Below are 55,107 nucleotides of genomic sequence, written 5' to 3'. Positions count from 1 at the left end.
CGCCTGGCGCGCCAGAGCGAGCAGATCGAGGTGGTGCTCACCGTCATCCAGGGCATCGCCGAGCAGACCAACCTGCTCGCCCTGAATGCCGCGATCGAGGCCGCGCGGGCCGGCGAGAGCGGCCGCGGGTTCGCCGTGGTGGCCGACGAGGTGCGCGCCCTGGCGAGCAAGACGCAGCAGTCCACCGGCGACATCCAGGGCCACATCGACAGCCTGCAGCAGGGCGCGCGCGAGGCGGTGGCGGTCATCGGCCAGGCCGGCGGCCAGGCCAGCGAGGGGCTTGCCGCGCTGCAGGCCAGCCGTGAACTGCAGACGGCCCTGCAGGGCTCGGTGGCGCAGGTGCACGGCGCCGTCGAGCAGGCCACCCAGGGCGCCCTGCAGCAGGCCGAGGGCGCCGCCGCGGTGCGCCAGCGGGTCGAGGCGATCCTGCGCGAGGCCGACAAGGCCGCCGAGGCGATGAGCGCCACCGCCAGCAGCGGGCGCGTGCTCGGCGGCCTGGCCGGCCAGCTGGAAGCCAGCCTCGGACAGTTCCGCACCTGACCCACGCGCCGGCTCGGGCCGGCGCGGCAACCCTGCTATCATGCGCGGCTTCCGTCTTCCCGAGTTGCAGCGAGCGCATTTCATGAGCACCGACAAGACCAACCAGTCCTGGGGCGGCCGTTTCAGCGAGCCCGTCGACGCCTTCGTGGCCCGTTTCACCGCCTCCGTCGAGTTCGACAAGCGCCTGTACCGCCACGACATCATGGGCTCGGTCGCCCACGCCACCATGCTCGCCGAAGCCGGCGTACTGACCGAGGCCGAGCGCGACGCCATCGTCAGCAACCTGCAGGGCATCCAGGCGGAAATCGAAGCGGGCACCTTCGACTGGCGGGTCGATCTGGAAGACGTGCACATGAACATCGAGGCCCGGCTGACCGACCGCATCGGCGTCATCGGCAAGAAGCTGCACACCGGCCGCAGCCGCAACGACCAGGTGGCCACCGACATCCGCCTCTGGCTGCGCGACGAGATCGACCTCATCCTCGCCGAGATCACCCGACTGCAGCAGGGCCTGCTGGATCTCGCCGAAGCCGAGGCCGACACCATCATGCCCGGCTTCACCCACCTGCAGACCGCCCAGCCGGTGACCTTCGGCCACCACCTGCTGGCCTGGTTCGAGATGCTCGCGCGCGATCACGAGCGCCTGCTCGACTGCCGCAAGCGCACCAACCGCATGCCGCTCGGTTCGGCCGCCCTGGCCGGCACCACCTACCCGATCCGGCGCGAGACCACCTGCCGCCTGCTCGGCTTCGAGGCGATCTCGGGCAACTCGCTGGACGGCGTGTCCGATCGCGACTTCGCCATCGAGTTCTGCGCCGCCGCCTCGGTGGCGATGATGCACCTGTCGCGCTTCTCCGAAGAGCTGGTGCTCTGGACCAGCGCGCAGTTCCAGTTCATCGACCTGCCCGATCGCTTCTGCACCGGCTCCTCGATCATGCCGCAGAAGAAGAACCCGGACGTGCCGGAACTGGTGCGCGGCAAGACCGGTCGCGTGTTCGGCGCCCTCACCGGCCTGCTGGCGCTGATGAAGGGCCAGCCGCTGGCCTACAACAAGGACAACCAGGAGGACAAGGAGCCGCTGTTCGATGCCGCCGATACCCTGCGCGACTCGCTGCGCGCCTTCGCCGACATGGTCCCGGCGATTCGTCCGAAACGAGAAGTCATGCGCGAAGCGGCGCTGCGCGGCTTCTCTACCGCCACGGATCTCGCCGACTACCTGGTGCGCAAGGGCCTGCCGTTCCGCGATTGCCACGAGATCGTCGGCCATGCGGTGAAGTACGGCGTCGACAGCGGCAAGGACCTGGCCGAGATGAGCCTCGAGGAACTGCGCCGCTTCAGCGACCAGATCGACGACGACGTGTTCGCCGTGCTTACGCTGGAAGGCTCGGTCAACGCCCGCGACCATATCGGCGGCACCGCGCCGAATCAGGTCCGCGCCGCCGTCGCCCGCGGCCGCGAGCTGCTCGCCTCTCGTTGACCCTCTCCCTGTGGGAGCGGTCTCGACCGCGAACGGGCGCCTGCCCAGTTGTCGCGGTCAAGACCGCTCCCGTGGACTCAAGCCCTCGAACCTGCGGTCCTTGCCATGCCCCTGCACATCCGCCCCGCCACCCGCGGCGACGCCGCGCTGATCCTGCGCTTCATCACCGAACTGGCGGTCTACGAGCGCGCCGAACACGAAGTGAAGACCGACGTCGCCGGTATCGAAGCCAGCCTGTTCGCCGCGGACGCCAGCGCCCAGGCGCTGATCTGCGAGCGCGACGGCCAGCCGATCGGCTACGCGGTGTACTTCTTCAACTACTCCACCTGGCTGGGCCGCAACGGCCTGTACCTGGAAGACCTCTACGTCACCCCCGAGGCGCGCGGCACCGGTGCCGGCAAGGCGCTGCTCAAGCACCTGGCGCGCCTGGCCGTGGCCCGCGGCTGCGGGCGCTTCGAATGGGCGGTGCTGGACTGGAACGAGCCGGCCATCCAGTTCTACCGCTCGCTCGGCGCCCTGCCGCAGGACGAGTGGACCACCTACCGCCTCACCGGCGCCGCGCTGCAGGCGCTGGCCGAGCAGTCCTGACGCTCAGGCCTGGCCGGCGCGTTTGAAGGCACGCCCGCCGAGCGCCGACCAGTCCTTGTCGCCCTCGCCCTGGGCGACCGCCTCGAGCAGGTTGTCGCGCAGCACGCTGGCGAACGGCAGCGGCACCTGCCGCGCCTCCCCGGCGGCCAGCGCCAGGCGTACGTCCTTGAGTCCGAGGGTGAGCTTGAAGGCCGCCGGCTCGAAGCGACGCTCGGCGATCATTGCGCCGTAGTTGCGGTAGGCCGGCGCGGCGAACAGGGTATTGGTCATCACGTTCAGCAGTTCGCCGGCCTCGACGCCGTAGCCTTGCGCCAGCGCCGCGGCTTCGCCCATGGTCTCGATGGCGCTGGCGAGCATGAAGTTGCCGGCGATCTTCACCACGTGGGCGCGGCGCGGGTCGTCGCCCAGCGGCCAGACGGCCTGGCCCATGGCATCGAGCAAGGGCCGCACCCGCTCGATCGCCGCCTGCGGGCCGGCGGCGAGGATATTCAACTTGCCGGCGGCGGCGACGTCGGTGCGCCCGAACACCGGCGCGGCGACGTACTGCACGCGCGCCTGCGCGTGGCGGACCAGCAGCTCCTCGACGAAGGCGATCGACAGGGTCGCCATGCTCAGGTGGATCAGGCCCGGCCGGGCCGCCGCCAGCGCACCGCCGTCGAGCAGCACCGCACGGGTCGAGGCGTCGTCGGCGAGCATGCTCACCAGCACGTCCGCCTCCAGCGCCGCGGCCGGCGACGGCGCCACTTCCGCGCCCTGCCTGGCCAGCGCATGCGCCGGTTCCGGCGAGCGGTTCCAGACGATCAGTTCGTGCCCGGCGGCGAGCAGATTCGCCGCCATGCCCCGGCCCATGCCGCCCAGTCCGAGAAAACCCACCCGCATGTCGTTGTCCTCCAATGATCGCGGCCTGCTGCGCCGCCGTTATGGCCGGTCGCTACAACCAGCCGCGAAACTTGAACCAGGCGTAGGGCAGGATCGCCGAGACCACCATCATCCCCAGCGCCAGCGGATAGCCGAACGACCAGTGCAGTTCCGGCATGTGCTGGAAGTTCATCCCGTACACCGTGCCCACCAGCGTTGGCGGCAGAAAGAGCACCGCGGCGATGGAGAAGACCTTGATGATGCCGTTCTGCTCGATGCTGATCATGCCCAGCGTGGCGTCGAGCAGGAAGGCGATGTCGCCGAGCAGCTTGGCCTGGTGCTCGCCCAGCGAGCGCAGGTCGCGCTCCAGCGCCTTGAGCCAGCTGCGTGCAGGGCCGCGCTTCGGGTCGCCGACGTGCAGGCGGTAGTAGGCCATCAGCCGCGTGCCGCTGAACAGGCTTTCGCCAAGCTGGGTGAGCAGCGAGCGGTGCTGCCCCAGCTCGCGCAGGATGTGCTGCAGCTCGCCGCGGCGCTCGCGTTCCTCCTCGAATATCCGCTGCGACAGGCCGTTGAGCTGCAGCTGGACGGCCTCCAGCACGTCGGCGACGCGATCGACGATGGCATCGAGCAGCGCCATGAGGATCAGCGCCCCACTGGTGTAGACACCCGGCTGGCGGGCGAGCTTGAGCTGGAACTGGCGGAACGGGCTGAGTTCGGCGTAGCGCACGGTGATCAGGCAGCCGTTGGTCAGCACGAAGGTGACCTGCGCGGTGCGGGGCTGGCGCTCGTCCACGCCGGCGACCACCGTGGTGGTCATGAACAGCACGCCGTCCTCGTCGTAGAAGCGCGAGGTGTCCTCGATTTCCGCCAGCTCTTCGCGGGTGGGTATGTTCAGTCCCATCTGTCGTTCGATGAATGCCTCTTCCTCGGCGCTGGGCGACAGCAGGTCGGCCCATAGCAGGTCGGCGGGCAGGACATCCAGGCGCTCGGCCTGGCGCTGGCGCAGCAGGCCGTGTTCGAGGGCGTAATAGGTGATCATCGGCAACGGCGTCCTTCTGCCAGGGAATGGTGCTCAGCGCCCCGCGCGCTTGCGCGCCAGGTAGGCGGCCATGGCCGCCTCGCGGTCGGCGGCGATCCGCTGTACGTTGGGATTTTCGCCGAGCCGCTGCAGCAGGGCGCGGGCGCCGGGCAGACGCGCGCTCAGGTCTTCGTCGAACAGCGCCCTGGCAACGCCTTTGGCGAGGTCGAAGCTGTACAGGAAATAGACGTCCGCCAGGGTGAAGCGTTCGCCGGCGACGAAGGGCGCGAAGGCGGCGTGGCGCGCCAGCGCATCGACGCCGGCGAGCAGCTCGTCGCGGCAGCGCTCGCGCAGCGGCGGCGCCACCGGCGTGCCGAAGAAGGCCTCCGGGTAGCCGAGCCGGGCCGACAGCTCGACGTACAGCTCGATCGCCTTCATCAGCGCCCGCACGCGGGCCCGCGCGAAAGGCTCGGCAGGCAGCAGCGCCGGTTCCGGGTACAGCTGCTCGAGGTACTCGAGGATGGCGCCGGTCTCGTTGAGAAAACCCTCGTCGGTCTCCAGGAACGGCACCTTGCCGCGCGGACTGCGCGCCAGGAAGGCCGGGCTGCCGTCGGGAACGGCCTCGACCTCCTCGAAGGGGACGCGCTTTTCCAGCAGCACCAGCTTGGCCATGTTGTAGTAGTTGCTGACGCAGAAACCGTGGAGCTTGAGCATGGGGGTACCTTGTCGCCGGGAAGTCCGCCTACAGCATAGAGCCACCGGCAGCGGAGCGCGCCTGGCGTTATAGTGCCGGGACTGCCCAGCCGAATCGATGAGAGCGCCCATGAGCGAACACGACCTTCCCCACGACGAGCCGGACGCCGACGAGGCGTTCGCCGAAGCGACCCTGGTCCAGGCCGTCGAGAACCAGCTGGAGTCCGGCGAGCCGCCGGCCACCCGCGCGGTGCTGAACAAGCTGACCCTGGTCGGCCACGAGCGCGACGAGGCGCTGCACCTGATGGCGCTGGTGCTGGCCCACGAGATTCGCGCGATGCTGCGCGAGGACCGCCCGTTCGACGGCGAAGGCTACGAACGCATGCTCCGCGAGCTGCCGACCCTGCCGGAGTGAACCGCCGGCAGGGGCGCCAGGCGCGGCTACACTGCTGACAGGGGGCCGCCGCCCATCACTCGAGGAGCCGACATGTCCTACACGCCCGATCTGGTCGCCGAGCTGGAAATCCTTCGCCAGTACGACCTGGACAACCACCTCGCCGGCCTCAAGGTGCACCACGATGCCGACCAGGGGACCATCGCCGCGACCCGGCGCCTGCACGACAAGGGCCTGCTCAGCCAGCCGGACGGCGGCTACCTCACCAGCCTCGGGCGCGACGCCGCCGAGCACGCGCAGGCCCTGCTGACCATCCTGCGGACGGCCGACCGCGCCGGGTGAGCGGACGGGCGGCATGATCGGCCGCTCAAGGCACCGCCGAGACCGCCGATGCAGAGGACTGGTACTCTACCCCGCCCCTGCAACGAGCCGTACCTCATGTCAGACCGCCCGGAACTCCGCCCAGACCTCGATGACGGCATCGACCGCCAGGTCCTGCGGCAGATCCGCGAGCGTTTCCTGACGGTCAACGCCGGCCGCCTGGAGCGTGCGCTGCAGGCCATGTCGGCGCGCCAGCAGCAGGTGCTGCGGCTGCTGCCGCTGCTGTTCCACGTCAACCACCCGATCCTGCCCGGCTACGTCTCGGCCAGCACCCCGGCCGGCCTCGACCGCTACGAGCCGGACCCCGCGACCCTCGCCGAAGCGCAGCGCCTCAGCCGCTCGTTCAGCTACCAGGCGCGCCGCGGGCGCGTCGAGTCGGCGATTCAGGGCCTGTTCCTGATGGGCAGCCTGGGCACCATCGCCCAGGACGAGAGCAGCGACCTGGACGTCTGGGTCTGCCACGACCCGGCGCTCGACGGCCGCATGCGCGCCGAGCTGCAGCGCAAGTGCGACCTGCTGCAGGCCTGGGCGGCGAGCCAGGGCGCCACCGCCACCTTCTTCCTCATCGACCCGGCGACCTTCGCCCGCGGCCTGCGCGAAAGCCGCCTGGCCGGCGAGGACTGCGGCAGCACCCAGCATTACCTGCTGCTCGACGAGTTCTACCGCACCGCGCTCTGGCTCGGCGGGCGCACGCCGCTGTGGTGGCTGGTGCCGGCCTACGACGAGCACCGCTACGAGGCCTACGTCGAGACGCTGCTGACGCGCCGTTTCATCCGAGCCGAGGAAGTGCTCGACCTCGGCCACCTGGGTCACATCCCGCCGGGCGAATTCCTCGGCGCCGGCCTTTGGCAGCTGTACAAGGGCATCGAGTCGCCCTACAAGTCGGCGCTGAAACTGCTGCTGACCGAGGTCTACGCCAGCGAGCATCCGCAGGTCGAATGCCTGAGCCTGCGCTTCAAGCAGGCGGTGTACGCCAACCGCCTGGCGCCGGACGAACTCGACCCCTACATCGCCCTCTACCGGCGGCTCGCCGAGTACCTGCAGGCGCGCGGCGAAAGCGAGCGGCTGGAGCTGATCCGCCGCAGCCTGTACCTGAAGATCAACCGCAAGCTGAGCCGCCCGCCGAGCGCGCGCGGGCGGAACTGGCAGCGCCAGCTGCTGGAACGCCTGACCCAGGACTGGGGCTGGGACGAGCGCCAGCTGGCGCTGCTCGACAACCGTGCGCAGTGGAAGGTGCGCCAGGTAGCCGCCGAGCGCCGGGCGCTGGTCAACGCGCTGACCTACAGCTACCGCTTCCTGTCGCGCTTCGCCCGCGAGCAGCACGCCATGAGCCCGCTCAGCGCGCGCGACCTCAGCGTGCTCGGGCGGCGCCTGTACGCGGCCTTCGAACGCAAGGCGGGCAAGATCGAATTCATCAACCCGGGCATCTCCCCGGACATGGCCGAGGAGGCGCTGACCCTGGTGCGCAGCCGCAATGCCGGCGACGACGGGCTCTGGGCGCTCTACGCCGGCAGCCTGCATGCGCGCGAATGGGCCGACTACGCGCCGCTGAAGCGCTCCCGCGAGCTGGTGCCGCTGCTCGCCTGGTGCCATCTCAACGGGGTGATCGACGCCGGCACGCGGGTCTCGCTGTATGCCGGCGACAGCGGGCTCGGCGAGGCGGAGCTGCATGCGCTGCTCTCCGGCCTGCGCCAGAGCCTGCCGATGCCGCTGGCGCCGGTGTGCGAAGAGGCCCTGCTGGCGCCCAGCGCGCCGCGCCACGTGCTGTTGCTGCTCGGCCTCGGCCCCGAGCCGGACGAGACGGAGGCCGGCCGGCCCGTCGAAGAGCGCGTGCAGAGCGTCGACCAGCTCACCCTCAACAGCTGGAACGAGCTGACCGTCTCCCACTACGACGCACCCGAGGCGCTGCTCGACTGCCTGCGTGAGCATCTGCAGAGCCTGCCGGCCGGCGGCAGCGGCCCGCAGTTGCAGGTGTACTGCTTCAACCGCCGGCAGGGCGTGGCGGTCAGCCGCCGCGTCAGCGCGCTGTTCGCCGAGGTCCAGGGGGCGCTGACGCGCGCGCCCGGCAGCCGCTACCTGCTCAACCTGCACGGCCAGCACCACGTGCTCGAACTGGTGCCCGGCGCCATCGGTCACGCGCGCCTGCCGGACCAGGCCAGCCTGCTGGAACACCTCGGCCAGCCGCACCCGGCCTACCGGCCGATCGAGCTCGACCCGCGCACCCTGGCCAGCGACGACCTGGCGCTGGTCCTCGGCCACGGCCGCCCGGACTGCCTGCAGGTGTTCTACCGCGTGCAGGGCGAGCAGGCGATGGTCATGGTGCTGGACGAGCACAACGCGCTCTGGCACCAGGTCCAGCCGTTCCGCGACGAGGCCACCCTGCTGCGCCCGCTGCAGCGCTTCCTGCAGTCGGTGTTCTATCGCCACAACGCGTTGCTGCCGATGCCAGGGCAGGCCCCGGCGGGCCTGCGCGAAGTGCTCTACTACCGCCTGACGGGGCCGCAGAACGACCGCCCGGTGCAGGTCGAGCGCCGCTCGCCGCCGGTGGACGAGACCAGCCATCCGTTCTACGAGGTGCAGGCGATCGTCGAGCCCGGCGAGCGCCGCGCGCGCATCACGCTGTACTGCAACCACCGGGAGTTCTCCGAACTGGAGCACGGCCCGCAGCTGTTCGCCCAGGCCGCGCGCCACATCCTGTCGCAACGCCGCGGCGACCAGCGCTACCCCTGCTACATCACCGACCTGGATCTTTCGGCACTGCCCGGCGAGGCGGCCCAGACGGTGCAGTACCTGCGCTACAAGACGCGCCTGGAAGCGGCGCTCAACCAGGCGGTCGAGCGGCTGTCGCACGGCGCCCTGCCCTGAGGCTCAGGCGGCCGGCTGCTGCTCCACGGCCAGCACCGTGAGCCTGAGCTGCTTGCCGCCCGGACCGGGCCAGTCGATGTGCTGCCCGACGGTCAGGCCGAGCAGCGCGGTGCCCACCGGCGCCAGCACCGAGACGGTGCCTTCGCGACCGGCATCCTGCGGGTAGACCAGGGTCAGGTGGTAATCCTTGCCGCTGATCTCGTCGCGGCAGTGCACGCGCGAGTTCATGGTCACGACCGCGGCCGGCATGTCCGCGGCCGCGACCACCTGGGCCCGCGACAGCTCCTGCTCCAGCGCCTCGGCAGCGGGACCGTATTCGTCCAGGCTGTCGAGCAGGCGCTCGAGGCGGGTCAGGTCGGCCTGGGTCAGGATGATGGACGGTGCGCTGGTCATGGGCTCGGCGGTCTCCTTGCGATCGTTTCGGCCATAAAAAAGGAAAACCCCGCTCGGGATGAGCGGGGTTTTGCGTCGATGTAGCCCCGACCCTAACACAGCCGGGGCGGGATGCAAGGGGGGCTCAGCGCAGGGCCTCGAACTCCAGCGCCGCACCGCTCTGCTCGCGGGCCACTCGCTCGAGCAGCTCGCCGAGCGGCTCCTCGCTGGTGTCGCAGATCCACAGGGCGGCTTCCTCGTCGTAGTCGAAGTGGAAGCCGCCGGAGCGTGCCGCCACCCACAGCTGGCGCAGGGCCGGCTGGCGGCTGAGGATGAGCTGGCTGCCGTTGTCGAAGCGCACGGTCAGCACGCCGCCGGAGTTCTCCAGGTCGACGTCGAGGTCGCTGTCGTCGAAGATATCCTCGACTTCCTGCTGGGCGTCGTCGACGAGATCGTGGAAGCGGGCTTCGCTCAGGCTCATGGAAATTCCTCGGGAAGGTTGCACAGCGGATGCCGTAGGAACCGGCGAGCTTAGCACCCCCCGCGCGCGCCGACAGCCCCGGCGAGCGGCGGCTCGCGTAGGCAATACGGCGGGTGCCCGGTATACTCCGGGCCATTCGATTTCCAAGGATTCGCCCCCATGAAGCGTCTGCTGCTTCCCCTGTTCGCCCTCGCCCTGCTGGCCGCCGGCCTCTCCGGCTGCGGGCAGAAAGGCCCGCTCTACCTGCCCGACGACGAGAAGGCCGCCCAGCAACATTCCAAAGACCGTTACGAACTCTAAGGAGGCACCCATGGAGGCGTTCTCCTACCGCGACGGCCAGCTGTTCGCGGAAGGCGTGGCTCTGTCCGCCATCGCCGAGCGTTTCGGCACCCCCACCTACGTCTACTCGCGCGCGCACATCGAGGCGCAGTACCGCGCCTATGCCGATGCCCTGGCCGGCATGCCGCATCTGGTCTGTTTCGCGGTCAAGGCCAACTCCAACCTCGGCGTGCTGAACGTGCTGGCGCGCCTCGGCGCCGGCTTCGACATCGTCTCGCGCGGCGAACTCGAACGCGTTCTCGCCGCCGGCGGCGAGCCGGGCCGGATCGTCTTCTCCGGCGTCGGCAAGACCCGCGACGACATGCGCCGCGCGCTGGAAATCGGCGTGCACTGCTTCAACGTCGAATCGCGCGACGAGCTCGAGCGCCTGCAGCAGGTCGCCGCCGAGCTCGCGCTGAAAGCTCCGGTGTCGCTGCGCGTCAACCCGGACGTGGACGCCGGCACCCACCCGTACATCTCCACCGGGCTCAAGGAAAACAAGTTCGGCATCGGCATCGACGAGGCCGAGGCGGTCTACGCCCGCGCCGCCGAGCTGCCGAATCTGGAGATCGTCGGCGTTGACTGCCACATCGGCTCGCAGCTGACCAGCCTGCCGCCCTTCCTCGACGCCCTCGACCGCCTGCTGGCGCTGATCGACCGGCTCGCCGCGCGCGGCATCCGCATTCGCCACCTCGACCTCGGCGGCGGCCTGGGCGTGCGCTATCGCGACGAGCAGCCGCCGCTGGCCGGCGACTACATCCAGGCAGTGCGCCAGCGCATCGCCGGGCGCGACCTGGCCCTGGTGTTCGAGCCGGGGCGCTCGATCGTCGCCAACGCCGGCGTGCTGCTGACCCGGGTCGAATACCTCAAGCACACCCCTGACAAGGACTTCGCCATCGTCGACGCGGCGATGAACGACCTCATCCGCCCGGCCCTGTACCAGGCCTGGATGGACGTGGTGGCGGTGCAGCCGCACGACGGCGAGACGCGCCAGTACGACATCGTCGGACCGATCTGCGAGACCGGCGACTTCCTCGCCAAGGGCCGCGAACTGCCGCTGGCCGAGGGCGACCTGCTGGCGGTGCGCTCGGCGGGCGCCTATGGTTTCGTCATGAGTTCGAACTACAACAGCCGCGGGCGCGCGGCCGAGGTGCTGATCGACGGCGACGTGGCGCACCAGGTGCGCCGGCGCGAGACCCTGGAATCGCTTTATGCGGGCGAAAGCCTGCTGCCGTCCGCCTGAGGGTCCGCCATGCTGCTTCGCTTTACCAAGATGCATGGCCTGGGCAACGACTTCATGGTCGTCGACCTGGTCAGCCAGCACGCGCACATCCAGCCCAAGCACGTCCGCCAGTGGGGCGACCGGCACACCGGGGTCGGCTTCGACCAGTTGCTGATCGTCGAGCCGCCACACGATCCGGACGTGGACTTCCGCTACCGGATTTTCAACGCCGACGGCTCCGAGGTCGAACAGTGCGGCAACGGCGCGCGCTGCTTCGCCCGCTTCGTGCAGGACAAGCGCCTGACCACCAAGCGCCGCATCCGCGTGGAAACCCGTGGCGGCATCATCGAGCTGGAAAGCCGACCCGACGGCCAGGTCCGCGTCGACATGGGCCCGCCGCGCTTCGACCCCGCGCAGATTCCGTTCCAGGCCGAGGCCCAGGCGCCCGAATACCAGGTCGAGGTGGACGGCCAGGCGGTGACGCTCTCGGCGGTATCCATGGGCAATCCGCATGCGGTCCTGCGCGTGGACGACGTGAACACCGCGCCGGTGCATGCGCTGGGGCCGAAACTCGAACACCACCCGCGCTTCCCGCAGCGGGTCAACGTCGGCTTCCTGCAGGTGCAGGACCGTCACCAGGCGCGCCTGCGCGTGTGGGAGCGCGGCGCCGGCGAGACCCAGGCCTGCGGCACCGGCGCCTGCGCGGCGGCCGTCGTGGCCATCGGCCAGGGCTGGATGGACTCGCCGGCGCAGATCGAACTGCCCGGCGGCCGTCTGTCCATCGAATGGGCGGGCCCGGGCCAGCCCGTTATGATGACCGGCCCCGCGGTACGCGTTTACGAAGGACAGGTTCGCCTATGACCGACCAGCCCCAGCAACCGACGACACTCGATGCCGATGCGGTGGCCGCCTACCTGCGCGCCCACCCCGAGTTCTTCGTCGATCACGACGAGCTGATACCCGAACTGCGCATCCCGCATGCGCGCGGCGACGCGGTGTCGCTGGTCGAGCGTCAGGTCAAGCTGCTGCGCGAGCGCAACATCGAAATGCGCCACCGCCTCGGCCAGTTGATGGACGTGGCCCGCGACAACGACCGGCTGTTCGACAAGACCCGCCGCCTGGTCCTCGACCTGCTGGACGCCGGCAGCCTCGAGGAAGTGGTGGGCGCGATCGACGACAGCCTGCGCCATGAATTCCAGGTGCCCTTCGTCAGCCTCATCCTGTTCAGCGACACGGGCCTGCCGGTGGGCCGCAGCGTGACGCCGGCCGAGGCGCAGCAGGCCATCGGCGGGCTGCTGGCCGGCGGCAAGACGCTCTGCGGCGTGCTGCGACCGCACGAGCTGGCGTTCCTGTTCGGCAAGGAAGACAGCGCCAGCATCGGCTCGGCCGCCGTGGTTTCGCTGAACCAGCAGCAGGGCCTGCTGGCGATCGGCAGCCCGGACCCGCAGCACTACAAGAGCTCGCTCGGCACCCTGTTCCTCAGCTACGTGGCCGAGGTGCTGTCGCGCGTGCTGCCGCGCTTCCACACGCCCCTGCGCTCGGTACGCTAAGGCAGCTGCAGGCTGCAGCCTGCAGGAACGGATACGCAGCCGAGACCGGGTTTTGACTTGGAGCTTGACGCTTGACGCTTGCAGCCGATCTCGACGCCTACCTCGAACATCTGCGCAGCGAGCGCCAGGTGTCGCCGCACACCCTGGACGGCTACCGCCGCGACCTGAACAGGCTGCTGCCGTTCTGCGAGCAGAACGGATTGTCCGCCTGGGAGGCGCTCAAGGCCCCGCACCTGCGCCAGCTGATCGCCCGCCAGCACCGCGACGGCCAGTCCAGCCGCAGCATCGCCCGGCTGCTCTCGGCGGTCCGCGGCCTCTATGCCTACCTGGCCAGCGAAGGCCTGTGCCAGCACGACCCGGCCGCCGGCCTTTCCGCGCCCAAGGGCGAGCGCCTGCTGCCGCGCCTGCTGGACATCGACCGCGCCATGCAGCTGCTCGACGGCGGCGTGGAGGACGACTTCATCGCCCTGCGCGACCAGGCGCTGCTGGAGCTGTTCTATTCCTCCGGCCTGCGCCTGTCCGAACTGACCGGGCTGGATCTGTCGCGTCTGGATCTCGACGAGGGGCTGGTGCAGGTGTTCGGCAAGGGCAGCAAGACGCGCATCCTGCCGGTCGGACGCAAGGCGCGCGAGGCGCTGCGCGCCTGGCTGCCGCTCAGGGCGCTGGCCAACCCGGCGGACGAGGCGGTGTTCGTCAGCCGCCAGGGCCGCCGCCTGACGCCCCGCGCGGTACAGCTGCGGGTCCGCCAGGCGGGCGTGCGCGAACTGGGCCAGCACCTGCACCCGCACATGCTGCGCCACAGCTTCGCCAGCCACATGCTCGAATCCTCCCAGGACCTGCGCGCGGTGCAGGAACTGCTTGGCCACGCCGACATCGGCACCACGCAGATCTACACCCACCTGGATTTCCAGCACCTGGCCAAGGTCTACGACCAGGCGCACCCGCGCGCGCGCCGCAAGCAGGACGACGACTGATGCCCATCGAGCTAATCACCTTCGATCTCGACGACACCCTGTGGGACACGGCGCCGGTGATCCACAGCGCCGAAGCCGCCCTGCGCGACTGGCTCAACCGCCATGCGCCGCGGCTCGGCGACTTTCCCATCGAGGCCCTGTGGGCGATCCGCCGGCGCCTGGTGGAGGCCGAGCCCGGGCTGGCGCACCGCATCAGCGAACTGCGCCGACGCATCCTGCTGCATGCCCTGTGCGACGCCGGCTACGCCGAAGCGGAGGCACGCGAGCTGGCCGAAGGCGGCTTCCAGGCCTTCCTCGAGGCGCGTCATGCGGTGGAAATCTACCCCGACGTGCAGCCGACCCTGGAGCGGCTCGCCGAGCGCTACGTCCTCGGCGTGCTCACCAACGGCAATGCCGACGTGCGCCGGCTCGGGCTGGCCGACTACTTCCGCTTCACGCTCTGCGCCGAGGAACTCGGCGTTGGCAAACCGGACCCGCGCCCGTTTCGCGAGGCCCTAGGGCGCGCCGGGGTGGCGCCCGAGGCGGCGCTGCACATCGGCGACCATCCGAATGACGACATCGCCGGCGCCCAGGCCGCCGGCATGCGCGCGGTCTGGTTCAATCCCGGCCGGCGTGCCTGGCCGGACCAGCCCCCGGCCGACGCCGAGATCACCCGCCTGGCCGAGCTGCCGGCATTGCTCGAGCGCTGGCCGCACTGAGCGGCGTGGTGGCAGGAAAAAGCCCGCACCGGGCGGCAATGCAGTTCACTTAAGTGATGGACCCTTGGCCTCGGGCAGGCCTACGGCCTGCGTCGCCGCGAGGGCGCGCCTCCCACAGGGATGGGGTGGATGCCGCAAGCCCGTCGGGAACGGGCGCGGCCTCCCACGGGGCTCGGCGGGCAACTCCGCTTTTGTGGGAGGCCCGACCTCGGGGCGAGCTTGCCTACGTGAACGGCATTACGCATAGCGCGGGCTTTCGATGAACTCAGATAGGGCGGCTGCCGTATTTGCTGTCCGGCTTCTTCGGCGGATCGGCCACCACGTTTGGCTCGACCTCCTGCACCTTGCCGCCGCGCGCCAGGAACTCCTCCATGGCCCGCGCCAGCTCTTCGCGCTCGCGCTGCTTGGCTTCGAGGCTCGGCAGTTCCTCCGGCTCGGGCGCCTTGCTCTTCTTCTTCGGCGTGGGGGTCTCTTCGCTGTCCGCACTGTCGTCGGTGGCATCGTCCCCGTCGTCGGCCGCGCTCAGCTCCTCCCCCTCATCCTCGTCGGTCACCTCGAGGTCGTCCTGTTCCAGTTCTTCTTCGCTCATGTTCCACCCCAATGGCTCGCATAAAGCAGGTCGGTTATAGCCCGCGGACGGTCGTTGCCGTCCTTATGTTCAAACACTCAACGCTCCATGCCCTGCAGCGTCGCGAGCAGCTTCCGGGCACCACCCCGATCGCGGTGTTCGCCCAGGTAGATGCCCTGCCACGTACCCAGGGCCAGCCGCCCCTCGCAGACCGGCAGACTCAGCTGGCAACCGAGCAGGCTCGACTTGAAATGCGCTGGCAGATCGTCCGGCCCCTCGTAGTCGTGCTCGTAGCCCGGCTCGCCTTGCGGCACCAGCCGATTGAAAAAACGTTCGAAATCGCGCCGGACGGCGCCGTCGGCATTCTCGTTGATGGTCAGCGAGGCCGAGGTGTGCTGCAGCCACAGGTGTAACAGACCCACCTGGCAAAGCGACAGTTCCGGCACGCCCGCCACAACCTCGTCGGTGATCAGATGAAAGCCTCGCGGCCGCGGCCGGAGCACGATGGACGTCTGCCGCCACATGCAAGCTGTCCTCGAAAAACCGGTTGGATCGTCGGCCGCCGGCAAGCGTTCCCGCGACTCGGCGCGCATTCTAGCGTTCCGCCAGAAAAAACAAAGGGCGCCGTTCGGCGCCCTTTGTCAGACTTCGGAAGATCACGCCTTGCGGGTGAACTCCGGGTAGGCTTCCATCCCGCATTCGGAGATGTCGACGCCGGCGTATTCCTCTTCCTCGCTGACGCGCAGGCCGATCACCGCCTTGATGATCGCCCAGACGATCAGGCTGGCGATGAACACCCAGGCGAAGATGCAGACGATGCCGAGCAGCTGGGCGCCGAGGCTGGCGTCCGGGTTGGTGAAGCACACCGCCAGCACGCCCCAGATGCCGACCACGCCGTGGACCGAGATGGCACCGACCGGATCGTCGATCTTGAATTTATCCAGGGTCAGGATGCTGAACACCACCAGCACGCCGCCGACCCCACCGATCAGGGCCGCCTGCAGGGCGCTCGGGGTGAGTGGTTCGGCGGTGATCGCGACCAGGCCGGCCAGGGCACCGTTGAGAATCATGGTCAGGTCGGCCTTGCCGAACATCAGGCGGGCGACGATCATCGCTGCGATCAGGCCGCCGGCAGCCGCCAGGTTGGTGTTGACGAACACCTGGGCGACGGCGTTGGCGTCCTCGATGGTGCTCATGCGCAGCTGCGAGCCGCCGTTGAAGCCGAACCAGCCCAGCCAGAGAATGAAGGTGCCGAGGGTGGCCAGCGGCAGGTTGGCGCCGGGGAAGGCGTTGATCTGGCCGTTGGGACCGTACTTGCCCTTGCGCGCACCGAGCAGCAGGACACCGGCCAGCGCGGCAGCAGCACCGGTCATGTGCACCACACCGGAACCGGCGTAGTCGAGGAAGCCGGCCTCGTCGAGGAAACCGCCGCCCCACTTCCAGAAGCCTTGAATCGGGTAAATGAAGCCGGTCATCACCACGGCGAAGGCGAGGAAGGCCCAGAGCTTCATCCGCTCGGCGACCGCACCGGAGACCACCGACATGGCGGTGGCGGTGAACACGATCTGGAAGAAGAAGTCCGAACGCGCCGCGTAGTAGGGCGCGTCCTCGCCACCGGCGGCGACCACGTCCACGGCGTTCTCGTCACCGATCAGGAAGCCCAGGCTCGGCAGGATGCCGCCTTCGGGGCTCGAGTACATGATGTAGTAGCCCACCAGCAGGTACATGACCGAGGCCACCGCGTAGAGCACGATGTTCTTAGTCAGGATCTCGGTGGTGTTCTTGGCGCGTACCAGGCCCGATTCGAGCATGGCGAAGCCCGCGGCCATCCACATGACCAGGGCACCGCAGATGAGGAAGTAGAAGGTGTCGAGCCCGTACTGGACTCCGATCATTGCTGTGTTGTCCATTTTTCACCTCTTGCCGTAGCGCCGGGGGCGCTAGTCGGTTTAAGTGGCCCGGGGTTGGCTCCGGGCGCTCCGTGTGCTTACAGGTTGTAGCCGCGTTCGTTATGTGCGGAGAGATCGAGACCGATCGTCTCCTGCTCCTCGCCGACGCGCAGGCCCATCACCAGATCCAGGACCTTGAGGATCACGAAGGTCACTACCGCCGTGTAGACCACCGTGAACAGCACGCCCTTGAACTGGATGAAGAACTGCGCGGCGATGTTCTCCACCTCGCCGAAACCGCCCAGCGACGGAGCGGCGAACACGCCGGTGAGCAGTGCGCCGACGATGCCGCCGATGCCATGTACGCCGAACGCATCCAGGGAGTCGTCGTAGCCGAGCCGGCGCTTGAGGCTGGTGGCGCAGAAGAAGCACACCACGCCGGACACCAGGCCGATCACCAGTGCCCCGACCGGTCCGGCGGTGCCTGCGGCCGGCGTGATGGCGACCAGACCGGCGACCACGCCCGAGGCGATGCCCAGGGCGCTCGGTTTGCCGTGGGTCGCCCACTCGGCGAACATCCAGGCCAGCGCGGCAGCCGCGGTGGCGATCTGCGTCACCAGCATGGCCATGCCGGCGGTGCCGTTGGCCGCCACCGCCGAGCCGGCGTTGAAGCCGAACCAGCCGATCCACAGCATGGCGGCGCCGACCAGGGTGTAGCCCAGGTTGTGCGGCGCCATGGCGACGTTCGGATAGCCCTTGCGCTTGCCGATCACCAGGCAGGCGATCAGGCCGGCGACACCGGCGTTGATGTGCACCACGGTGCCGCCGGCGAAGTCCAGCACGCCCCAGTCCCACATCAGGCCGCCGTCGCCGCTCCAGACCATGTGCGCGATCGGTGCGTAGACGAAGGTGAACCACAGCGCCATGAACACCAGCATCGCCGAGAACTTCATGCGCTCGGCGAAGGCACCGACGATCAGCGCCGGGGTGATGATGGCGAAGGTCATCTGGAAGGTGACGAAAACGCTCTCGGGGAAGGCGCCGACCAGGCTGTCCGTCGTCAGTCCCGCGAGGAAGGCCCGTTCCAGGCCACCGACGAAGGAATTGAAGTTGGTCACGCCGGCTTCCATACCGCTGGTATCGAAGGCCAGGCTGTAGCCGTAGATCATCCAGAGGATGCTGATCAGGCCGGTGATGGCGAAGCACTGCATCATCACCGAGAGGATGTTCTTCGAGCGGACCATGCCGCCGTAGAACAGCGCCAGGCCCGGGATGGTCATGAACAGCACCAGCGCGGTGGCGGTCAGCATCCAGGCCGTGTCGCCGCTATCGAGCATCGCCTCCTGGGCCACGGCCAGGCCGGGCACAAAAAGCAGGGACAAAAGGGCTCCTAGCCCTGCGAAACTTCGCAGAGTCATGTCTTACTCCTGGGGCGGGGGTTAGGAGGCGCTTAGATGGCGTCGGTGTCGGTTTCGCCAGTCCGGATGCGGATCGCCTGCTCCAGATTGACCACGAAAATCTTGCCGTCCCCGATCTTGCCGGTGTTCGCCGCCTTGGTGATCGCCTCGATCACTCGATCGAGCTGATCGTCGGCGATCGCGACGTCGATCTTGACCTTCGGCAGGAAGTCGACGACGTATTCGGCGCCGCGATAGAGCTCGGTATGTCCCTTCTGACGGCCGAAGCCCTTGACCTCGGTGACGGTGATGCCCTGTACGCCGATTTCCGACAGTGACTCACGCACGTCGTCCAGCTTGAACGGCTTGATGATGGCAGTGACTAGTTTCATGAAGACTTCTCCCGATTAGGTGGACTTGCCCCAGAAGTACGAACCCCGGCTCAAGTCTAAGCTCAGTGTCTGGTTGTTGTAACGCGCCGACCCCACCGGTCGGCCCTCCGACACCATCAACCGCGCCGACGAACATCCTTACCTCGTCCTTCTTGCACCAGCCCCTAGGATGGTGCACGCGACATGGGGCCTGAAGCAGAAAGGGTGCCAAGTTGCATCGATGCCCGAACGGCAAGGCCTATGCGGCCGAGGCCGACGTCGGGGCATATGGAGAAGACATGCTTCGCACTAAATTGGTGCTACCGCACTGCCAACCTTGATCTAAATGTGTGCACGGCACGCCCGGGGACGCCGATTTTCACCGTGTTACACTTCAGCGCCTTGCAGACAGGAGCGCACGTGCATGTTGCCGCCAAAAGCCTTTCTCGATGCCCTCGGCGCCCAGGCGTCGCGCCTTTTCAACGGTGAGTCGCCGCTTCCGCGCGCCGAATTCGAGGCGCAGTTCAAGGCGCTCGTGCAGAGCGCGCTGGGCAAGCTGGACGTGGTCAGCCGCGAGGAGTTCGACAGCCAGATGGTCGTGCTGGCCCGCACCCGCGCGCGCCTCGAGGCGCTCGAAGCGCGGGTCGCGGAACTGGAGCAGAAGCTGACGCCACCGCCCGCCGAATAACGGGCCCCGTCACGATCAAGGAGTGATCGAAGATGTCCCTGGCGATCGTTTTCAGCCGCGCCCAGGTGGGCGTGGAGGCGCCTGCCGTGACGGTCGAGGCGCACCTGGCCAATGGCCTACCGTCGCTGGCGCTGGTCGGCCTGCCGGAAACCGCGGTCAAGGAAAGCAAGGACCGCGTGCGCAGCGCCATCCTCACCTCCGGGTTCGACTTCCCGGCCCGCCGCATCACCCTCAACCTGGCGCCCGCCGACCTGCCGAAGGACGGCGGGCGCTTCGACCTGGCCATCGCCCTGGGCATTCTCGCCGCCAGCGGCCAGTTGCCCGAAGGTTGCCTGGGCGGTGCCGAATGCCTCGGCGAGCTGGCGCTTTCCGGAGCGCTCAGGCCGGTGCAGGGCGTGCTGCCGGCGGCCCTGGCGGCACGCGCCGCCGGGCGCGCCCTGATCGTCCCCAAGGCCAATGCCGAGGAAGCCAGCCTCGCCTCCGGGCTGGTGGTCCATGCGGCCGAGCACCTGCTCGAGGTCGCCGCACACCTCAATGGCCAGCAGCCGCTGCCGCGCTACCAGGCCGCCGGCCTGCTGCGGCGTACCCTGCCCTACCCCGACCTGGCGGACGTGCAGGGCCAGCTCGCCGCCAAGCGCGGCCTGCTGATCGCCGCGGCCGGTTCGCACAACCTGCTGTTTTCGGGCCCGCCGGGCACCGGCAAGACCCTGCTCGCCAGCCGCCTGCCCGGGCTGCTGCCGCCGCTGGACGAAAGCGAGGCGCTGGAAGTCGCGGCGATCCATTCGGTGGCCGCCCAGGGGCCGCTGGAGCACTGGCCGCAGCGGCCGTTCCGCCAGCCGCATCACAGCGCCTCGGGCCCGGCGCTGGTCGGCGGCGGCAGCCGCCCACGGCCGGGCGAGATCACCCTGGCGCACCAGGGCGTGCTGTTCCTCGACGAACTGCCGGAGTTCGACCGCAAGGTGCTGGAAGTGCTGCGCGAGCCGCTGGAGAGCGGCCAGATCGTGATCGCCCGGGCGCGCGACAAGGTGAGTTTCCCGGCACGCTTCCAACTGGTCGCGGCGATGAATCCCTGCCCGTGCGGCTACCTCGGCGACCCCAGCGGGCGCTGTCGCTGCACGCCGGACCAGATCCAGCGCTACCGCGGCAAGCTATCCGGCCCGCTGCTCGATCGCATCGACCTGCACCTGACGGTGGCGCGCGAAGCCACCGCGCTCGGCGCCAGCGCCGCCCCCGGCCAGAGCAGCGCGGAGGCGGCCGCGCTGGTGGCCGGCGCCCGGGCACGGCAGCTGGCGCGCCAAGGCTGCGCCAACGCCTTCCTCGACCTCGCCGGCCTGAAGGCGCACTGCGCGCTGGCCGACGAGGACCGGCAATGGCTCGAACGCGCCTGCGAACGGCTGGGGCTGTCGCTGCGCGCGGCGCATCGGCTGCTCAAGGTGGCCCGCACGCTCGCCGATCTCGAGGAATCCGACGTCATCACCCGGGCGCATCTGGCCGAGGCGCTGCAGTACCGCCCCGGCAGCCAGTCCTGAGGCTCAGGCGCCGACCGGGGCGCGACGCCCCTCGGCGAAGAAGTCGAACAGTTCGTTGATCGGCAGCGGCTTGCTGACCAGGTAGCCCTGCACCTGGTCAGCACCCAGGTTGCGCAGCAGGGCCAGCTGCCTGGGCGTTTCCACTCCTTCGGCCACCACCTCCAGCCGCAGGTTGCGGCCCAGCGCGATCATCGCCTGCACCAGCCGATGCCCCTCGGGTCGCTCTTCTATGGCGAGGATGAAGCTGCGGTCGATCTTCAGCAGCGCCACCGGCAGGCTCTTGAGGTGCACGAACGAGGAGAAGCCGGTGCCGAAGTCATCGAGGGAAAAACGCACACCCAGGGTCTCGAGCGCCTGCATGGTCTCCCGCACCGGGTCGCTGCGGCGCATCACCGCGGTTTCGGTCAGCTCGAACTCCAGCCAGCTGGGGTCGATGCCGCGCTCGGCGATCAGCCGCTGCAGGGTCGGCAGCAGCTGGCTGTCCTGGAACTGGCGGAACGAGAGGTTGATCGCCAGGTGCATGCCTCCCAGCCCCCGCGCGTTCAGGCGCTGCATGTCGCGCAGCGCGCGATCGATCACCCAGTAGCCCAGCGGCACGATCAGGCCGCTTTCCTCGGCCATCGGAATGAACTCGGTGGGCGCCATCAGGCCGCGCTTGCCGCGCCGCCAGCGCACCAGCGCTTCCATGCCGACGATACGGCCGTCCTCGAGACTCATGCGCGGCTGGTAGTGCAGCTCCAGCTCGTCCCGGCGCAGCGCGCGACGCAGCTCGCCTTCCAGATCGGCCAGGCTGCGCGCGCTGCGGTGCAGGCGCTCCTGGTAAAGATGCCAGGTGCAGCCCTGCCCGGCCTTGGCCTGGCGCATGGCGATCTGCGCGTGCCACATCAGGTGGTCCGGCTCGGCATCGACGCCGGCGCGGGCGATTCCCAGGCTGCAGCCGAGCATCAGCGTCTCGCCGTCCAGCCAGTAGGGCTCGCCGAGGGCCTCCACCACCCGGTCGGCGATTCGTTCGAGCCGGCCCGGGTCGCGGCGCACATCAAGCAGCAGGGCGAATTCATCGCCGGCGGTGCGCGCCAGGCTGTCGCCGGCCTCCAGCTGCGCCTTGAGCCGCGCCACCACCTGCAGGATCAGGCGGTCGCCGGCCTGGTGGCCGAGCGCCTCGTTGACCCGGCGGAAATGGTCCAGATCGAGCAGCCCGAGCGCAACGCCCTGGCTGCCGTATTCCGCCAGGCGATTCTCCAACTGGGCCTGGAAGCCTTGGCGGTTGGCGATGCCGGTGAGCGGGTCCTGCGCGGACAGGCGCTGCAGCAGGCCCTGCAGGCGCAGGCGTTCGCGGGCGTAACGCAGCGTCCTGCGCAGGGTCTCCGGTTGGAGTTGATCGCCGAGCAGCCAGTCGATGGCGTCGGTCGGCGCGCTGGCGGGCTCTTCCTCCAGCAGCAGGATGACCGGCCAGGCACAGGCCTCGGCCGGCGGGCGGCAGCCCGGGGTGGTGATCAGCAGGCCCTGGCTGGCCGCGCGCACATCGGACGGCACCGCCGACCAGCTGGGCGCGATCAGCGGCAGGAAACCGACCGCCCGATCAGCCAGGCATGCGCGCAGACGCTCGATCCAGTCGGCGCGCTCGGCCAACAGAACCAGTCGCGTGGGCTTGGTGGACGCGGACAAAACCTCTCCTAGGGATGACCAGGGTGCGAGGCCCTGGCGGTGAATTCGATGATTTTCCTATGGCAAGCGGCCACTTTTTACGTGAGATCGCCGCAACTGAGCCGCGAGATGCTAAAGGAATACGGCGCCATCTTCGCCCGTGACGCGACGACCGGTTCCCTTGGCAGCGATGGAGACGGGTGTCGTGTTTGTCTCCCTGCTACACTCGCGCCTAGCTTTCAATCGCATACCGTCCCTCGCCCATGTCCCGACTCAATCCCCGGCAGCAGGAAGCCGTGAACTACGTCGGCGGCCCACTGCTGGTGCTCGCCGGTGCCGGTTCCGGCAAGACCAGCGTGATCACCCGCAAGATCGCCTACCTCATCCAGCAGTGCGGCATCCGCGCGCAGTACATCGTCGCGGTGACCTTCACCAACAAGGCCGCGCGCGAGATGAAGGAGCGGGTCGGCAGCCTGCTGCGCGCCGGCGAGGGCAAGGGCCTGACGGTGTCGACCTTCCACAACCTGGGCCTGAACATCATCCGCAAGGAGCACGCGCGGCTGGGCTACAAGCCAGGCTTTTCGATCTTCGATGAAGGCGACATCAAGGCGCTGCTGTCCGACATCATGCAGAAGGAGTACGCCGGCGACGACGGCGTCGACGAGATCAAGAACCTCATCGGCACCTGGAAGAACGACCTGGTGCTACCCGAGGAGGCGCTGGCCAGCGCCCGCGGGCCGAAGGAGCAGACCGCCGCGATCGTCTACCTGCACTACCAGCGCACGCTCAAGGCCTACAACGCGGTGGACTTCGACGACCTCATCCTGATGCCGGTGAAGCTGTTCCAGGACCACCCCGACATCCTCGAGAAGTGGCAGAACCGCGTGCGCTACATGCTCGTCGACGAATACCAGGACACCAACACCAGCCAGTACCTGCTGGTGAAGCTGCTGGTCAAGGACCGTGCCCAGTTCACCGTGGTCGGCGACGACGACCAGTCGATCTACGCCTGGCGCGGCGCGCGGCCGGAGAACCTGATGCAGCTCAAGGAGGATTTCCCCTCGCTGAAGGTGGTGATGCTCGAGCAGAACTACCGCTCCACCAGCCGCATCCTCAAGTGCGCCAACGTGCTGATCGCCAACAACCCGCACGTGTTCGAGAAGCAGCTGTGGAGCGAGATGGGCCACGGCGACCCGATCCGGGTGATCCGCTGCCGCAACGAGGAGGCCGAATGCGAGCGCATCGCCATGGAAATCCTCACGCTGCACCTGAAGACCGACCGGCCCTACAGCGACTTCGCCATCCTCTACCGCGGCAACCATCAGGCCAAGCTGATGGAGATCAAGCTGCAGCACCACCAGATCCCCTACCGGCTTTCCGGCGGCACCAGCTTCTTCGGCCGCCAGGAGGTCAAGGACCTGATGTCCTACTTCCGCCTGCTGGTCAATCCGGACGACGACAACGCCTTCCTGCGGGTGATCAACGTGCCGCGCCGCGAGATCGGCTCGACCACGCTGGAAAAGCTCGGCAACTACGCCACCGAGCGCAAGATCTCGATGTACGCGGCCTGCGAGGAAATGGGGCTGTCCGAGCATCTCGACGCGCGCTTCACCGAGCGGCTGTCGCGCTTCAAGCGCTACATGGACGAGCTGCGCCGGCAGTGCGCGCAGAACGACCCGATCGCCGCGCTGCGCAGCATGGTGATGGACATCGACTACGAGACCTGGGTGCGCTCGCAGACCTCCAGCGACAAGGCTGCGGACTTCCGCATGAGCAACGTCTGGTTCCTCATCGACGCGCTGAAGAACACCCTCGAGCGCGACGAGGAGGGCGACATGACCATCGAGCAGGCGATCGCCAAGCTGGTCCTGCGCGACATGCTCGAGCGCCAGCAGGAGGAAGAGGAAGGCGCCGAAGGGGTGCAGATGATGACCCTGCACGCGTCCAAGGGCCTGGAGTTTCCCTACGTGTTCATCATGGGCATGGAGGAGGAGCTGCTGCCGCACCGTTCCAGCATCGAGGCCGACACCATCGAAGAAGAGCGCCGCCTGGCCTACGTCGGCATCACCCGCGCCCGCCAGACGCTGGCCTTCACCTACGCCGCCAAGCGCCGGCAGTACGGCGAGGTGATCGAGTGCATGCCGAGCCGCTTCCTGGACGAACTGCCGCCCGAGGACCTGGAGTGGGAAGGCCAGGAAGACGCGCCGGTGGAAGCGAAGGCCGCACGCGGCAACGATGCGCTGGCGGCGATGCGGGCCATGCTCAAGCGCTGAGCCGCGACTGCGGATTCTTGAGGCGCGCGGAGGGCGCTGCCATGGCGGTTCGCGAGCAGGCTCGCTCCTACGCACGGTGACGTCGCCGCTCAACGCAAAAGAAAAAGCCCGCCGAACGGCGGGCTTTTCGTCAAGGGCCGATCAATTACTTGATCTTGGCTTCCTTGTAGATCACGTGCTTGCGAACCACCGGATCGTACTTCTTGATCTCGATCTTGTCGGGGGTCGTACGCTTGTTCTTGTCGGTGGTGTAGAAGTGGCCGGTACCGGCGCTGGACACCAAACGGATCAGGTCACGCATGATTGCTCTCCTTAAACCTTCTCGCCACGAGCGCGCAGCTCGGCCAGGACGACGTCGATGCCACGCTTGTCGATGACACGCATGCCCTTGGCGGAAACGCGCAGACGCACGAAACGCTTCTCGGACTCGACCCAGAAACGGTGCTGCTGCAGGTTCGGCAGGAAACGACGGCGGGTTTTGTTGTGTGCGTGGGAAATGTTGTTCCCGGTTACCGGACCCTTACCGGTAACTTGACAGACTCTCGACATGCCTCAGCCCTCTAAACCACATGCCCAACCCGGCATGGGTTGGCCGCTTGAACTCTTGATTGATGGCGCCGCGCGCCGCGTTTCATCAGGGTAATGCCGGCTACACATTCAAGCGAAGAAACCGGGCCCCTAGAAAAGAGCGCTGCTTTATATCAGAAAGGGGGATGGGCAACAAGCGCGCGATGGCTGAGGGGGACGGGTGGAACAGGGCATCAGGAGGCTTGAGGCTTGAGGCTTGAGGCTTGAGGCTTGAGGCCGAGTATCGAACCGCGCACCTACCCTCGTCCAGCCTTCCAGCCTCCCCACCTCCCAACCGCTTTTCAGATCCACCCCCACTCCGCCATCGACAGCGGCTCGCCGTCGCCGATGATGAAGTGATCGAGCACGCGCACGTCCACCAGGGCCAGCGCGTCCTTCAGGCGCTGCGTGAGCGAGCGGTCGGCCTGGCTCGGTTCGGCGACGCCGGAGGGGTGGTTGTGGGCGAGGATCAGCGCCGCCGCGTTGTGCGCCAGGGCGCGCTTGACCACCTGGCGCGGGTACACGCTGGCGCCGTCGATGGTGCCGTGGAAGAGCACCTCGAACGCCAGCACGCGGTGCTTCGCGTCGAGGAACAGGCAGGCGAACAGTTCGTGCGGTTCGTGACGCAGCCGCGCCTTGAGGTAGTCGCGCACCGCCTGCGGGCTTTCCAGCGCCGAGTCGCGGCGCATCCGTTCGGCTAGGTGCCGCCGGCCCATCTCCAGCACCGCCTGCAGCTGGGCGAACTTCGCCGGCCCGAGCCCCAGATGGGCGCTGAAGCGCGGCAGGTCGGCCTCGAGCAGGGCGCGCAGGCTGCCGAACTCCGACAGCAGCTGGCGGGCCAGGTCGACCGCGCTGCAGCCGGCCACGCCGGTGCGCAGGAAGATGGCCAGCAGCTCGGCGTCCGACAACGCCGCAGCGCCTTGCTCCAGCAGCTTTTCCCGCGGTCGTTCGGCCGCCGGCCAATCGCGAATGCTCATGCCTTCTCCCTGTCGAGCCCGCCGCTTGTCCCTGTCGGCGCTGTGCTATCTTAGCCGTCCTTTTCATTCGGCGACCGCTCGTGCCGGGCCCGGTCGGGATGCACAGTTCACAGATTGCAACAAGGCAGGCCTATGCAGCGGCTGTATCGTAAACGCATCGTGCTGGGCGTCGGTGGAGGGATCGCCGCCTATAAAAGTGCCGAGCTGGTTCGCCGACTGCGCGACCACGGCGCCGAGGTGCGGGTGGTGATGACCCAGGGCGGCCGCGAGTTCATCACCCCGCTGACCTTGCAGGCGCTGTCGGGCCATCCGGTGCACCTGGATCTGCTCGATCCCGCCGCCGAAGCCGCCATGGGCCACATCGAACTGGCGCGCTGGGCCGACCTCATCCTGGTCGCGCCGGCCACCGCCGACCTCATGGCACGCCTGGCCCAGGGCGTGGCCAACGACCTGCTGACCACCCTGGTGCTGGCCACCGACGCCCCCGTGGCGCTGGCCCCGGCGATGAACCAGGCGATGTGGCGCGACCCGGCGACCCAGGGGAACGCCCAGCGCCTGCTCGAGCGCGGCTTTCGCCTGTTCGGCCCGGCGGCCGGCAGCCAGGCCTGCGGCGACGTCGGCCCCGGCCGCATGCTCGAGGCCGAGGAACTGGCCCATGCCGCCGCCGACTGCTTCGAGCGCGCGCTGCTGACCGGCCGCCACGTGCTGATCACCGCCGGACCGACCCAGGAGAACATCGACCCGGTGCGCTACATCACCAACCACAGCTCGGGAAAGATGGGCTTCGCCCTCGCCGAGGCCGCCGCCGAGGCGGGTGCCCGGGTGACCCTGGTGGCCGGCCCGGTGCACCTGCCGACGCCCGACCGCGTGCAGCGCATCGACGTGGTCAGCGCCCGCGACATGCTGGCCGCCTGCGAGGCCGCGATGCCCTGCGACCTGCTGATCGCCGCCGCGGCAGTGGCCGACTACCGTCCGGAAGTGATCGCCCCGCAGAAACTCAAGAAGGACCCGACCCGCGGCGACGGCCTGCTGCTCGAGCTGGTGCGCAACCCGGACATCCTCGCCACCCTCGCCGGCCGCCCCGACCGGCCGTTCAGCGTCGGCTTCGCGGCCGAGACCGAGAACCTGCTCGACTACGCCACCCGCAAGCTGCGCGACAAGAACCTCGACCTCATCGTCGCCAACGACGTGGCCAATCCCAGCATCGGTTTCAACAGCGAAGAGAACGCGGTCACGGTCATCGATCGCCAGCAGCATCAGACTCGCTTCTCCCAGGCCAGCAAGGGGCGCATCGCCCGCCAGCTGGTCACCTTCATCGCCGACCGCCTCGACCAGAGCTGACATGCACAAGCTTCAAGCGAAGATCCTCGACCCGCGCCTCGGGCGCGACTTCCCCCTGCCCGCCTATGCGACACCCGGCTCCGCCGGCCTCGACCTGCGCGCCATGCTCGAGGCCGACACCCGGCTGATGCCCGGCGAGACCCTCCTGATTCCCACCGGCCTGGCGATCCACATCGCCGACCCGACCCTGGCCGCGCTGGTCCTGCCGCGCTCCGGCCTCGGCCACAAGCACGGCATCGTGCTGGGCAACCTGGTCGGCCTGATCGATTCGGACTACCAGGGGCAGTTGATGGTGTCCTGCTGGAACCGCGGGCAACAGGCGTTCGACATCGCCGTCGGCGAGCGCATCGCCCAGCTCGTGCTGGTACCGGTGATCCAGGCGGCCTTCGAGCTGGTCGACCAGTTCGACGACAGCCAGCGCGGCGCGGGGGGCTTCGGCCACTCCGGCAGCCACTGACAGACGCCTACCAGCAGGAACGCTCGCAAGCCGCCATGAAAGGACTCAAGCGCAGTAAACAGCCCGCCCAGACCCTGACCGTCGCCAATGCGCTGCCCGCCACCCCGCGGCGTACCGGCTCCCCACTCAAGCCCCTGCTTCCCGGCCTGGTCGCCAGCCTCGCCGGCGTGCTGGCCGCCGCCGCCCTGACGTTCTTCGCCTTCGATACCCTGCGCGAACAGCAGACCCGCGCGGTCGCCCAGGCCTGGGGCCAGGGACAGGCCGGCGCGCTGCAGGGCGTGCTGCAGCGGCTCGATGGCGACACCCAGGCCGCGGCCGTCTCGCCGCAGGTAGCCGAGGCGCTCGACAGCGGTGACCCGAGCCGCATCGCCGCGGCGGAGCGGCGCCTGGTCGAGACCAGCGGCACGCTCGATGCCCACCTCAGCCTGCGCGGTCGGGCGACCCTGGAGACCGAAGCCCCCGGCCCGGTCGGCTTCGCCATCCTCGACCTGTTGCAGCGCGCCGAGCAGGGCCAGCGCCCGTCGCCGGAAGCCTACCAGGTGGAGGGGCGCTGGCTGGTCTACAGCGTCGCGGCGGTCCGCGAAACGCCGCAACAGCCGATTCTCGGCACGCTGGTGCGGGTCGTCACGCTGGATCGGCTGCTCGAGCCGCTGCCGCCACTGCCCTCCGGCGCCGGCCAGCTGCGCCTGGTGCAGCAGTTCCCCAAGGGGCCGGCCCAGGTGCTCGCCGAGCGCGGCAGCGCCGGCCGGTCGTCGCACGCGCTCAGCCTGCCCAGCGGCAATCCGCACTGGACGCTGAGCTACCTGCCTGGCGCCGCCCCGTCGGCGCCGGCCGCCGCCTGGCCGCTGCTGCTCGCCGCGCTGCTGGCACTCGGCGGCGCCTGGTTCGGCCTGCAACTGGTGCTTGGCGGCCAGCAGCGGCGGCTGCGCGAGGACGTCCGCCAACTGGCGCAGCTGGTGCAGGAACTCTCGCAGGGCAAACCCATCCAAACACCGAGCTTGAGCCTGGCCGCGCTCGACGCACTGGCCAGGAGCCTGGCTCGTCTGCCACGACGCGCACCCGGATCGCCCCCGGGCCCCGCTCCGGTCAGCGTCGCTGCCGAGGCGGCGCCCCGCCCCGGGTCCGCCAAAGCCACCGAGTACATCGACCCGCAGCTTCCGGACACCGATATCCTCGACATCGACATTCTCGACGAGGACCAAGACCTGCTTGGCCTCGATAGCATGGAGCGAGAAACCGCAATGAGCAGCGTCACAGCCCCCCGCTTGCCCGCCAGCATCTTCCGCGCGTACGACATCCGCGGCGTGGTCGGCGACACCCTCACGCCGGAAATCGCCTACTGGATCGGTCGCGCCGTCGGCTCCGAGAGCCTGGCACGCGGCGAGCCGAACGTTTCGGTCGGCCGGGACGGCCGCCTTTCGGGGCCCGAGCTGGTCCAGCAACTGATCCAGGGCCTGGCCGACTGCGGCTGCACGGTCAGCGACATCGGCATGGTGCCGACCCCCGTCCTCTATTACGCCGCCAACACCCTGGCCGGCAAATCCGGCGTGATGCTCACCGGCAGCCACAACCCACCGGACTACAACGGCTTCAAGATCGTGATCGCCGGCGACACCCTGGCCAACGAGCAGATTCAGGCGCTGCGCCAGCGCATCGAGACCGGCAACCTGGCCGAAGGCGTCGGCCGCATCGAGCAGGTCGACGTGCTCGACAGCTATTTCCAGCGCATCCGCGACGACATGGCCATCGCCCGCCGCCTGAAGGTGGTGGTGGACTGCGGCAACGGCGTGGCCGGGGTGATCGCCCCGCGCCTGATCGAGGCCATGGGCTGCGAGGTGATCCCGTTGTACTGCGACGTCGACGGCCACTTCCCGAACCATCACCCGGACCCGGGCAAGCCGGAGAACCTCGAGGACCTGATCGCCCGCGTGCGCAGCGAGAAGGCCGACCTAGGCCTGGCCTTCGACGGCGACGGCGACCGCGTCGGCGTGGTGACCAACGAAGGCAGCATCGTCTATCCCGACCGCCTGCTGATGCTGTTCGCCAAGGACGTGGTGTCGCGCAACCCCGGCGCGGACATCATCTTCGACGTCAAGTGCACGCGCCGCCTGACCCCGCTGATCAGCGGCTACGGCGGTCGCCCGGTGATGTGGAAGACCGGACACTCGCTGATCAAGAAGAAGATGAAGGAATCCGGCGCCCTGCTCGCCGGCGAGATGAGCGGCCACATCTTCTTCAAGGAACGCTGGTTCGGCTTCGACGACGGCATCTACAGCGCTGCCCGTCTGCTGGAGATCCTCAGCCAGGACAAGCGCACCAGCGAGCAGGTGTTCGCCGCCTTCCCGAACGACATCTCCACCCCCGAGATCAACATCACCGTCACCGAGGAAAGCAAGTTCGCCCTGATCGACGCCCTGCAGCGCGACGCCCAGTGGGGCGAGGCGAACCTGACCACCCTCGACGGCGTCCGCGTCGACTACCCGAAGGGCTGGGGCCTGGTGCGCGCCTCCAACACCACGCCGGTGCTGGTGCTGCGCTTCGAGGCGGAAAGCGAGCAGGAGCTCAAGCGCATACAGGAAGTCTTCCGCGCGCAGCTTTATACTGTCGCGCCTGACCTGACCCTGCCGTTCTGACCGCGGAGCCCTGCATGACCCTCAGCCGTGAAGCCGCCACCCAATTCGCCCAGGTACTGTCCGAGGCGCTGCCCTACATCCGCCGCTTCGTCGGCAAGACGCTGGTCGTCAAGTACGGCGGCAATGCCATGGAGAGCGAGGAGCTGAAGACCGGCTTCGCCCGGGACATGGTGCTGATGAAGGCGGTGGGCATCAATCCGGTGGTGGTTCACGGTGGCGGCCCGCAGATCGGCGACCTGCTCAAGCGCCTGAACATCGAGAGCCATTTCATCGACGGCATGCGCGTGACCGACCGCGCCACCATGGACGTCGTCGAGATGGTGCTCGGCGGCCAGGTTAACAAGAGCATCGTCACCCTGATCAACCAGCACGGCGGCAGCGCCATCGGCATGACCGGCAAGGACGCCCGCCTGATCCGCGCCAAAAAGCTCATGGCGACACGGCAGACGCCCGGCATGACGCAGCCGGAGATCATCGACATCGGCCAGGTCGGCGAAGTCACCGGGGTCAACGTCGAGCTGCTGGACATGCTGGTGCGCGGCAACTTCATCCCGGTGATCGCGCCGATCGGCGTCGGCCCGGACGGTGAGTCCTACAACATCAACGCCGACCTGGTGGCGGGCAAGGTGGCCGAAGCCTTGAAGGCCGAGAAGCTCATGCTGCTAACCAACATCGCCGGCCTGATGGACAAGCAGGGCCAGGTGCTGACCGGGCTGACCACCACGCAGGTCGATGCGCTGATCGCAGACGGCACCATCTACGGCGGCATGCTGCCGAAGATCCGCTGCGCCCTCGAGGCGGTCCAGGGCGGCGTCACCAGCGCGCACATCATCGACGGGCGGGTACCCAACGCAGTGCTGCTGGAGATCTTCACCGACATCGGCGTCGGCACCCTGATCACCAACCGCAAGTTCCACTGAGACACGCACCAATACGACGAGGGCGCCTTGCGGCGCCCTCGTCGTTTCATCCCACCGTGCCTACTTCAGGCCGAGCAGCTCGCCGATGCGCGCGCGGTCGGCATCGAAGCTCTGTTCCGCCTGCTGCCGCGCCGTACGATAGCGCTCGATGTCGCGCTCGACCCGCGCCTGGTCCTTCTTCAGGCCTTCCAGTTGAGTCAGCAGCGCGTCCGGCACCTTGCGCCCGGCCCGCTCGTGGTCGGCCGCCTGGCTCTGCAGGTTGGCCTGCTGCGTCCGCAGGGACTGAAGGTTGCCGCTGGCGATGCCCATGACGCTGTCCAGCTCGGCGAGCTTGCGCGCCTTGGCCCGGTCGACGTCGCCCGTACTGGCGTACAGGCGCAGCAGACGGGTATCCGAACTGGCCCGGGCCTGCTCCTCCAGCCGCTGTTGCAGCGCCTCGCGGCTGGATGGCGGCACCACGCGCACCACCCGCCCCTGCGGGTTCAGCACCTCGTAGCCGTTGCCAATGTACTGCGGCGGTACGCCCTGCCGGTCGAGCACCACCACTCCCTTGTCGTTGGTGTAACGATACAGCTCGGCGCCGTCGGCCGCCCAGGCCGGAGCGGCGAGTATCAGCAACACACAGGCGAGCGGCTTGATCATGATCTCTCCCTCGATCAGATTCCGTATTCGGCTCGATAGGCCTCCACCGCCGGAAGGTGGGCCTTGAGCGCGTCGTCCGAGGCCAGATATTCCAGCACCTGGGACAAGGACACAATACTTACCACGGGCATGGCGTAGTCCCGCTCGACTTCCTGGATCGCCGACAGCTCGCCACGCCCGCGCTCCTCGCGGTTCAGCGCGATCAGCACGCCGGCGGCCTGCGCGCCCTGCGCCTGGACGATCTGCATGACCTCGCGGATAGCGGTGCCCGCGGTGATCACGTCGTCGACGATCAACACCCGGCCGGTCAGCGGCGCACCGACCAGGGTGCCGCCCTCGCCGTGGTCCTTGGCCTCCTTGCGGTTGAAGCACCAGGGCAGGTCGCGGCCGTGATGCTCGGCCAGCGCGATGGCGGTCGCCGCGGCCAGCGGGATGCCCTTGTAGGCGGGGCCGAACAGCATGTCGAAGGGTACGCCGCTGTCGACCAGGGCGGCGGCATAGAAACGCCCGAGCTGCGAGAGGGCAGCGCCGCTGTCGAACAGCCCGGCATTGAAGAAGTAGGGACTGGTGCGACCCGACTTGAGAGTGAACTGACCGAAGCGCAGAACACCGCGTTCGATGGCAAAGCGGATGAACTCGCGCTGGTACGCCTGCATGAACGAAAGACCCCGTAAACCACGAATTTAGCTAATTGCAAAGAGCTCGGTTATCATACACGCACGTGTTTTCAGGGGCCATTTATGCGGATCATCAGCGTCAACGTGAATGGCATTCAAGCGGCGGCACAGCGGGGTTTGCTCAGCTGGCTTCAAGCGCAGAATGCCGATGTCATTTGCCTGCAGGATACCCGCGCCTCTGTAGTGGAACTCGACGATCCGGCCTATCAACTGGACGGGTATTTCCTCTATTCGGTAGATGCCGAAATTCCCGAGCAAGGTGGAGTCGCCCTCTATTCGCGCCTGCAACCGAAGGCGATCATCATGGGCCTGGGTTTCGAAACAGCCGACCGCTACGGGCGCTACCTGCAGGCCGACTTCGACAAGGTCAGCATCGCCACGCTGCTGCTGCCTTCGGGCCAGGACGGCGATGGCAGCCTGAACCAGAAGTTCAAGTTCATGGACGACTTCACCCTCTACCTGGACAAGCAGCGCCGCAAGCGCCGCGAGTACCTGTACTGCGGGTCGCTGTACGTCGCCCACCAGAAACTCGACGTGAAGAACTGGCGCGACTGCCAGCAGTCGCCCGGCTTCCTCGCGCCCGAGCGCGCCTGGCTGGACGAGGTGTTCGGCACCATGGGCTACGTCGATGCGCTGCGCGAAGTCACCCGCGAAGGCGACCTCTACAGCTGGTGGCCGGACACCGAGCAGGCCGAGATGCTGAACCTCGGCTGGCGCTTCGACTACCACGTGCTCACCCCGGGCCTGCGGCGCTTCGTGCGCAACGCTCGCCTGCCGCGCCAGCCACGCTTCTCACAGCATGCGCCGCTGATCGTCGACTACGACTGGACGCTCAGTATCTAAAACAGGCTACAGGCTACAGGCTACAGGCTACAGGCCCTCAGCGTGGCGATCGCAGCTTCTGCTTGCCGCTTGTAGCCTGCCGCCTGCCGCCTGCAGCCAGCTTTTCTATTTCACCAGCCGCCAGCAGAACGGATAGCGATAGGGCTTGCCTTCGTTCGCGCGGATGCCGGCGATGACCACCAGCACCAGCGCGACCAGGCTGACCAGCACCATCAGCGGGAAGCCGATCAGCACCCAGGCCAGCACGCCGCAGATCATCAGCCAGAGGCTGAAGGTGATCTGGAAGTTCAGCGCCTCCCTGCCCTGTTGATCGATGAAGGGATCGGCGTCCTTCTTCAGCTGCCAGAGGATCAGCGGGCCGAGCACGTTGCCGATCATCGGCACGATGAACCAGCAGAACGCCGAATAGTGGCAGAGCATCGCCCAGCGCCGGGCCTCCGGCGAGGGCATCGGGACCAGGGCCTGCTCGTCGCGCATGGCGCCCTCCTCAGTCGGCCAGCGCCGCGCGCTGCAGCTCGAACAGCTGGCGCACGCCCGCCTGCGCCAGCGCCAGCATGGCGTTGAGCTCGTCCGGCTGGAAGGGCGCACCCTCGGCGGTGCCCTGCACCTCGATGAAGCCGCCGGTGCTGGTCATCACCACGTTCAGGTCGGTCTCGGCGGCCGAATCCTCCAGGTAGTCCAGGTCCAGCACCGGTTCGCCCTGGTAGATGCCGACCGACACCGCCGCGACCATCTGCTTCAACGGGTCGCCAGCCTTCAGCCCGCCGCGTTTCTTCAGCACTTTCAGCGCGTCGACCACGGCGACCATCGCCCCGGTGATCGAGGCGGTACGGGTGCCGCCGTCGGCCTGGATCACGTCGCAGTCGATGTACAGGGTGTTCTCGCCCAGCTTGGTCATGTCCAGCGCGGCGCGCAGCGAGCGGCCGATCAGGCGCTGGATCTCCAGCGTGCGCCCGCCTTGCTTGCCGCGACTGGCCTCGCGCTGGTTACGCTCGCCGGTGGCCCGCGGCAGCATGCCGTACTCGGCGGTCAGCCAGCCCTGGCCCTGCCCCTTGAGGAAGCGCGGCACCCCGGTCTCGATGCTCGCGGTGCATATCACCCGGGTGTCGCCGAACTCAACCAGCACCGAACCTTCGGCGTGCTTGGTGTAGTTGCGGGTGATGCGGATCGGACGCAGCTGATCGGCTGCGCGGCCACTGGGACGCTTCATGGTGGAACCCTTAGGTCAGGCGAGAGTGGCGGCCATTATAGAGGGAGCCGACGAGCTTCTGGGTGGACCGTCCGCCCTGCGGCGAAAAAAGCCGGCACCGCTCGCCGCGCCCGGCGCCACACCCTTCGCCGAATTCCTTTACAATCCACGCCCTTTCGACGCACGACCGAGAGGTGACGATGATCCACAGCATGACGGCCTTCGCCCGTGCCGAACAGGCCACGGCGCGCGGCACCCTGAGCTGGGAAATCCGCTCGGTCAACCACCGCTACCTGGAGCCGCACCTGCGCCTGCCGGAAGCCTTCCGCGACCTCGAGGGCCCGGTGCGCGAACGCCTGCGCCAGGGGCTGTCGCGCGGCAAGGTGGAGTGCACCCTGCGCTTCACCGAGGACAGCGCCGGCAAGCCGCTGCAGGTCGACCGCGAGCGCGCCGCGCAGCTGATCGCCGCAGCCGAGGAAGTCGCCGGGCTGATCGCCGCCCCCGCCGCGCTCAACCCGCTGGAGGTACTCGCCTGGCCCGGTGTGCTGGTGGGCGACGCGGCCGATCCGCAGGCACTGAACAAGGCCGCCCTCGGCCTGTTCCAGAGCGCGCTCGACGAACTGCGCGAAGGTCGCCGGCGCGAGGGCGAGGAACTGGCACGGCTGCTGGGCGAGCGGTTGGACGGCATCCTGGATGATATCGACCGGCTGCGCGAGCAGGTGCCGCACATGCTTGCCGCCCAGCGGCAGAAGATTCTCGATCGCTTCGCCGAGCTGGCAATCGAACTCGATGCCCAACGCGTCGAACAGGAGATGGTGCTGCTGGCGCAGAAGAGCGACGTCGCCGAAGAATTGGACCGCCTCGGCACCCACGTCGCCGAGGTGCGCCGGGTGCTCGCCGCCGGCGGCGCGGCCGGGCGGCGGCTGGACTTCCTCATGCAGGAACTCAACCGCGAGGCCAACACGCTCGGCTCCAAGGCCTTCGACCCGCGCAGCACGGCGGCGGCGGTGAATCTCAAGGTGCTGATCGAGCAGATGCGCGAGCAGGTCCAGAACATCGAATGAGCGCGCTAGACTCTCGGCCTGATCCGCGCCAGGCCGCCCGCATTGCGGCCCCACTCAGGAACCTGCCATGACTGCCACATCCGGCACCCTCTACATCGTTTCCGCGCCGTCGGGCGCCGGCAAGACCAGCCTGGTCAAGGCGCTGATCGAGTCGCAGCCCCAGATCCGCGTGTCGGTTTCGCACACCACCCGCGCCATGCGCCCGGGCGAGGTGGACGGAGTCAACTACCACTTCGTCAGCCGCGAGGAGTTCCTCGAGCGCCTGTCGCGCAACGAGTTCCTCGAGCACGCCGAGGTATTCGGCAACCTCTACGGCACCTCGCAGCGCTGGCTGGAGGAGACTCTCGCCGAAGGCTACGACCTGATCCTCGAGATCGACTGGCAGGGCGCCCAGCAGGTGCGCCGGCTGATGCCGCAGGCGCGCTCGATCTTCATCCTGCCGCCGACCCAGGAGGCCCTGCGCCAGCGCCTGACCAGCCGCGGCCAGGACAGCGATGAGATCATCGAGCGGCGCATGCGCGAGGCGGTCAGCGAGATGAGCCACTACGCCGAATACGACTACCTGGTGATCAACGACGAGTTCGCCCACGCCCTCGCCGACCTGGCGGCCATCTTCCGCGCCAACCAGCTGCGCCAGGAAGCCCAGCAGCGGCGCTACGCCGCCCTGCTGCAGCAGTTGCTGGTGTAGGCTGGGTCGAGGAGCGAGGCGACGAAGCCCAACGGAACACGGCTGACGGCGCCGCCTGGGGTTCGGCATGTTGGGCTTCGCTGCGCTCGACCCGACCTACAGGCGAGCGCCGCGCTCGGCGGCCCTTCCCTTCGCATCGGCGATTTTCTAGACTACTCAGTCCGCCCGCCCGTAGCGTGGGCTCCGTATCGAATCACGAGGAACACCATGGCCCGCGTCACCGTTGAAGACTGCCTGGACAACGTCGATAACCGTTTCGAGCTGGTAATGCTGGCCACCAAGCGTTCGCGCCAGCTGGCCACCGGCGGCAAGGAGCCGAAGGTCGCCTGGGAGAACGACAAGCCGACCGTAGTCGCCCTGCGCGAAATCGCCTCCGGCCTGGTCGACTACGACGTCATCGCCCAAGACGAGATCGTCGAGGAAGAGCCGCTGTTCATCCAGTACGAGGAAGAGCCGAACGAGGCCCTCTGACCTACATGCCAGGACGAAGTCGCCGCTCAAACAGCCCGCACCGGCAAGGAGTCTGACCTTGGCCGGCATCGATTCGCTCGCCGAACGGCTTTCGACCTATCTGGGCCAGGACCAGGTCGACCTGGTCCGCCGCGCCTATTTCTACGCCGAACAGGCGCACGACGGGCAGCGCCGCCGCAGCGGCGAAGCCTACGTGACCCACCCGCTGGCCGTGGCCGGCATCCTCGCCGACATGCACATGGACCATCAGAGCCTGATGGCGGCCATGCTGCACGATGTGATCGAAGACACCGGGATCGCCAAGGAAGCGCTGATCGCCCAGTTCGGCGAGACGGTCGCCGAACTGGTGGACGGGGTCAGCAAGCTGACCCAGATGAACTTCGAGACCAAGGCCGAGGCGCAGGCCGAGAACTTCCAGAAGATGGCCATGGCCATGGCGCGCGACATCCGCGTGATTCTGGTCAAGCTCGCCGACCGCCTGCACAACATGCGCACGCTCGAGGTGCTGTCCGGCGAGAAACGCCGGCGCATCGCCAAGGAAACCCTGGAAATCTACGCGCCCATCGCCAACCGCCTGGGCATGCACAGCATGCGTGTGGAGTTCGAGGACCTCGGTTTCAAGGCCATGCACCCGATGCGCTCCGAGCGCATCCGTGCCGCCGTGCGCCGCGCCCGCGGCAACCGCAAGGAAATCGTCAACAAGATCGAGGAATCGCTGGTCCACTGCCTGGAGCGCGAGGGCCTCGACGGCGAAGTGATCGGCCGCGAGAAGCACCTGTACAGCATCTACCAGAAGATGCGCGGCAAGCATAAGGCGTTCAACGAGATCATGGACGTCTACGCCTTCCGCATCGTGGTCGACAAGGTGGACACCTGCTACCGCGTGCTCGGCGCCGTGCACAGCCTCTACAAGCCGCTGCCGGGGCGCTTCAAGGACTACATCGCGATTCCCAAGGCCAACGGCTACCAGTCGCTGCACACCACCCTGTTCGGCATGCACGGCGTGCCCATCGAGATCCAGATCCGCACCCGCGAGATGGAGGAGATGGCCAACAACGGCATCGCCGCGCACTGGCTGTACAAGTCCAACGGCGAGGAAGCGCCCAAGGGCACCCACGCCCGCGCGCGCCAGTGGGTCAAGGGCGTGCTCGAGCTGCAGCAGCGCGCCGGCAACTCGCTGGAATTCATCGAGAGCGTGAAGATCGACCTGTTCCCCGACGAGGTCTACGTCTTCACGCCCAAGGGCAGCATCATGGAGCTGCCCAAGGGCTCGACCGCGGTGGACTTCGCCTATGCCGTACACACCGACGTCGGCAACAGCTGCATCGCCTGCCGTATCAACCGCCGCCTGGCGCCACTGTCGCAGGCGCTGGAAAGCGGCTCGACGGTGGAAATCGTCACCGCCCCGGGCGCCCGCCCGAACCCGGCCTGGCTCAACTTCGTGGTCACCGGCAAGGCGCGCACGCACATCCGCCATGCGCTCAAGCTGCAGCGCCGCTCGGAGTCCATCAGCCTCGGCGAGCGCCTGCTGAACAAGGCCCTGCAAGGCTTCGAGAGCGGCCTCGACAAGATTTCCGCCGAGCGCATCGCCCAGGTCCTGGCCGAGTACAACATGGACGTGCTCGAGGACCTGCTCGAGGACATCGGCCTGGGCAACCGCATGGCCTACGTCATCGCCCGCCGGCTGCTGGCCAGCGACGGCGAGCAGGCGCCGAACGTCGAGGGCCCGCTGGCGATCCGCGGCACCGAGGGCCTGGTGCTGAACTACGCCAAGTGCTGCACGCCGATCCCCGGAGACCCGATCGTCGGCCATCTGTCGGCCGGCAAGGGCATGGTGGTGCACCTGGAGACCTGCCGAAACATCGCCGAGATCCGCCACAACCCGGACAAGTGCATCTCGCTGTCCTGGTCGAAGGACGTCACCGGCGAGTTCAACGTCGAGCTGCGCGTGGAGCTGGAGCACCAGCGCGGTCTCATCGCTCTGCTGGCCAGCAGCGTCAACGCCGCCGACGGCAACATCGAGAAGATCAGCATGGACGAGCGCGACGGGCGCATCAGCGTCGTCCAACTGGTGGTCAGCGTGCACGACCGTGTGCACCTGGCGCGGGTCATCCGCAAGCTGCGCACCCTCGCCGGGGTGGAGCGGATCACGCGGGTCAAAGCTTGAAGGCGGGCTAGGAAGGCTGGAAGGCTGGAAGGCTGGAAGGCTGGAAGGCTGGAAAGTTTTGACCCGCGGCCAGGCGTTGGGCAGGCCTGCGGCCTGCATCGCCGCGAGGGCGCGCCTCCCACAGGAACCGGAGGGCAACGCTGCCGCTGTCTCGGAGCGAGTTTCCTGAATGAACAGCACTGCGCTCGGGGCGGACTTTTCGTCCAGCCTTCCAGCATTCCAGCATTCCAGCATTCCAGCCTCTTACCTCTTACCTCTTACCTCCAGCCTTCTGCGCATTTGTCGGCTTTTCATCCCCGCCTGCTTTATCCTTGCCTGCTCATACCACGCAAGCCAAGGAGCCCCCGCATGCCCCGCACCGTCATTTCCACCGACAAGGCCCCGGCCGCCATCGGCACCTATTCGCAGGCGATCAAGGTCGGCAGCACCGTCTACCTCTCCGGGCAGATTCCGCTCGACCCGGCCAGCATGGAGCTGGTCGAGGGCTTCGAGGCCCAGGCCGTGCAGGTGTTCGAGAACCTCAAGGCGGTGGCCGAAGCGGCCGGCGGCTCGCTGGCCGACATCGCCAAGCTGAACATCTTCCTCACCGACCTGGGCAACTTCGCCACCGTCAACGAGGTGATGAGCCGCTACTTCCAGCAGCCCTACCCGGCGCGCGCCGCCATCGGCGTGGCCGCGCTGCCGAAGGGCTCGCAGGTGGAGATGGACGCCATCCTCGTGCTCGAGTGAGCGGCGGCTAGCGCAGCAGCACCTCCACCCGCCGGTTGCGCGGCTCGGCCGTGGCGTCCGGCGTGGTCACCAGCAGGTCGCGCTCCCCGTGCGAGCGCACCTGCAACTCCAGTATCCCCAGCCGTTCCACCCCGCGTGCGCGCAGCAGGTCGGCGACCCGCTGGGCACGCAGCAGGCCCATGCGCGCGTTCACCTCGGCAGGGCCGAGGCGGTCGGTGTGGCCAATCACCGACACCGCCACCGGCGCGCGCCGCTGGATGCGCCGGAGCAGATAATCGAGATTGGCCAGCGAGCGCTCGCTGAGGTGGCTGCCGGATTCGTCGAGATACAGCTGGTAGCGCTCCACCGGCGGCGGCAAGGCCGCGCGTGCCGCGGTGAAGTCACGCTCGAGCTGGCCGCCGCCCGGCTGGAACACCCAGGGCCGCGACGCCGACAACGCCAGCGCCTGGCCCGGCGTCTGCAGCACGTAGGGGCCGCTGGCGGTTTCCAGCGTCAGGCTGCCGTCCGGGCCCTGCTCGGCCGGCTGCAGCACCAGATAGCCGGAACTGGCGCAACCGGTGAGCAGCGCCAGCGCGAGCAGCAGCCCCGCCCTCGGCACCCCCCTGGTCATGGCCCCACCTTCAGCAGCATGCGCGCGTCCTGCACGCTGATCACGCCACGGCCGGTCTCGATGCGCAGGGCATCCGGATGCAGCCGCGCCAGCCGGCCCGGCTCCAGGCTCAGGGTGCCGCGACGCATGCGCAGGTACAGTGCCAGGCGGTCGTTCGCCGGATCGAAGCGGTATTCCAGCAGTTCCGCCTCGCTGTCGGGGCCCAGCGCCAGCCGCGTGCCGTCTTCGAAGGTGATTCCCAGCGCCCCGCCGCGCCCGGTCTGCAGGGCGCTGCCGACCACCAGCGCCTGGCCGACCCGGGCCTCGGTGGGATTGCCGCGGGCGACGAGATAGGCCGGTTCCCGCTCGGTCATGACGTAGCCCACCGGCGGTGGCAGCGGCGCGGCCAGCGCCGGGCCGAGCAGCCCGGTGAGCATCAGTGTGGCGATTGTCGTTGTGCGCATCGGTTCCCTTGCGTGCTGAGCAGCCTGCTGCCTTTCGGGCGTCCCCACCCGGCGCCGACCCCAGTGCTAAGGCAGCGAGCGAGGCGGAAAGATTCCCCGGCACGGCTTGCACTACTTGTCCTAAGCGCCCGACGAACGGGTGCGCCGGCGTGGATCGAACGCTCCTGGTGCGCACCAGTGACGCGCATCAGGGCGCCTCGCGGAGGCTGACCGTTCGGTCCGCCCGGGCGTTCCTTTGCTCATGGAAAACAGGGAGATAGCGCTCGCCACGCAGGACGTGGCACGCCCACTGCACCTTTCAGGGCAGGCGTTATGGCCTGTTAGTACAAGTTGCCCATCAGACAAGGTGCACAGCCATGATCAACCGGAAAAGCCTTCTCGCGACCACCCTGCTCGGTTCGGTAGCGCTCTCGGGGCCATTGGCCGCAGAGACCATCCGCATCGGGATCGGCCATCAGAGCATGGTCACCAACACCGTCTCCGGCGGCATCGTGCTGGAAAAGCTGGCACTGATCGACAAGTACCTGCCGACCACCGGAAAGTACGAGGACGCCGACTACCAGATCGTCTTCCGCGACTACGATTCCGGCCCGCCGATCACCAACCAGATGCTCGCCGGCAAGCTCGAGTTCGGCGTCATGGGCGACTACCCGCTGATCGTCAACGGCGCCAAGTTCCAGGAAACCGGCAAGCAGCAGACCCGCTTCATCGCGGTCACCGGCTACAACCTCAAGGGCACCGGCAACGGCATCGTGGTGCCGAAGGACTCGCCGGTGCAGTCGCTCGCCGACCTCGCCGGCAAGAGCCTCTCCACCCCCGTCGGCAGCGCCGCCTGGGGCATGACGCTGAAGGTGCTGCGCGATGCCGGGCTGGCCGACCAGGTCACCCTGGTCAACCAGAGCCCGCCGGTGGGCGCGGCCAACATCGCCGCCGGCAAGATCGACGCGCATGCCGACTTCTGCCCCTGGTCGGAGATCATGGAATTCCGCGGCACCGCGCGGAAGATCTACGACGGCAGCGAGGCCGGCATTCCCACCTTCCACGGCACCGTCGTTCGCGAGGCCTTCGCCAAGCAGTACCCGGAAGTGGTCGAGGCGGTCCTGAAGGCCACCTTGGAGGCGCAGAAGTGGATCCAGGACGATCCCATGCGCGCCGCCACCCAGGTCGCCGAATGGACCGGCGTGGAGAAGGAGGTGCTCTACCTCTACTTCAGCGAGGGCGGCATCTCGACCATGGAGGCGAGCATCAAGCCGCAGTGGATCGAGGCGATGAAGTACGACCATGCGCTGCTGCAGAAGGAAAAGGACGTTCCCGACCTCGACTTCGCCACCTGGATCGACGACAGCTACCTGAAGAAGGCCTACGCCGACATGGGCCTGGACTACGCCGCCCTGGTCGCCAGCGTGGTCAGCCCGGCGCCGCGCGCCGAAGGCCGCAAGCCCGCCGAGATCTGGTTCGCCGAGCGGGGCATCGTCGCCTACGACAGCACTGCCGAGATGCTCGCCGCCGAGCGGCAGGCCAGGGAGGCCGGCCAGGCGATCAACGCCACCTACGTCTACGACAACCTCAGCGGCCTGAAGCTGTTCGGCAAGGCCGCCTACCTGGTCAAGGACCCCAGCGGCGAAGTGGTGGCCTTCATGAAGAAGAGCGACTCGGAGCAACACATCGCCCAGAACAGCGGCAGCGCGCTGCTGAGCGGCCAGCCGGTCGCGATGCTGGACTGACGACGCCAGCCCGCGCCCCTGGCGGGCGCGAGCGAACCCTGCAGCCGAGGATCACCCGATGAGTGTCAAACCCAACCCCGCGTTCGAACCCGCCGAGCCCACGCCGGCGCCGCTGCCGACGCCCCGGCTGGCCGCCGCGCCGAGCCCGGCCGACGCGCCCGCCGTCACCCTGCCGCGCCGACGCCTGCCGGCGATGACCGGGCGCTACCTGGTCCGTGCCCTGGCCCTGCTGATGGCGCTGGTCGTCTGGCACGTGGCGACCGTCACCGGCTTCAACTTCTTCGTCAACTTCGAGAACGTCCCGGCGCCGCTGGTGGTCGGCCAGACCCTGCTGGCCGAGCTGGCCAGCCGCGATTTCTACCTGCACATCGCCCACAGCCTCGGGCGCGTGGCCCTGGCCTACGCCTACGCGGTGGTGCTCGGCGTGCTCACCGGGGTGCTGATCGGCCGCTCGCGCTGGGCCGAGGACATCATCCTCCCGTACATCGAGCTGTTCCGGCCGATCCCGGCGGTGGCCTGGATTCCGCTGGCGATCCTGATGCTGCCGACCGAACAGTCGAGCATCGTCTTCATCACCTTCCTCGGCGCCTTCTTCCCGATCGTGCTGAACACCGTGCACGGCGTCGAGCAGACCCCGGACGTGCTGGTGCGCGCCGCCCGCAGCCTGGGCGCGAACAATCGCGCGATCCTCTGGCACGTGGTGATCCCCGGGGCCATGCCGAGCATCGTCGCCGGCCTGGCGATCGGCATGGGCGTGGCCTGGTTCTCCCTGCTGGCCGGGGAAATCATCAGCGGCCAGTACGGCATCGGCTACTTCACCTGGAATTCCTACACCCTGGTGCAGTACCCAGAAATCATCATCGGCATGCTCACCATCGGCGGCCTCGGGACCCTCAGCACGCTGCTCGTGCGCAAGGCCTGCACGCCGCTGCTGCGCTGGCAAGCGAAGGGGGGCCGGCCATGAACGCCGTGGTATCCGACAACCGTCTCGCCATCCTCGACCACAGCCGCCTGCGGTCCAGGGCCAGCGCCAAGGGCGAAGGCCGCGGCCACGTCAGCGTGCGCGGCCTGAGCATCGAGTTCGACCACAACGGCGGCAAGCGCGCCGCGGTGCAGAACGCCGAACTGGACATCCGCCCCGGCGAGTTCGTCTGCCTGCTCGGCCCCTCGGGCTGCGGCAAGTCGACGCTGCTCAACGCCATCGCCGGCTTCGTCCAGCCGACCCGCGGCACCCTCAGCGTCGACGCCCAGCCGGTCGCCGGCCCCGGGCCGGACCGCGGCATGGTGTTCCAGCAGCATTCGCTGTTCCCCTGGAAGACGGTGCGCGAGAACGTCGCCTTCGGCCCGCTGATGGCCGGCGTCGGCCGCCAGGAAGCGACCAGCGTGGCGCGCACCTTCCTCTCGCTGGTCGGCCTGGCAGCCTTCGAGGACGCCTACCCCGGCACGCTCTCCGGCGGCATGCAGCAGCGCGTCGGCATCGCCCGCGCGCTGGCCAACTACCCCAGCGTGCTGCTGATGGACGAGCCGTTCGGCGCGCTCGATGCACAGACCCGGATCATGATGCAGGAGAACCTGCTGGAGATCTGGCGCGAGTTCCGCAACACCGTGGTGTTCGTCACCCACGACATCGACGAGGCGGTATTCCTCTCCGACCGCATCGTGGTGATGAGCGCCAGCCCCGGCCGGATCATCGCCGACATCCGTGTCGAGCTGCCGCGGCCGCGCGAGCAGACGCTGCTCACCAGCGCCGAGTTCATGGACTACAAGCGCCAGTGCCTGGACCTGATCCGTCAGGAAACCCTGCGCGCCTTCCAGCAGCAGAACGGAGGCTGAGCCATGCACACGCCCCGTTCCTTCGCACCCACGCTCGACATGACCTGTCATGACAGGCCGGAGGCACGCCCATGACCCGTCTCGAATCCTTCGCCCCCGGCCAGTCGCCGCTGCCGCTGTACGTGCAGATCCGCGACGACCTGCGACGCAAGATTCTCGAGGGCACCTACGCCGTGCACGAGCGGCTGCCCTCGGAAAACGAGCTGATGAACGCCTTCGGCGTCAGCCGCATCACCATCCGCCAGGCGCTGCGCGACCTGCACAACGAGGGCCTGGTGTTCAGCGCCCAGGGCAAGGGCACCTACGTCAGCAAGCCGAAGGCGGTGCAGAACGTGCAACGCCTGCAGGGCTTTGGCGAGGCCATGGCCGCCCAGGGCTACGAGGCCACCGCGCGGCTGCTGTCGATCCAGGAGCACAAGCCGCCGAAGGCCGTCGCCGCCGCGCTGCGGCTGGCGCCCGGCGAGGAAGTGGTGGAGGTCAGGCGCGTGCGCTTCCTCAACCGCGCGCCGGTCTGCGTGGAGAACAGCTACTTCCCGCTGGACATCGGCCGGCGGCTGTTCGGCCTGGACCTGTCCGGCGACATCTTCCCGATGCTGGAAAACCGCTTCGGCATCGCCCTCGGGCACGCCGACATCGGCCTCGACGCCACCCTGGCCGGCGAGGAACACCAGCACGGCCTCGGCCTGAAGGCCGGCGAACCCATCCTGCGCGTCGAGCGGCTGACCCACGACCGGGCCGGCCGGCCCATCGATTTCGAATACCTGTGCTACCGCGGCGACGCCTTCAAGTACCAGTTCCGGGTGGACCGGAAATAGAGGAGACCACCATGACCACGATCCACGACATCCCCGTCATCGAGACCGACGTGCTGGTGATCGGCGGCGGCACCGCCGGCCCGATGGCCGCCGTCACCGTCAAGGAGCAGGACCCGACCCTCAAGGTGCTGCTGCTGGAAAAGGCCAACGTCAAGCGCTCGGGCGCCATCTCCATGGGCATGGACGGGCTCAACAACGCGGTGGTCCCCGGCCACGCCACCCCGGAGCAGTACGTCAAAGAAATCACCATCGCCAACGACGGCGTGGTGCATCAGCCGGCGCTGATGGCCTACGCCACCCGCTCGTTCCCGATGATCGAGAAGCTCGACGCCTGGGGCGTGCACTTCCAGAAAGACGAGACCGGCGACTACGACATGAAGAAGGTCCACCACCTCGGCACCTACGTGCTGCCGATGCCGGAGGGCCACAACGTCAAGAAGATCCTCTACCGCCGCCTGCGGCGCATGCGCATAGAGATCGAGAACCGCTTCGTCGCCACCCGCCTGCTGAAGGACGCCAGCGGCCGCATCGCCGGCATGATCGGGGTGAACACCCGCACCGCCGAGCCGATCATCATCCGCGCCAAGGCGGTGATCATGGCCACCGGCGCCGCCGGGCGCATCGGCCTGCCGAACTCCGGCTACCTGTTCGGCACCTACGAGAACCCGGCCAACTGCGGCGATGGCCACGCCATGGCCTATCACGTCGGCGCCGACCTGGCGAACCTCGAGTGCTTCCAGGTCAACCCGCTGCTCAAGGACTACAACGGCCCGGCCTGCGCCTACGTCACCGGCCCGCTCGGCGGCTTCACCGCCAACGCCTACGGCGAGCGCTTCATCGAGTGCGACTACTGGTCCGGACAGATGATGCTGGAGTTCTTCAAGGAGCTCGAATCCGGCACCGGCCCGGTGTTCCTCAAGCTCGACCACCTGGCCGAGGAAACCATCCAGGAGATCGAGACCGTCCTGCACACCAACGAGCGTCCCTCGCGCGGGCGCTTCCACCAGGGCCGCCACGTCGACTACCGCCAGCGCATGGTGGAGATGCACATCTCCGAGATCGGCTTCTGCTCCGGCCACTCGGCCTCCGGCGTGTGGACCGACGAGACGGGCGCGACCACCGTGCCCGGGCTGTTCGCTGCCGGCGACATGGCCTCGGTGCCGCACAACTACATGCTCGGCGCCTTCGTCTACGGGCAGATCTGCGGCGAGAACGCCGCCGCCTTCGCCAAGGAACACGACGTTCCGCAGCTGGACGAGGCCTTCATCGCCGGGGAGCTGGCGCGCATCCAGGCGCCGCTGAAGGTCACCGACGGCATCCCGCCGGAGCAGATGGAATACAAGGTGCGCCGACTGGTGAACGACTACCTGCAGCCGCCGAAGGTGACCAGGAAAATGGAGATCGGTCTCGAGCGCATCCTCGCCGTGCGCGAGGACGTGCCCAGGCTGGCCGCCTCCGACCCCCACGAACTGCTCCGCGCCCTGGAAGTGCAATCGATCATCGATTGCGCCGAGATGGCCGCGCGCGCCTCGCTGTACCGCACCGAATCGCGCTGGGGCCTGTACCACTACCGGGTCGACTGCCCCGAGCAGGACAACGCCGAGTGGTTCTGCCACACCCGCCTGTTCAAGGACGCCGACGGCCGCATGGCCCACGGCAAGCGGCCGATCGCCGACTACATCGTGCCGCTGGGCGAGGAGAAGGACGCCTACAACCGGCTGCGCGTGAAGAGGGCCGCCAACGGCTGATGCACCCGTGGGAGCGGTCTGGACCGCGCGCTTTTCACGACCCGCTCGCGGTCGGGACGGCTCCCGCAACCAACCTGACAACGCCTGATTCGAGGAAAACCCCATGCCCGTAGCCAACCACCGCTCCGCCGTCCCGGTCATCGTCGACGAGGACAAGTGCATCGCCGACAAGGGCTGCCGCGTGTGCATCGAGGTGTGCCCGCTGGATGTCCTGTGGATCAACGAGGACACCGGCAAGGCGCACATGAAGTACGACGAATGCTGGTATTGCATGCCGTGCGAGGCGGACTGCCCGACGGATGCGGTGAAAGTGAACATCCCCTACCTGCTGCGCTGAGGGCCTGCCCATGAAGACCTACGACGACCCCATGCTGCAGGAGATCGCCGACAACCTCGCCTCCAGCGACCCGGGCATCCGCCGCGTGGCGGTGCTCGAGCTGGTCGACTGCGGCGAGCCGGAAGCCGCCGAGCTGCTGATCCTGGCGCTGAACGACCCGGACCCGGCGGTGCGCCAGGAGGCGGCCAAGGTGGTCGACGAGTTCGACGCTGCGGATATCGCCGACGCCCTGATCGCCGCGCTGCAGGACAGCGACGAGGTGGTGCGCAACGCCGCCGCCCACGCCCTGGCCGACCTCAAGGACCCGGCCGCCGCCGTGCCGCTGCTCGAAGCGCTGGAGGGCAGCGACGACCCCTTCGTCATCGCCGGCATCCTGCGCGCGCTCAAGCCGCTGCGCAATGCCGGGGCCCAGGCGCCGGCGCTGCAGCGCCTCCGGCATGCCGACCCGGGCGTGCGCCGCGAGGCGGTGGCGGTGATCGGCTGGCTCAGGCAGACCGAGAACCTGCCGGCGCTGATGGAGCGCGCCCAGCACGACGAGGACGCCGAGGTGCGCCGCGCCGCCACCGGCGCGCTGGTCTACGCCAGCCCCGAGCGGGTCGGCCCGACGCTGATCGGCATCCTCCACGACGAACACTGGCAGGTGCGCGTCGAGGCTGCGGTGAGCATCGGCAAGCTGGATTACCAGGCCGGCCTGCAGCCGCTGGTGGAAGCCACCCACGACAGCTTCTGGCAGGTCCGCGAGAAGGCCGTCGATGCGCTCGGCAAGCTCGGCTCCGTCGGCGCCATCCCGGCGCTCGGCGTCTGCGCCCGCGACCCCATGAGCAACCTGCGCAAGGCCGCCATCGGCGCGCTCGGCGCCATCGCCCACAACGACGGCCGGCCCTTCGTCGAAGCGGCCATGGACGATCCCGATCCGGACGTGCGCAAGCTGGCCCGCTGGGCCATGTCGAAACTCGACGCTGCCGCCTGAGCCCCGCACGCCCTTTTGCCCCCTCTCCCCTCGGAGAAGAGGGCTGGGGTGAGGGGCTGGCGATCCTGAGGAGTCACCGAACATGACCTACGTCGTTACCGAAAACTGCATCCGCTGCAAGTACACCGACTGCGTGGAGGTCTGCCCCGCCGACTGCTTCCACGAGGGCCAGAACTTCCTCGTGATCAACCCCGAGACCTGCATCGACTGCAGCCTCTGCGCGCCGGAGTGCCCGGCCGACGCGATCTTCGCCGACAACCAGATCCCGCCGGATCAGGCGCACTTCATCGAGCTGAACGCCGAACTGGCCGAGGTCTGGCCGGTGATCACCCAGACCGGCCAGCCGCTGGCCGAAGCCGAGGACTGGGTCGACCGGGGCGGCAAGCTGCAGTTCCTGGAGCGCTGAAGCATGCCCCAACTTGTCATGACGAGTGGGCTGCGCCACGCCCTGCTGGCGCTGCTGGCGATCGCCGCCGCGGTGCTCGGCAGTGCGCGGCCGCCGGAGACACCGCTCGCCCGCCTGCGCAGCCCGGAAGTGCCGGCGCTGCTGCTGAGCGGCGAGCCCTGGCGCCGGCCGCTGTCGCTCGTCACCTTCGAACACCGCTAGGGGCCCGACGCCCCGGGAGCTCACGCATGAACGCCGCCACCGCCTCATTCGCCACCGCGCCGCAGCAGGTCACCGCCGCGCCGAAGGAAATCCGCCTGCGCCGCGCGCGCAGGACCCTCGAACTGACCTGGCCGGACGGCCTGCACAGCGAGGTCAGCTGTCTGGCCCTGCGCAAGGCCTGCGCCTGCTCGAACTGCCAGCTCGCCCAGCAGCGCGGCGCGCTGACCCTGATCGACGCCGAGGTCGGCATCGACCGCCTGGAGCTGTCCGGCGTCAGCGGCCTGCAGCTGTACTTCAGCGACGGCCATTTCCGCGGCCTCTACCCCTGGGGCTACCTGCGCGACATCAGCGAGCGGCTGGCCTGAACGGCCCGCCCGCGCCCTGCTCTTTTATCGCAACCATTGGAGGTCGACCCATGTCCGCACTCGGCACCGAAAGCGTTCTCAGCGTCCATCACTGGAACGACACCCTGTTCAGCTTCCGAACCACCCGCGATCCGGCCCTGCGCTTCGAAAACGGCCACTTCGTGATGATCGGCCTCGGCGTGGAAGGCAAGCCGCTGCTGCGCGCCTACAGCATCGTCAGCGCCAACCACGACGAGCACCTGGAATTTCTCAGCATCAAGGTGCCCGACGGCCCGCTCACCTCGCGCCTGCAGCACCTGAAGGCCGGCGACCCGATCTTCGTCAGCCGCAAGCCGGTCGGCACCCTGGTGATGCACGACCTGCGCCCCGGCCGGCACCTGTACCTGTTCGGCACCGGCACGGGGCTTGCGCCCTTCATGAGCATCGTCCGCGACCCCGAGGCCTACGAGCGCTTCGAGAAAATCATGCTGGTGCACTGCGTGCGCGAAGTCAGCGAACTGGCCTACCACGACTACCTGACCCACGAGTTGCCGGCGCACGAATTCCTCGGCGAGGAAGTGCGCGCCAAGCTGCTCTACTACCCGACGGTGACCCGCGAGCCGTTCCGCAACACCGGGCGCATCAGCACCCTGATCGAGACCGGCAGGCTCACCGACGACCTCGGCCTGCCGCGGCTCAACCCCGAGACCGACCGGGTGATGCTCTGCGGCAGCCCGGCGATGCTCGACACCCTCACCGGCCAGCTCGACGCCCTCGGCTTCGAAGCCTCGCCGAGCCAGGGCGTGTCCGGCGACTATGTGATCGAGCGAGCGTTCGTGGAGAAGTGATTATCGCGGTCGAGCGCCAGACGCTCGGCACCTTCGCCCCTCATCCGGCCCTGCGGGCCACCTTCTCCCGGAGGGAGAAGGGAAAGCCCCGCGCATCGGCGTATGTGTAGGAGCAGGCTGCCTGCGACCGAGGCCAGCTCCCTCAGGAGAAACCATTGTCGCGGTCAAAACCGCTCCCACAGGACTTGGCACTGTCCTTGTGGGAGCGGTCTCGACGGCGAATCGCTCACTCTCTCCTGGCCGCCTCCGCCCAGGCCAGCGCCACGTCGATCATGCGGTTGGCGAAGGCCCATTCGTTGTCGTACCAGGCCAGCACCTTGACCAGTTCGCCCTGTACGCGGGTGTGGTTGAGGTCGGCCACGCAGGACACCGGGTAGCCGTTGAAGTCGCTGGAGACCAGCGGCAGCTCGTTGCACTCCATCACCCCCAGCGGGAACTGCCGGGCGCCCTCGCGCAGGGCGGTGTTGACCACCTCGGCGCTGGCCGGCGGCTGCTCGGCGGTGAAGGTGAGGTCGACCACCGAGACGTTCGGCGTCGGCACCCGCACCGCCAGACCGTCCAGCCGCCCGGCCAGCTCCGGCAGCACCAGGCCGATGGCCTTGGCCGCGCCGGTGGTGCTGGGGATCATCGACAGCGCCGCCGCCCGGGCGCGGTAGAGGTCGCGGTGGGTCTTGTCCAGCAGGTTCTGGTCGTTGGTGTAGGAATGCACGGTGTTCACCAGGCCCTGGCGGATGCCGATGGTCTGGTGCAGCACCTTGGCCAGCGGCGCCAGGCAGTTGGTGGTGCAGGAGGCGTTGGAGACCACCTGCTGCCGGGCGTCGAGCAGGTGGTGGTTGACGCCGTAGACCACCGTCAGGTCGGCGCCGTCCAGCGGGTGCGAGGCGAGCACCCGCGGCGCCCCCGCGGCGAGGTGCTGGTCGATGTCCTTGCGCTTCTTGAAGCGCCCGGTGCACTCGAACACCAGGTCCACGCCCATGGACTTCCAGGGCAGCTGCGCCGGTTCCTTCTCGGCCAGCAGGCGAATCGACTGGCCGCGGATCTGCATCACGTCGTCGTGCACGTCGATCTGCCCGGCGAAGCGGCCGAAGGTGGAGTCGAAGCGCGTGAGGTGCGCCAGGGTGGCGTTCTCGCTGAGGTCGTTGATCGCCTCGACGTGGATGCGGCTTTCCAGTTCGCGTTCGAACAGTGCGCGCAGGACCGCGCGGCCGATGCGGCCGTAGCCGTTGAGGGCGATACGCAGCATGTCGGTCTCCCCGGTGATGTGCCTGTCCCCCTTAGGTGCGGTCATGGCGGCTGCGTTCCCCCCGTTGCGTCGAAGCGACGACCGGCAGCCTGAACCCGCTCAGCCGCAGGCCGGTCACATGCGAACAGGCCGCGACGGCCTGCCCTCGAAACCGGCAAGGGGACCTGCGATGAGCGACTCCAAGACCGAGCCCTGGTGGAAAGGCGCGACCGTCTACCAGATCTACCCCCGCTCCTTCGCCGACAGCAACGGCGATGGCATCGGCGACCTCAACGGCGTGCTGCGCCACCTGGACTACCTGCAGCAGCTCGGCGTCGAGGCGCTCTGGCTGTCGCCGATCTTCCGCTCGCCGATGGCCGACGCCGGCTACGACGTCAGCGACTACCGCGACATCGATCCGCTGTTCGGCTCGCTGGCCGACATCGACCGGCTGATCGCCGAGGCCCACGCGCGCGGCATCCGCCTGCTGCTGGATTTCGTGCCCAACCACACCTCCGACCAGCACCCCTGGTTCCTCGAGTCGCGCAGCTCGCGCGACAATCCCAAGCGCGACTGGTACATCTGGCGCGACCGGCCGAACAACTGGCGCGCGGCGCTGAACGCCGGCAGCGCCTGGACCTGGGACGCGCACACCGGCCAGTACTACCTGCACCTGTTCCTGCCGCAGCAGCCGGACCTCAACTGGCGCAACCCGAAGGTGGTCGCAGCCATGCAGGACGTGCTGCGCTTCTGGCTCGACCGTGGCGTCGACGGCTTCCGCATCGACGTGGCGCACTGCACCGGCAAGGACGAGAACTTCGCCGACGAGCCGCGCTGCCTGACCCACCCGCTCGCCGATTTCAACGACCAGGCCTACAGCCACGAGGTGCTGCGCGGGCTGCGCCGGGTGGTCGAGGAATACCCCGGCGAACGCGTGCTGGTCGGCGAGGTGAACATCCGCTCCAGCCTCCAGGTGCTGCAGTACTACGGGCAGGGCGACGAGCTGCACATGTCGTTCAACTTCCTGCCGCTGGACGCGCAGTGGGACGCCGGGCACTTCCAGGCCTGCATCGGCGAGATCGAACGGCTCTACGAACCGGCCGACGCCTGGCCGACCTGGGTGCTGTCGAACCACGACAACCGCCGCCATCGCACCCGCTACGGCGGTTCGCTGGCCCGCGCACGGGCCGCCGCGGTGATGCTGCTGACCCTGCGCGGCACGCCCTTCATCTTCCAGGGCGAGGAGCTCGGGCTGGAGGACGCGCCGATCACCGCCGAAACCCGCGTCGACCCGGGCGGCCGCGACGGCTGCCGCGCGCCCATTCCCTGGCGCGCCGAGCCGCCGCACGGCTGGGACGGCGGCAGGCCCTGGCTGCCGTTCCCGCCGCAGGCCGGCGAACTGGCCGCCGAGCGCCAGCAGGGCGCGCCCGGCTCGGTGTTCGAGCTGTACCGCCGGCTGATCGAGGCCCGCAGGCACAGCCCGGCGCTGCGCCTGGGCGGCTGGGCGCAGCTCGATGCGCCGCCGTCGGTACTGGCCTACCGCCGCGAGCACGGCGGCGACCGGCGCATCGTCGTCATCAACTACGCCGACCAGCCGCTGAGCTGCCCGCTCGACGGCCGCTGGCAGGTGCAGATCGCCAGCGACGGCGGCGGCGAGGGCCAGCCCTACGCCGGCCGGCTGGCCGCCAGCCAGGCCCTTCTCCTTTGCCCACAGGACAGCTGACATGCGCCCACTCTGGTATCGCAACGCGGTGATCTATCAGATCGACCCGACCCTGTTCCGCGACAGCAACGGCGATGGCTGCGGCGACCTGCCGGGCATCAGCGAGCGCCTGGACTACATCCGCGGCCTCGGCGCCACGGCCGTCTGGCTGATGCCTTTCTACCGCTCGCCGTTTCGCGACGCCGGCTATGACGTCAGCGACCACCTGTCGGTCGACTCGCGCTTCGGCGACCTGGCCGACGTCGTCGAGCTGCTGGAAAAGGCCGAGGAACGCGGCCTGCACGTGATCATCGAGCTGGTGGTGCAGCACACCTCAATCGAGCACCCCTGGTTCCAGCAGGCGCGCCGCGACCGCGACTCGCCCTACCGCGACTACTACCTGTGGGCGGACGAGCCGAACGATGAGGTCGAGCCGATTTTCCCGACCATCGAGGACAGCGTCTGGAGCTGGGACGAGGAAGCCGGGCAGTACTACCGCCACCTGTTCTACAGCCACGAGCCGGACCTGAACCTGGAGAACCCGCGGGTGGTCGAGGAGATCGAGCGGATCATGGCCTTCTGGCTGCGCCTCGGGGTCTCCGGCTTTCGCGTCGACGCCGCCTCGCACCTGATCGAACAGGCCGGCGGCGGCGACCCGGACAAGGGCTACTGGCTGCTCGAGCACATGCGCGACTTCGTCACCCTGCGCCGCCCCGAGGCGGTGCTGCTGGGCGAGGTGGACGTCGAGCCGCAGCAGTACAAGGACTATTTCGGCGAAGGCGACCGGCTGACCCTGCTGCTGGACTTCTGGGTCAACAACCACTTCTTCCTCGCCCTGGCACGCAACCAGGCCGAGCCGCTCGCCCGCGCCCTGACACACCAGCCGGACCCGCCGCGGCGCGCGCAATACGCCATCTGGATGCGCAACCACGACGAACTCGACCTGGAGCGGTTGACCGAAGAAGAGCGCGAGGAGGTCATGCAGGCCTTCGCCCCCGACCCGGACATGCGCGCCTACGACCGCGGCATCCGCCGCCGCCTGGCGCCGATGCTCGACGGCGACGAGCGCCGCCTGGCCATGGCCCACGCCATCCTCTTCTCGCTGCCGGGCACACCCATCGTGCGCTACGGCGAGGAGATCGGCATGGGCGACGACCTGTCGCGCGAGGAGCGGCTGTCGGTGCGCACGCCCATGCAATGGTCGAACGAGCCGAACGCCGGCTTCTCCTGCGCGCCGGCCGAGCGCCTGGTGGTGCCGGTGATCGACGAGGGGGCGTTCGGCTACCAGAAGATCAACGTCTATGCGCAGACCCTGCGCGACAACTCGCTGCTGGCCAAGACCGGCAACATGATCCGTACCCGCATCGGCCTGCGCGAGGTGGGCTGCGGCCGTTACCGGGCGGTGGACGTGGACGCGCCCTCGGTGTTCGCGGTGCGCCACGACGATGACTCCACGGTGCTGATGCTGGCCAACCTGGCCGACCAGGAAGTGACCGTGGAGGTGCACGACCGCGACCTCGAGGACTTCGTCGACCTGCTGGCCGACACCGACTACGAACAGCCCAAGGGCCACCCGCTGAAGCTGCACCTCGGCCCGTACGGCTACCGCTGGCTGCGCCGCAAGCAACACCTGTTCGGCTGATGCCATGGCCACCGTGCTCGGCTTCGAAGTCTAAAGAGCGCTAGACCCGCCCTGTGGGAGGCCGCACGCGCCGTGGGAGGCCCGACCTCGGGGCGATCGCTCTTGGGCC

General features: G+C 68.5%; 59 protein-coding genes (1 of these 59 running past the window's edge). 38 read left to right on the top strand and 21 right to left on the bottom strand.

Translation table 11 applies throughout. The annotated features are described in order from the left end of the window. The 3 genes from H610_RS0120745 to H610_RS0120735 all read left to right on the top strand — a co-directional run. On the top strand, positions 1–540 hold the final stretch of the coding sequence (locus H610_RS0120745) for a methyl-accepting chemotaxis protein (RefSeq protein WP_043239255.1). 1,389 nt of this gene lie to the left of the window's left edge; 540 of the gene's 1,929 nt are visible here — the last part of the coding sequence; its start codon lies beyond the left edge, outside the window; it ends in the stop codon at positions 538–540. An 82-nt stretch (positions 541–622) separates the two neighbouring features. After that, positions 623–2,017, top strand: a complete 1,395-nt coding sequence (gene argH / locus H610_RS0120740) for an argininosuccinate lyase (protein WP_028241449.1) — start codon at positions 623–625, stop codon at positions 2,015–2,017. A 105-nt stretch (positions 2,018–2,122) separates the two neighbouring features. Next, on the top strand, positions 2,123–2,605 hold the full coding sequence (locus tag H610_RS0120735; RefSeq protein ID WP_028241448.1) for a GNAT family N-acetyltransferase: 483 nt from the start codon (positions 2,123–2,125) through the stop codon (positions 2,603–2,605). A gap of 3 nt (positions 2,606–2,608) precedes the next feature. Here H610_RS0120735 and H610_RS0120730 read toward each other — a convergent pair whose 3' ends face one another. Genes H610_RS0120730 through H610_RS0120720 form a run of 3 tightly spaced genes read right to left on the bottom strand, consistent with a single transcriptional unit; the run spans position 2,609 to position 5,195 of the window. Beyond that, entirely contained in the window at positions 2,609–3,499 is an 891-nt protein-coding gene (locus H610_RS0120730; protein WP_256380920.1) for an NAD(P)-dependent oxidoreductase, read from the bottom strand. 37 nt (positions 3,500–3,536) lie between these two features. Beyond that, positions 3,537–4,502, bottom strand: coding sequence for a magnesium transporter CorA family protein (locus H610_RS0120725; RefSeq protein ID WP_028241446.1), 966 nt, complete (start codon positions 4,500–4,502; stop codon positions 3,537–3,539). A gap of 33 nt (positions 4,503–4,535) precedes the next feature. After that, positions 4,536–5,195, bottom strand: coding sequence for a glutathione S-transferase family protein (locus H610_RS0120720; protein WP_028241445.1), 660 nt, complete (start codon positions 5,193–5,195; stop codon positions 4,536–4,538). 109 nt (positions 5,196–5,304) lie between these two features. Here H610_RS0120720 and H610_RS0120715 point away from each other — a divergent pair, with 109 nt between their 5' ends. From H610_RS0120715 to H610_RS0120705, 3 genes are all read left to right on the top strand, one after another. Beyond that, complete coding sequence (locus tag H610_RS0120715) at positions 5,305–5,589, top strand: hypothetical protein (RefSeq protein ID WP_028241444.1); 285 nt, start codon at positions 5,305–5,307, stop codon at positions 5,587–5,589. A gap of 72 nt (positions 5,590–5,661) precedes the next feature. Next, positions 5,662–5,910, top strand: a complete 249-nt coding sequence (locus tag H610_RS0120710) for a TIGR02647 family protein (protein WP_028241443.1) — start codon at positions 5,662–5,664, stop codon at positions 5,908–5,910. 96 nt (positions 5,911–6,006) lie between these two features. Then, on the top strand, positions 6,007–8,814 hold the full coding sequence (locus tag H610_RS0120705; RefSeq protein ID WP_028241442.1) for a class I adenylate cyclase: 2,808 nt from the start codon (positions 6,007–6,009) through the stop codon (positions 8,812–8,814). A 3-nt stretch (positions 8,815–8,817) separates the two neighbouring features. Here H610_RS0120705 and rnk read toward each other — a convergent pair whose 3' ends face one another. Beyond that, complete coding sequence (gene rnk / locus H610_RS0120700) at positions 8,818–9,207, bottom strand: nucleoside diphosphate kinase regulator (RefSeq protein WP_028241441.1); 390 nt, start codon at positions 9,205–9,207, stop codon at positions 8,818–8,820. A 124-nt stretch (positions 9,208–9,331) separates the two neighbouring features. Continuing rightward, positions 9,332–9,667, bottom strand: a complete 336-nt coding sequence (cyaY, locus tag H610_RS0120695; protein WP_028241440.1) for an iron donor protein CyaY — start codon at positions 9,665–9,667, stop codon at positions 9,332–9,334. A gap of 159 nt (positions 9,668–9,826) precedes the next feature. Here cyaY and lptM point away from each other — a divergent pair, with 159 nt between their 5' ends. The 6 genes from lptM (at position 9,827) to H610_RS0120665 (ending at position 14,429) form a co-directional block, all read left to right on the top strand. Continuing rightward, complete coding sequence (gene lptM / locus H610_RS0120690) at positions 9,827–9,967, top strand: LPS translocon maturation chaperone LptM (protein ID WP_028241439.1); 141 nt, start codon at positions 9,827–9,829, stop codon at positions 9,965–9,967. 10 nt (positions 9,968–9,977) lie between these two features. Then, positions 9,978–11,228 carry a diaminopimelate decarboxylase gene (gene lysA / locus H610_RS0120685; RefSeq protein ID WP_028241438.1) on the top strand — a complete coding sequence of 417 codons (1,251 nt, stop codon included), beginning with the start codon at positions 9,978–9,980 and terminating at the stop codon, positions 11,226–11,228. Positions 11,229–11,237: 9 nt separating this feature from the next. Further along, complete coding sequence (gene dapF / locus H610_RS0120680) at positions 11,238–12,068, top strand: diaminopimelate epimerase (protein ID WP_028241437.1); 831 nt, start codon at positions 11,238–11,240, stop codon at positions 12,066–12,068. Further along, positions 12,065–12,757, top strand: a complete 693-nt coding sequence (locus tag H610_RS0120675) for a DUF484 family protein (protein ID WP_028241436.1) — start codon at positions 12,065–12,067, stop codon at positions 12,755–12,757. The genes dapF and H610_RS0120675 overlap by 4 nt, the downstream gene beginning before the upstream one ends. A 71-nt stretch (positions 12,758–12,828) precedes the next feature. Next, positions 12,829–13,731, top strand: a complete 903-nt coding sequence (xerC, locus tag H610_RS0120670; protein WP_028241435.1) for a tyrosine recombinase XerC — start codon at positions 12,829–12,831, stop codon at positions 13,729–13,731. Then, positions 13,731–14,429 carry an HAD family hydrolase gene (locus H610_RS0120665; RefSeq protein WP_028241434.1) on the top strand — a complete coding sequence of 233 codons (699 nt, stop codon included), beginning with the start codon at positions 13,731–13,733 and terminating at the stop codon, positions 14,427–14,429. The genes xerC and H610_RS0120665 overlap by 1 nt, the downstream gene beginning before the upstream one ends. Before the next feature lie 265 nt (positions 14,430–14,694). Here H610_RS0120665 and sutA read toward each other — a convergent pair whose 3' ends face one another. From sutA to glnK, 5 genes are all read right to left on the bottom strand, one after another. Further along, a complete protein-coding gene (gene sutA, locus H610_RS0120660; RefSeq protein ID WP_028241433.1) occupies positions 14,695–15,018 on the bottom strand; it encodes a transcriptional regulator SutA in 324 nt (107 codons plus the stop codon). A 77-nt stretch (positions 15,019–15,095) separates the two neighbouring features. Further along, a complete protein-coding gene (locus tag H610_RS0120655; protein WP_028241432.1) occupies positions 15,096–15,521 on the bottom strand; it encodes a secondary thiamine-phosphate synthase enzyme YjbQ in 426 nt (141 codons plus the stop codon). A gap of 132 nt (positions 15,522–15,653) precedes the next feature. Further along, entirely contained in the window at positions 15,654–16,907 is a 1,254-nt protein-coding gene (locus tag H610_RS0120650; protein WP_028241431.1) for an ammonium transporter, read from the bottom strand. 77 nt (positions 16,908–16,984) lie between these two features. Further along, entirely contained in the window at positions 16,985–18,304 is a 1,320-nt protein-coding gene (locus tag H610_RS0120645) for an ammonium transporter (RefSeq protein ID WP_028241430.1), read from the bottom strand. Positions 18,305–18,336: 32 nt separating this feature from the next. After that, the gene (gene glnK, locus H610_RS0120640; protein ID WP_003096476.1) at positions 18,337–18,675 is read right to left on the bottom strand and encodes a P-II family nitrogen regulator; all 339 of its coding nucleotides are present in this window, start codon (positions 18,673–18,675) and stop codon (positions 18,337–18,339) included. Between the two features lie 403 nt (positions 18,676–19,078). On the opposite strand from glnK, the gene H610_RS0120635 reads away from it, so the two are divergent. Next, positions 19,079–19,342, top strand: coding sequence for an accessory factor UbiK family protein (locus tag H610_RS0120635; protein WP_028241429.1), 264 nt, complete (start codon positions 19,079–19,081; stop codon positions 19,340–19,342). 32 nt (positions 19,343–19,374) lie between these two features. Next, positions 19,375–20,871: a YifB family Mg chelatase-like AAA ATPase gene (locus H610_RS0120630; protein ID WP_028241428.1), complete on the top strand. Its 1,497-nt coding sequence runs from the start codon at positions 19,375–19,377 to the stop codon at positions 20,869–20,871. Between the two features lie 3 nt (positions 20,872–20,874). Here H610_RS0120630 and H610_RS0120625 read toward each other — a convergent pair whose 3' ends face one another. Beyond that, a complete protein-coding gene (locus H610_RS0120625; protein WP_028241427.1) occupies positions 20,875–22,536 on the bottom strand; it encodes a putative bifunctional diguanylate cyclase/phosphodiesterase in 1,662 nt (553 codons plus the stop codon). A gap of 242 nt (positions 22,537–22,778) precedes the next feature. On the opposite strand from H610_RS0120625, the gene rep reads away from it, so the two are divergent. Beyond that, positions 22,779–24,788 carry a DNA helicase Rep gene (gene rep, locus H610_RS0120620; protein WP_028241426.1) on the top strand — a complete coding sequence of 670 codons (2,010 nt, stop codon included), beginning with the start codon at positions 22,779–22,781 and terminating at the stop codon, positions 24,786–24,788. 145 nt (positions 24,789–24,933) lie between these two features. Here rep and rpmG read toward each other — a convergent pair whose 3' ends face one another. From rpmG to radC, 3 genes are all read right to left on the bottom strand, one after another. After that, positions 24,934–25,089: a 50S ribosomal protein L33 gene (gene rpmG, locus H610_RS0120615; RefSeq protein WP_014854577.1), complete on the bottom strand. Its 156-nt coding sequence runs from the start codon at positions 25,087–25,089 to the stop codon at positions 24,934–24,936. Positions 25,090–25,100: 11 nt separating this feature from the next. Then, positions 25,101–25,337 (bottom strand): 50S ribosomal protein L28, encoded by a 237-nt coding sequence (gene rpmB / locus H610_RS0120610; RefSeq protein ID WP_028241425.1) that lies wholly within the window; start codon positions 25,335–25,337, stop codon positions 25,101–25,103. Positions 25,338–25,657: 320 nt separating this feature from the next. Continuing rightward, entirely contained in the window at positions 25,658–26,332 is a 675-nt protein-coding gene (radC, locus tag H610_RS0120605; protein ID WP_028241424.1) for a RadC family protein, read from the bottom strand. Between the two features lie 132 nt (positions 26,333–26,464). Here radC and coaBC point away from each other — a divergent pair, with 132 nt between their 5' ends. The 4 genes from coaBC to argB all read left to right on the top strand — a co-directional run bounded on the left by coaBC (position 26,465) and on the right by argB (position 31,683). Further along, positions 26,465–27,673, top strand: coding sequence for a bifunctional phosphopantothenoylcysteine decarboxylase/phosphopantothenate--cysteine ligase CoaBC (gene coaBC / locus H610_RS0120600; protein ID WP_028241423.1), 1,209 nt, complete (start codon positions 26,465–26,467; stop codon positions 27,671–27,673). 1 nt (position 27,674) lies between these two features. Next, entirely contained in the window at positions 27,675–28,130 is a 456-nt protein-coding gene (gene dut, locus H610_RS0120595) for a dUTP diphosphatase (RefSeq protein ID WP_028241422.1), read from the top strand. A 1,241-nt stretch (positions 28,131–29,371) separates the two neighbouring features. Beyond that, positions 29,372–30,763 carry a phosphomannomutase/phosphoglucomutase gene (algC, locus tag H610_RS25875; RefSeq protein ID WP_201768387.1) on the top strand — a complete coding sequence of 464 codons (1,392 nt, stop codon included), beginning with the start codon at positions 29,372–29,374 and terminating at the stop codon, positions 30,761–30,763. Positions 30,764–30,777: 14 nt separating this feature from the next. Then, positions 30,778–31,683: an acetylglutamate kinase gene (argB, locus tag H610_RS0120585; protein ID WP_028241420.1), complete on the top strand. Its 906-nt coding sequence runs from the start codon at positions 30,778–30,780 to the stop codon at positions 31,681–31,683. A gap of 60 nt (positions 31,684–31,743) precedes the next feature. On the opposite strand, the gene H610_RS0120580 is transcribed toward argB, so the two are convergent. Together H610_RS0120580 and pyrE are read right to left on the bottom strand one after the other, a co-directional pair. After that, positions 31,744–32,325: a hypothetical protein gene (locus tag H610_RS0120580; protein WP_028241419.1), complete on the bottom strand. Its 582-nt coding sequence runs from the start codon at positions 32,323–32,325 to the stop codon at positions 31,744–31,746. A 14-nt stretch (positions 32,326–32,339) separates the two neighbouring features. Further along, a complete protein-coding gene (gene pyrE / locus H610_RS0120575; protein ID WP_028241418.1) occupies positions 32,340–32,981 on the bottom strand; it encodes an orotate phosphoribosyltransferase in 642 nt (213 codons plus the stop codon). 84 nt (positions 32,982–33,065) lie between these two features. On the opposite strand from pyrE, the gene H610_RS0120570 reads away from it, so the two are divergent. Continuing rightward, positions 33,066–33,845, top strand: coding sequence for an exodeoxyribonuclease III (locus tag H610_RS0120570; protein WP_028241417.1), 780 nt, complete (start codon positions 33,066–33,068; stop codon positions 33,843–33,845). A gap of 105 nt (positions 33,846–33,950) precedes the next feature. On the opposite strand, the gene H610_RS0120565 is transcribed toward H610_RS0120570, so the two are convergent. After that, positions 33,951–34,322 carry a DUF4870 domain-containing protein gene (locus H610_RS0120565; protein WP_028241416.1) on the bottom strand — a complete coding sequence of 124 codons (372 nt, stop codon included), beginning with the start codon at positions 34,320–34,322 and terminating at the stop codon, positions 33,951–33,953. Between the two features lie 10 nt (positions 34,323–34,332). Further along, positions 34,333–35,055, bottom strand: a complete 723-nt coding sequence (gene rph, locus H610_RS0120560) for a ribonuclease PH (RefSeq protein WP_028241415.1) — start codon at positions 35,053–35,055, stop codon at positions 34,333–34,335. A gap of 179 nt (positions 35,056–35,234) precedes the next feature. Here rph and H610_RS0120555 point away from each other — a divergent pair, with 179 nt between their 5' ends. The 5 genes from H610_RS0120555 to H610_RS0120535 all read left to right on the top strand — a co-directional run bounded on the left by H610_RS0120555 (position 35,235) and on the right by H610_RS0120535 (position 40,153). Then, complete coding sequence (locus H610_RS0120555; protein ID WP_028241414.1) at positions 35,235–36,098, top strand: YicC/YloC family endoribonuclease; 864 nt, start codon at positions 35,235–35,237, stop codon at positions 36,096–36,098. 67 nt (positions 36,099–36,165) lie between these two features. After that, on the top strand, positions 36,166–36,786 hold the full coding sequence (gmk, locus tag H610_RS0120550; RefSeq protein ID WP_028241413.1) for a guanylate kinase: 621 nt from the start codon (positions 36,166–36,168) through the stop codon (positions 36,784–36,786). A gap of 207 nt (positions 36,787–36,993) precedes the next feature. Beyond that, a complete protein-coding gene (rpoZ, locus tag H610_RS0120545; protein WP_028241412.1) occupies positions 36,994–37,257 on the top strand; it encodes a DNA-directed RNA polymerase subunit omega in 264 nt (87 codons plus the stop codon). A gap of 58 nt (positions 37,258–37,315) precedes the next feature. Continuing rightward, complete coding sequence (gene spoT, locus H610_RS0120540) at positions 37,316–39,424, top strand: bifunctional GTP diphosphokinase/guanosine-3',5'-bis pyrophosphate 3'-pyrophosphohydrolase (RefSeq protein WP_028241411.1); 2,109 nt, start codon at positions 37,316–37,318, stop codon at positions 39,422–39,424. Between the two features lie 348 nt (positions 39,425–39,772). After that, entirely contained in the window at positions 39,773–40,153 is a 381-nt protein-coding gene (locus H610_RS0120535) for a RidA family protein (protein WP_028241410.1), read from the top strand. Positions 40,154–40,160: 7 nt separating this feature from the next. On the opposite strand, the gene H610_RS0120530 is transcribed toward H610_RS0120535, so the two are convergent. After that, complete coding sequence (locus tag H610_RS0120530; RefSeq protein WP_028241409.1) at positions 40,161–40,763, bottom strand: OmpA family protein; 603 nt, start codon at positions 40,761–40,763, stop codon at positions 40,161–40,163. Then, on the bottom strand, positions 40,760–41,206 hold the full coding sequence (locus tag H610_RS0120525) for a FecR domain-containing protein (protein ID WP_028241408.1): 447 nt from the start codon (positions 41,204–41,206) through the stop codon (positions 40,760–40,762). Before H610_RS0120525 ends, H610_RS0120530 begins: the two co-directional genes overlap by 4 nt. A gap of 356 nt (positions 41,207–41,562) precedes the next feature. On the opposite strand from H610_RS0120525, the gene H610_RS0120520 reads away from it, so the two are divergent. The 11 genes from H610_RS0120520 to H610_RS0120470 all read left to right on the top strand — a co-directional run bounded on the left by H610_RS0120520 (position 41,563) and on the right by H610_RS0120470 (position 50,432). Beyond that, complete coding sequence (locus H610_RS0120520; RefSeq protein ID WP_028241407.1) at positions 41,563–42,930, top strand: ABC transporter substrate-binding protein; 1,368 nt, start codon at positions 41,563–41,565, stop codon at positions 42,928–42,930. Between the two features lie 58 nt (positions 42,931–42,988). Continuing rightward, positions 42,989–43,894 (top strand): ABC transporter permease, encoded by a 906-nt coding sequence (locus H610_RS0120515; protein ID WP_043239242.1) that lies wholly within the window; start codon positions 42,989–42,991, stop codon positions 43,892–43,894. Continuing rightward, entirely contained in the window at positions 43,891–44,763 is an 873-nt protein-coding gene (locus tag H610_RS0120510; RefSeq protein ID WP_084166516.1) for an ABC transporter ATP-binding protein, read from the top strand. Before H610_RS0120515 ends, H610_RS0120510 begins: the two co-directional genes overlap by 4 nt. Before the next feature lie 71 nt (positions 44,764–44,834). Continuing rightward, the gene (locus H610_RS0120505; protein WP_028241404.1) at positions 44,835–45,578 is read left to right on the top strand and encodes a GntR family transcriptional regulator; all 744 of its coding nucleotides are present in this window, start codon (positions 44,835–44,837) and stop codon (positions 45,576–45,578) included. Positions 45,579–45,589: 11 nt separating this feature from the next. Continuing rightward, on the top strand, positions 45,590–47,326 hold the full coding sequence (locus tag H610_RS0120500; RefSeq protein ID WP_028241403.1) for a fumarate reductase/succinate dehydrogenase flavoprotein subunit: 1,737 nt from the start codon (positions 45,590–45,592) through the stop codon (positions 47,324–47,326). Positions 47,327–47,429: 103 nt separating this feature from the next. Then, complete coding sequence (locus H610_RS0120495; protein WP_028241402.1) at positions 47,430–47,663, top strand: 4Fe-4S dicluster domain-containing protein; 234 nt, start codon at positions 47,430–47,432, stop codon at positions 47,661–47,663. A gap of 10 nt (positions 47,664–47,673) precedes the next feature. Next, positions 47,674–48,633, top strand: coding sequence for a HEAT repeat domain-containing protein (locus H610_RS0120490; RefSeq protein WP_028241401.1), 960 nt, complete (start codon positions 47,674–47,676; stop codon positions 48,631–48,633). 82 nt (positions 48,634–48,715) lie between these two features. Continuing rightward, the gene (fdxA, locus tag H610_RS0120485) at positions 48,716–49,039 is read left to right on the top strand and encodes a ferredoxin FdxA (protein WP_028241400.1); all 324 of its coding nucleotides are present in this window, start codon (positions 48,716–48,718) and stop codon (positions 49,037–49,039) included. A 3-nt stretch (positions 49,040–49,042) separates the two neighbouring features. Beyond that, entirely contained in the window at positions 49,043–49,240 is a 198-nt protein-coding gene (locus tag H610_RS0120480) for a hypothetical protein (RefSeq protein WP_028241399.1), read from the top strand. 26 nt (positions 49,241–49,266) lie between these two features. Beyond that, positions 49,267–49,605, top strand: a complete 339-nt coding sequence (locus tag H610_RS24320; RefSeq protein WP_043239239.1) for a DUF971 domain-containing protein — start codon at positions 49,267–49,269, stop codon at positions 49,603–49,605. A gap of 50 nt (positions 49,606–49,655) precedes the next feature. After that, complete coding sequence (locus H610_RS0120470; protein ID WP_028241398.1) at positions 49,656–50,432, top strand: ferredoxin--NADP reductase; 777 nt, start codon at positions 49,656–49,658, stop codon at positions 50,430–50,432. Between the two features lie 226 nt (positions 50,433–50,658). Here the strand turns inward: H610_RS0120470 and gap are convergent, their stop codons facing one another. Beyond that, positions 50,659–51,675, bottom strand: a complete 1,017-nt coding sequence (gap, locus tag H610_RS0120465) for a type I glyceraldehyde-3-phosphate dehydrogenase (protein ID WP_028241397.1) — start codon at positions 51,673–51,675, stop codon at positions 50,659–50,661. Positions 51,676–51,844: 169 nt separating this feature from the next. Here gap and H610_RS0120460 point away from each other — a divergent pair, with 169 nt between their 5' ends. Both H610_RS0120460 and H610_RS0120455 read left to right on the top strand, forming a co-directional pair. After that, complete coding sequence (locus H610_RS0120460; RefSeq protein ID WP_028241396.1) at positions 51,845–53,377, top strand: alpha-amylase family glycosyl hydrolase; 1,533 nt, start codon at positions 51,845–51,847, stop codon at positions 53,375–53,377. A 1-nt stretch (position 53,378) separates the two neighbouring features. Then, positions 53,379–54,998: an alpha-amylase family protein gene (locus tag H610_RS0120455; protein WP_028241395.1), complete on the top strand. Its 1,620-nt coding sequence runs from the start codon at positions 53,379–53,381 to the stop codon at positions 54,996–54,998. The last annotated feature ends 109 nt before the right edge of the window (positions 54,999–55,107 follow it).

Origin of the sequence: Stutzerimonas azotifigens DSM 17556, assembly GCF_000425625.1 — a bacterium.
Classification (GTDB): Bacteria; Pseudomonadota; Gammaproteobacteria; order Pseudomonadales; family Pseudomonadaceae; genus Stutzerimonas; species Stutzerimonas azotifigens.
This window is presented reverse-complemented; position numbering and strand designations above follow the sequence as displayed.

Bases quoted from the DNA above. Each gene is read 5' to 3' on its own strand.
- argH (WP_028241449.1), top strand. From the start codon at position 623: ATGAGCACCGACAAGACCAACCAGTCCTGGGGCGGCCGTTTCAGCGAG.
- H610_RS0120735 (WP_028241448.1), top strand. From the start codon at position 2,123: ATGCCCCTGCACATCCGCCCCGCCACCCGCGGCGACGCCGCGCTGATC.
- H610_RS0120725 (WP_028241446.1), bottom strand. From the start codon at position 4,502: ATGATCACCTATTACGCCCTCGAACACGGCCTGCTGCGCCAGCGCCAG.
- H610_RS0120720 (WP_028241445.1), bottom strand. From the start codon at position 5,195: ATGCTCAAGCTCCACGGTTTCTGCGTCAGCAACTACTACAACATGGCC.
- H610_RS0120715 (WP_028241444.1), top strand. From the start codon at position 5,305: ATGAGCGAACACGACCTTCCCCACGACGAGCCGGACGCCGACGAGGCG.
- H610_RS0120710 (WP_028241443.1), top strand. From the start codon at position 5,662: ATGTCCTACACGCCCGATCTGGTCGCCGAGCTGGAAATCCTTCGCCAG.
- H610_RS0120705 (WP_028241442.1), top strand. From the start codon at position 6,007: ATGTCAGACCGCCCGGAACTCCGCCCAGACCTCGATGACGGCATCGAC.
- rnk (WP_028241441.1), bottom strand. From the start codon at position 9,207: ATGACCAGCGCACCGTCCATCATCCTGACCCAGGCCGACCTGACCCGC.
- cyaY (WP_028241440.1), bottom strand. From the start codon at position 9,667: ATGAGCCTGAGCGAAGCCCGCTTCCACGATCTCGTCGACGACGCCCAG.
- lptM (WP_028241439.1), top strand. From the start codon at position 9,827: ATGAAGCGTCTGCTGCTTCCCCTGTTCGCCCTCGCCCTGCTGGCCGCC.
- lysA (WP_028241438.1), top strand. From the start codon at position 9,978: ATGGAGGCGTTCTCCTACCGCGACGGCCAGCTGTTCGCGGAAGGCGTG.
- dapF (WP_028241437.1), top strand. From the start codon at position 11,238: ATGCTGCTTCGCTTTACCAAGATGCATGGCCTGGGCAACGACTTCATG.
- H610_RS0120675 (WP_028241436.1), top strand. From the start codon at position 12,065: ATGACCGACCAGCCCCAGCAACCGACGACACTCGATGCCGATGCGGTG.
- H610_RS0120665 (WP_028241434.1), top strand. From the start codon at position 13,731: ATGCCCATCGAGCTAATCACCTTCGATCTCGACGACACCCTGTGGGAC.
- sutA (WP_028241433.1), bottom strand. From the start codon at position 15,018: ATGAGCGAAGAAGAACTGGAACAGGACGACCTCGAGGTGACCGACGAG.
- H610_RS0120655 (WP_028241432.1), bottom strand. From the start codon at position 15,521: ATGTGGCGGCAGACGTCCATCGTGCTCCGGCCGCGGCCGCGAGGCTTT.
- H610_RS0120650 (WP_028241431.1), bottom strand. From the start codon at position 16,907: ATGGACAACACAGCAATGATCGGAGTCCAGTACGGGCTCGACACCTTC.
- H610_RS0120645 (WP_028241430.1), bottom strand. From the start codon at position 18,304: ATGACTCTGCGAAGTTTCGCAGGGCTAGGAGCCCTTTTGTCCCTGCTT.
- glnK (WP_003096476.1), bottom strand. From the start codon at position 18,675: ATGAAACTAGTCACTGCCATCATCAAGCCGTTCAAGCTGGACGACGTG.
- H610_RS0120635 (WP_028241429.1), top strand. From the start codon at position 19,079: ATGTTGCCGCCAAAAGCCTTTCTCGATGCCCTCGGCGCCCAGGCGTCG.
- H610_RS0120630 (WP_028241428.1), top strand. From the start codon at position 19,375: ATGTCCCTGGCGATCGTTTTCAGCCGCGCCCAGGTGGGCGTGGAGGCG.
- rep (WP_028241426.1), top strand. From the start codon at position 22,779: ATGTCCCGACTCAATCCCCGGCAGCAGGAAGCCGTGAACTACGTCGGC.
- rpmG (WP_014854577.1), bottom strand. From the start codon at position 25,089: ATGCGTGACCTGATCCGTTTGGTGTCCAGCGCCGGTACCGGCCACTTC.
- rpmB (WP_028241425.1), bottom strand. From the start codon at position 25,337: ATGTCGAGAGTCTGTCAAGTTACCGGTAAGGGTCCGGTAACCGGGAAC.
- radC (WP_028241424.1), bottom strand. From the start codon at position 26,332: ATGAGCATTCGCGATTGGCCGGCGGCCGAACGACCGCGGGAAAAGCTG.
- coaBC (WP_028241423.1), top strand. From the start codon at position 26,465: ATGCAGCGGCTGTATCGTAAACGCATCGTGCTGGGCGTCGGTGGAGGG.
- dut (WP_028241422.1), top strand. From the start codon at position 27,675: ATGCACAAGCTTCAAGCGAAGATCCTCGACCCGCGCCTCGGGCGCGAC.
- algC (WP_201768387.1), top strand. From the start codon at position 29,372: ATGAGCAGCGTCACAGCCCCCCGCTTGCCCGCCAGCATCTTCCGCGCG.
- argB (WP_028241420.1), top strand. From the start codon at position 30,778: ATGACCCTCAGCCGTGAAGCCGCCACCCAATTCGCCCAGGTACTGTCC.
- H610_RS0120580 (WP_028241419.1), bottom strand. From the start codon at position 32,325: ATGATCAAGCCGCTCGCCTGTGTGTTGCTGATACTCGCCGCTCCGGCC.
- pyrE (WP_028241418.1), bottom strand. From the start codon at position 32,981: ATGCAGGCGTACCAGCGCGAGTTCATCCGCTTTGCCATCGAACGCGGT.
- H610_RS0120570 (WP_028241417.1), top strand. From the start codon at position 33,066: ATGCGGATCATCAGCGTCAACGTGAATGGCATTCAAGCGGCGGCACAG.
- H610_RS0120565 (WP_028241416.1), bottom strand. From the start codon at position 34,322: ATGCGCGACGAGCAGGCCCTGGTCCCGATGCCCTCGCCGGAGGCCCGG.
- rph (WP_028241415.1), bottom strand. From the start codon at position 35,055: ATGAAGCGTCCCAGTGGCCGCGCAGCCGATCAGCTGCGTCCGATCCGC.
- H610_RS0120555 (WP_028241414.1), top strand. From the start codon at position 35,235: ATGATCCACAGCATGACGGCCTTCGCCCGTGCCGAACAGGCCACGGCG.
- gmk (WP_028241413.1), top strand. From the start codon at position 36,166: ATGACTGCCACATCCGGCACCCTCTACATCGTTTCCGCGCCGTCGGGC.
- rpoZ (WP_028241412.1), top strand. From the start codon at position 36,994: ATGGCCCGCGTCACCGTTGAAGACTGCCTGGACAACGTCGATAACCGT.
- H610_RS0120535 (WP_028241410.1), top strand. From the start codon at position 39,773: ATGCCCCGCACCGTCATTTCCACCGACAAGGCCCCGGCCGCCATCGGC.
- H610_RS0120530 (WP_028241409.1), bottom strand. From the start codon at position 40,763: ATGACCAGGGGGGTGCCGAGGGCGGGGCTGCTGCTCGCGCTGGCGCTG.
- H610_RS0120525 (WP_028241408.1), bottom strand. From the start codon at position 41,206: ATGCGCACAACGACAATCGCCACACTGATGCTCACCGGGCTGCTCGGC.
- H610_RS0120520 (WP_028241407.1), top strand. From the start codon at position 41,563: ATGATCAACCGGAAAAGCCTTCTCGCGACCACCCTGCTCGGTTCGGTA.
- H610_RS0120515 (WP_043239242.1), top strand. From the start codon at position 42,989: ATGAGTGTCAAACCCAACCCCGCGTTCGAACCCGCCGAGCCCACGCCG.
- H610_RS0120510 (WP_084166516.1), top strand. From the start codon at position 43,891: ATGAACGCCGTGGTATCCGACAACCGTCTCGCCATCCTCGACCACAGC.
- H610_RS0120505 (WP_028241404.1), top strand. From the start codon at position 44,835: ATGACCCGTCTCGAATCCTTCGCCCCCGGCCAGTCGCCGCTGCCGCTG.
- H610_RS0120500 (WP_028241403.1), top strand. From the start codon at position 45,590: ATGACCACGATCCACGACATCCCCGTCATCGAGACCGACGTGCTGGTG.
- H610_RS0120495 (WP_028241402.1), top strand. From the start codon at position 47,430: ATGCCCGTAGCCAACCACCGCTCCGCCGTCCCGGTCATCGTCGACGAG.
- H610_RS0120490 (WP_028241401.1), top strand. From the start codon at position 47,674: ATGAAGACCTACGACGACCCCATGCTGCAGGAGATCGCCGACAACCTC.
- fdxA (WP_028241400.1), top strand. From the start codon at position 48,716: ATGACCTACGTCGTTACCGAAAACTGCATCCGCTGCAAGTACACCGAC.
- H610_RS0120480 (WP_028241399.1), top strand. From the start codon at position 49,043: ATGCCCCAACTTGTCATGACGAGTGGGCTGCGCCACGCCCTGCTGGCG.
- H610_RS24320 (WP_043239239.1), top strand. From the start codon at position 49,267: ATGAACGCCGCCACCGCCTCATTCGCCACCGCGCCGCAGCAGGTCACC.
- H610_RS0120470 (WP_028241398.1), top strand. From the start codon at position 49,656: ATGTCCGCACTCGGCACCGAAAGCGTTCTCAGCGTCCATCACTGGAAC.
- gap (WP_028241397.1), bottom strand. From the start codon at position 51,675: ATGCTGCGTATCGCCCTCAACGGCTACGGCCGCATCGGCCGCGCGGTC.
- H610_RS0120460 (WP_028241396.1), top strand. From the start codon at position 51,845: ATGAGCGACTCCAAGACCGAGCCCTGGTGGAAAGGCGCGACCGTCTAC.
- H610_RS0120455 (WP_028241395.1), top strand. From the start codon at position 53,379: ATGCGCCCACTCTGGTATCGCAACGCGGTGATCTATCAGATCGACCCG.